Origin of the sequence: Micromonospora rhizosphaerae (assembly GCF_900091465.1) — a bacterium.
Taxonomy (GTDB): domain Bacteria; phylum Actinomycetota; class Actinomycetes; order Mycobacteriales; family Micromonosporaceae; genus Micromonospora; species Micromonospora rhizosphaerae.
In genome coordinates this window covers 2360926-2418206 of record NZ_FMHV01000002.1, presented here as the reverse complement: position 1 = coordinate 2418206, position 57281 = coordinate 2360926, and the positions used below count along the sequence as shown (strand labels likewise).

The 57281-nt window shown below is 73.1% G+C and carries 50 protein-coding genes and 3 pseudogenes (2 of these 53 only partly in view); 15 read left to right on the top strand and 38 right to left on the bottom strand.

Annotated elements, in window-relative coordinates; genetic code table 11:
• Positions 1 to 553, top strand: partial view of a hypothetical protein gene (locus GA0070624_RS11750; protein ID WP_091348641.1) — the 3' portion only. Its footprint begins 449 nt before the window's first position; the window shows 553 of its 1002 coding nt (coding positions 450-1002); its start codon lies off the left edge, out of view; its stop codon occupies positions 551 to 553.
• Between the two features lies 1 nt (position 554).
• Here GA0070624_RS11750 and GA0070624_RS11745 read toward each other — a convergent pair whose 3' ends face one another.
• Positions 555 to 1880 carry an MATE family efflux transporter gene (locus tag GA0070624_RS11745; protein WP_091340233.1) on the bottom strand — a complete coding sequence of 442 codons (1326 nt, stop codon included), beginning with the start codon at positions 1878 to 1880 and terminating at the stop codon, positions 555 to 557.
• 124 nt (positions 1881 to 2004) lie between these two features.
• Between GA0070624_RS11745 and GA0070624_RS11740 the strand changes: the two genes are divergently transcribed.
• Complete coding sequence (locus GA0070624_RS11740; protein WP_091340231.1) at positions 2005 to 2745, top strand: MIP/aquaporin family protein; 741 nt, start codon at positions 2005 to 2007, stop codon at positions 2743 to 2745.
• Positions 2746 to 2845: 100 nt separating this feature from the next.
• Here the strand turns inward: GA0070624_RS11740 and GA0070624_RS11735 are convergent, their stop codons facing one another.
• The 10 genes and pseudogenes from GA0070624_RS11735 to rimP all read right to left on the bottom strand — a co-directional run bounded on the left by GA0070624_RS11735 (position 2846) and on the right by rimP (position 11698).
• A complete protein-coding gene (locus GA0070624_RS11735; protein ID WP_176731667.1) occupies positions 2846 to 3358 on the bottom strand; it encodes an AAA family ATPase in 513 nt (170 codons plus the stop codon).
• A gap of 458 nt (positions 3359 to 3816) precedes the next feature.
• A complete protein-coding gene (locus tag GA0070624_RS11730; protein ID WP_176732008.1) occupies positions 3817 to 4026 on the bottom strand; it encodes a DUF6186 family protein in 210 nt (69 codons plus the stop codon).
• Complete coding sequence (locus tag GA0070624_RS11725) at positions 4026 to 4433, bottom strand: hypothetical protein (protein WP_091340226.1); 408 nt, start codon at positions 4431 to 4433, stop codon at positions 4026 to 4028. The genes GA0070624_RS11730 and GA0070624_RS11725 overlap by 1 nt, the downstream gene beginning before the upstream one ends.
• A 65-nt stretch (positions 4434 to 4498) precedes the next feature.
• Complete coding sequence (locus tag GA0070624_RS11720) at positions 4499 to 5545, bottom strand: DHH family phosphoesterase (protein WP_091340223.1); 1047 nt, start codon at positions 5543 to 5545, stop codon at positions 4499 to 4501.
• A complete protein-coding gene (gene rbfA / locus GA0070624_RS11715; RefSeq protein ID WP_091348635.1) occupies positions 5542 to 6021 on the bottom strand; it encodes a 30S ribosome-binding factor RbfA in 480 nt (159 codons plus the stop codon). The genes GA0070624_RS11720 and rbfA overlap by 4 nt, the downstream gene beginning before the upstream one ends.
• Before the next feature lie 142 nt (positions 6022 to 6163).
• On the bottom strand, positions 6164 to 6457 hold the full coding sequence (locus GA0070624_RS11710) for a DUF503 domain-containing protein (RefSeq protein ID WP_091340219.1): 294 nt from the start codon (positions 6455 to 6457) through the stop codon (positions 6164 to 6166).
• A gap of 88 nt (positions 6458 to 6545) precedes the next feature.
• Positions 6546 to 9542, bottom strand: coding sequence for a translation initiation factor IF-2 (gene infB, locus GA0070624_RS11705; RefSeq protein ID WP_091340216.1), 2997 nt, complete (start codon positions 9540 to 9542; stop codon positions 6546 to 6548).
• 93 nt (positions 9543 to 9635) lie between these two features.
• Positions 9636 to 9969: pseudogene (locus tag GA0070624_RS11700) on the bottom strand (YlxR family protein).
• A 14-nt stretch (positions 9970 to 9983) separates the two neighbouring features.
• Positions 9984 to 11027, bottom strand: a complete 1044-nt coding sequence (gene nusA / locus GA0070624_RS11695; protein WP_091340209.1) for a transcription termination factor NusA — start codon at positions 11025 to 11027, stop codon at positions 9984 to 9986.
• Entirely contained in the window at positions 11024 to 11698 is a 675-nt protein-coding gene (gene rimP / locus GA0070624_RS11690) for a ribosome maturation factor RimP (protein WP_091340206.1), read from the bottom strand. Before rimP ends, nusA begins: the two co-directional genes overlap by 4 nt.
• Before the next feature lie 230 nt (positions 11699 to 11928).
• Here rimP and GA0070624_RS11685 point away from each other — a divergent pair, with 230 nt between their 5' ends.
• The 4 genes from GA0070624_RS11685 to GA0070624_RS11670 all read left to right on the top strand — a co-directional run bounded on the left by GA0070624_RS11685 (position 11929) and on the right by GA0070624_RS11670 (position 14321).
• Positions 11929 to 12378, top strand: a complete 450-nt coding sequence (locus tag GA0070624_RS11685; protein WP_176732007.1) for a hypothetical protein — start codon at positions 11929 to 11931, stop codon at positions 12376 to 12378.
• Complete coding sequence (locus GA0070624_RS11680; protein WP_091340202.1) at positions 12375 to 12824, top strand: ferritin-like domain-containing protein; 450 nt, start codon at positions 12375 to 12377, stop codon at positions 12822 to 12824. Before GA0070624_RS11685 ends, GA0070624_RS11680 begins: the two co-directional genes overlap by 4 nt.
• A gap of 80 nt (positions 12825 to 12904) precedes the next feature.
• Entirely contained in the window at positions 12905 to 13432 is a 528-nt protein-coding gene (locus tag GA0070624_RS11675) for a PadR family transcriptional regulator (protein WP_091340199.1), read from the top strand.
• A 151-nt stretch (positions 13433 to 13583) separates the two neighbouring features.
• The gene (locus GA0070624_RS11670; RefSeq protein WP_245718749.1) at positions 13584 to 14321 is read left to right on the top strand and encodes a nucleotidyltransferase domain-containing protein; all 738 of its coding nucleotides are present in this window, start codon (positions 13584 to 13586) and stop codon (positions 14319 to 14321) included.
• 109 nt (positions 14322 to 14430) lie between these two features.
• On the opposite strand, the gene GA0070624_RS11665 is transcribed toward GA0070624_RS11670, so the two are convergent.
• Positions 14431 to 15147 (bottom strand): VIT1/CCC1 transporter family protein, encoded by a 717-nt coding sequence (locus GA0070624_RS11665; protein WP_091340193.1) that lies wholly within the window; start codon positions 15145 to 15147, stop codon positions 14431 to 14433.
• Complete coding sequence (map, locus tag GA0070624_RS11660) at positions 15144 to 16001, bottom strand: type I methionyl aminopeptidase (RefSeq protein WP_091340189.1); 858 nt, start codon at positions 15999 to 16001, stop codon at positions 15144 to 15146. The genes GA0070624_RS11665 and map overlap by 4 nt, the downstream gene beginning before the upstream one ends.
• A gap of 94 nt (positions 16002 to 16095) precedes the next feature.
• Here map and GA0070624_RS11655 point away from each other — a divergent pair, with 94 nt between their 5' ends.
• A complete protein-coding gene (locus tag GA0070624_RS11655) occupies positions 16096 to 16410 on the top strand; it encodes an STAS domain-containing protein (RefSeq protein WP_245718748.1) in 315 nt (104 codons plus the stop codon).
• A gap of 10 nt (positions 16411 to 16420) precedes the next feature.
• On the opposite strand, the gene GA0070624_RS11650 is transcribed toward GA0070624_RS11655, so the two are convergent.
• The 11 genes from GA0070624_RS11650 to pcaF all read right to left on the bottom strand — a co-directional run bounded on the left by GA0070624_RS11650 (position 16421) and on the right by pcaF (position 32580).
• Positions 16421 to 20095 (bottom strand): SpoIIE family protein phosphatase, encoded by a 3675-nt coding sequence (locus tag GA0070624_RS11650; RefSeq protein WP_091340182.1) that lies wholly within the window; start codon positions 20093 to 20095, stop codon positions 16421 to 16423.
• 239 nt (positions 20096 to 20334) lie between these two features.
• Positions 20335 to 21027, bottom strand: coding sequence for a gamma-glutamyl-gamma-aminobutyrate hydrolase family protein (locus GA0070624_RS11645; RefSeq protein ID WP_091340177.1), 693 nt, complete (start codon positions 21025 to 21027; stop codon positions 20335 to 20337).
• A complete protein-coding gene (locus GA0070624_RS11640; RefSeq protein WP_091340174.1) occupies positions 21024 to 21791 on the bottom strand; it encodes a 3-oxoacyl-ACP reductase in 768 nt (255 codons plus the stop codon). Before GA0070624_RS11640 ends, GA0070624_RS11645 begins: the two co-directional genes overlap by 4 nt.
• Positions 21792 to 21796: 5 nt before the next feature.
• Positions 21797 to 23152, bottom strand: coding sequence for an aldehyde dehydrogenase family protein (locus tag GA0070624_RS11635; RefSeq protein ID WP_091340171.1), 1356 nt, complete (start codon positions 23150 to 23152; stop codon positions 21797 to 21799).
• A gap of 110 nt (positions 23153 to 23262) precedes the next feature.
• Entirely contained in the window at positions 23263 to 24627 is a 1365-nt protein-coding gene (locus tag GA0070624_RS11630; RefSeq protein WP_091340168.1) for a glutamine synthetase family protein, read from the bottom strand.
• Between the two features lie 63 nt (positions 24628 to 24690).
• Positions 24691 to 25509 carry a FadR/GntR family transcriptional regulator gene (locus GA0070624_RS11625; protein WP_091340165.1) on the bottom strand — a complete coding sequence of 273 codons (819 nt, stop codon included), beginning with the start codon at positions 25507 to 25509 and terminating at the stop codon, positions 24691 to 24693.
• A 70-nt stretch (positions 25510 to 25579) separates the two neighbouring features.
• Complete coding sequence (locus GA0070624_RS11620) at positions 25580 to 27145, bottom strand: amino acid permease (protein WP_091340162.1); 1566 nt, start codon at positions 27143 to 27145, stop codon at positions 25580 to 25582.
• A gap of 449 nt (positions 27146 to 27594) precedes the next feature.
• A complete protein-coding gene (locus GA0070624_RS11615) occupies positions 27595 to 28095 on the bottom strand; it encodes a DUF456 domain-containing protein (protein ID WP_091340159.1) in 501 nt (166 codons plus the stop codon).
• 109 nt (positions 28096 to 28204) lie between these two features.
• Complete coding sequence (locus GA0070624_RS11610; protein WP_091340155.1) at positions 28205 to 30367, bottom strand: putative bifunctional diguanylate cyclase/phosphodiesterase; 2163 nt, start codon at positions 30365 to 30367, stop codon at positions 28205 to 28207.
• A gap of 6 nt (positions 30368 to 30373) precedes the next feature.
• Entirely contained in the window at positions 30374 to 31192 is an 819-nt protein-coding gene (locus GA0070624_RS11605; protein WP_091340151.1) for an SAM-dependent methyltransferase, read from the bottom strand.
• Positions 31193 to 31374: 182 nt separating this feature from the next.
• Positions 31375 to 32580 (bottom strand): 3-oxoadipyl-CoA thiolase, encoded by a 1206-nt coding sequence (gene pcaF, locus GA0070624_RS11600; protein ID WP_091340148.1) that lies wholly within the window; start codon positions 32578 to 32580, stop codon positions 31375 to 31377.
• Positions 32581 to 32688: 108 nt separating this feature from the next.
• Between pcaF and GA0070624_RS11595 the strand changes: the two are divergent.
• The 5 genes and pseudogenes from GA0070624_RS11595 (at position 32689) to GA0070624_RS11575 (ending at position 37125) form a co-directional block, all read left to right on the top strand.
• A pseudogene (locus GA0070624_RS11595) lies at positions 32689 to 33731 on the top strand (glutathione S-transferase family protein).
• A complete protein-coding gene (locus tag GA0070624_RS11590) occupies positions 33710 to 34270 on the top strand; it encodes a DUF998 domain-containing protein (protein WP_425413547.1) in 561 nt (186 codons plus the stop codon). The pseudogene GA0070624_RS11595 and the gene GA0070624_RS11590 overlap by 22 nt, the downstream one beginning before the upstream one ends.
• Before the next feature lie 28 nt (positions 34271 to 34298).
• On the top strand, positions 34299 to 34406 hold the full coding sequence (locus GA0070624_RS36810) for an FAD-linked oxidase C-terminal domain-containing protein (RefSeq protein WP_091348624.1): 108 nt from the start codon (positions 34299 to 34301) through the stop codon (positions 34404 to 34406).
• A gap of 250 nt (positions 34407 to 34656) precedes the next feature.
• The gene (locus tag GA0070624_RS11580; protein ID WP_176732004.1) at positions 34657 to 35955 is read left to right on the top strand and encodes a dicarboxylate/amino acid:cation symporter; all 1299 of its coding nucleotides are present in this window, start codon (positions 34657 to 34659) and stop codon (positions 35953 to 35955) included.
• Positions 35956 to 36057: 102 nt separating this feature from the next.
• Positions 36058 to 37125, top strand: coding sequence for an NADH:flavin oxidoreductase/NADH oxidase (locus tag GA0070624_RS11575; RefSeq protein ID WP_091340134.1), 1068 nt, complete (start codon positions 36058 to 36060; stop codon positions 37123 to 37125).
• A 159-nt stretch (positions 37126 to 37284) separates the two neighbouring features.
• Here the strand turns inward: GA0070624_RS11575 and GA0070624_RS11570 are convergent, their stop codons facing one another.
• The 6 genes from GA0070624_RS11570 to GA0070624_RS11545 all read right to left on the bottom strand — a co-directional run bounded on the left by GA0070624_RS11570 (position 37285) and on the right by GA0070624_RS11545 (position 46770).
• Positions 37285 to 40785 carry an ABC transporter ATP-binding protein gene (locus GA0070624_RS11570; protein WP_091340130.1) on the bottom strand — a complete coding sequence of 1167 codons (3501 nt, stop codon included), beginning with the start codon at positions 40783 to 40785 and terminating at the stop codon, positions 37285 to 37287.
• Positions 40786 to 40868: 83 nt separating this feature from the next.
• A complete protein-coding gene (locus tag GA0070624_RS11565) occupies positions 40869 to 41462 on the bottom strand; it encodes a TetR/AcrR family transcriptional regulator (RefSeq protein WP_091340127.1) in 594 nt (197 codons plus the stop codon).
• A gap of 89 nt (positions 41463 to 41551) precedes the next feature.
• Positions 41552 to 43702, bottom strand: a complete 2151-nt coding sequence (locus tag GA0070624_RS11560; RefSeq protein WP_091340123.1) for a YhgE/Pip domain-containing protein — start codon at positions 43700 to 43702, stop codon at positions 41552 to 41554.
• A complete protein-coding gene (locus tag GA0070624_RS11555) occupies positions 43699 to 44484 on the bottom strand; it encodes an ATP-binding cassette domain-containing protein (RefSeq protein WP_091340120.1) in 786 nt (261 codons plus the stop codon). The genes GA0070624_RS11560 and GA0070624_RS11555 overlap by 4 nt, the downstream gene beginning before the upstream one ends.
• A gap of 121 nt (positions 44485 to 44605) precedes the next feature.
• Positions 44606 to 45445 carry a GNAT family N-acetyltransferase gene (locus tag GA0070624_RS11550; protein WP_091340116.1) on the bottom strand — a complete coding sequence of 280 codons (840 nt, stop codon included), beginning with the start codon at positions 45443 to 45445 and terminating at the stop codon, positions 44606 to 44608.
• 98 nt (positions 45446 to 45543) lie between these two features.
• Positions 45544 to 46770: an MFS transporter gene (locus GA0070624_RS11545; RefSeq protein WP_091340113.1), complete on the bottom strand. Its 1227-nt coding sequence runs from the start codon at positions 46768 to 46770 to the stop codon at positions 45544 to 45546.
• Between the two features lie 120 nt (positions 46771 to 46890).
• Here GA0070624_RS11545 and GA0070624_RS11540 point away from each other — a divergent pair, with 120 nt between their 5' ends.
• Positions 46891 to 47466 carry a PadR family transcriptional regulator gene (locus GA0070624_RS11540; RefSeq protein ID WP_091340110.1) on the top strand — a complete coding sequence of 192 codons (576 nt, stop codon included), beginning with the start codon at positions 46891 to 46893 and terminating at the stop codon, positions 47464 to 47466.
• A gap of 140 nt (positions 47467 to 47606) precedes the next feature.
• Here the strand turns inward: GA0070624_RS11540 and ispG are convergent, their stop codons facing one another.
• From ispG to GA0070624_RS11510, 6 genes and pseudogenes are all read right to left on the bottom strand, one after another.
• Positions 47607 to 48779, bottom strand: coding sequence for a flavodoxin-dependent (E)-4-hydroxy-3-methylbut-2-enyl-diphosphate synthase (gene ispG, locus GA0070624_RS11535; protein WP_091340107.1), 1173 nt, complete (start codon positions 48777 to 48779; stop codon positions 47607 to 47609).
• A 9-nt stretch (positions 48780 to 48788) separates the two neighbouring features.
• Positions 48789 to 50036 (bottom strand): M50 family metallopeptidase, encoded by a 1248-nt coding sequence (locus GA0070624_RS11530; RefSeq protein WP_091340103.1) that lies wholly within the window; start codon positions 50034 to 50036, stop codon positions 48789 to 48791.
• Positions 50036 to 51256 (bottom strand): 1-deoxy-D-xylulose-5-phosphate reductoisomerase, encoded by a 1221-nt coding sequence (gene dxr, locus GA0070624_RS11525; RefSeq protein ID WP_091340100.1) that lies wholly within the window; start codon positions 51254 to 51256, stop codon positions 50036 to 50038. The genes GA0070624_RS11530 and dxr overlap by 1 nt, the downstream gene beginning before the upstream one ends.
• Positions 51257 to 51299: 43 nt before the next feature.
• On the bottom strand, positions 51300 to 51944 hold the full coding sequence (locus GA0070624_RS11520; protein ID WP_091340096.1) for a Uma2 family endonuclease: 645 nt from the start codon (positions 51942 to 51944) through the stop codon (positions 51300 to 51302).
• Positions 51945 to 52059: 115 nt separating this feature from the next.
• A complete protein-coding gene (locus GA0070624_RS11515) occupies positions 52060 to 52593 on the bottom strand; it encodes a YcxB family protein (protein WP_091340093.1) in 534 nt (177 codons plus the stop codon).
• A gap of 47 nt (positions 52594 to 52640) precedes the next feature.
• Positions 52641 to 53092 (bottom strand): annotated as a pseudogene (locus tag GA0070624_RS11510) (GNAT family N-acetyltransferase).
• A gap of 51 nt (positions 53093 to 53143) precedes the next feature.
• On the opposite strand from GA0070624_RS11510, the gene GA0070624_RS11505 reads away from it, so the two are divergent.
• The gene (locus GA0070624_RS11505; protein WP_091340091.1) at positions 53144 to 53968 is read left to right on the top strand and encodes a YhjD/YihY/BrkB family envelope integrity protein; all 825 of its coding nucleotides are present in this window, start codon (positions 53144 to 53146) and stop codon (positions 53966 to 53968) included.
• Between the two features lie 39 nt (positions 53969 to 54007).
• Entirely contained in the window at positions 54008 to 55609 is a 1602-nt protein-coding gene (locus GA0070624_RS11500) for a phytoene desaturase family protein (RefSeq protein WP_091340088.1), read from the top strand.
• Positions 55610 to 55692: 83 nt separating this feature from the next.
• Here the strand turns inward: GA0070624_RS11500 and GA0070624_RS11495 are convergent, their stop codons facing one another.
• Complete coding sequence (locus GA0070624_RS11495) at positions 55693 to 56319, bottom strand: TMEM175 family protein (RefSeq protein WP_091348620.1); 627 nt, start codon at positions 56317 to 56319, stop codon at positions 55693 to 55695.
• A gap of 201 nt (positions 56320 to 56520) precedes the next feature.
• A protein-coding gene (locus tag GA0070624_RS11490; protein WP_091340087.1) for a Rieske 2Fe-2S domain-containing protein crosses the window boundary here: on the bottom strand, positions 56521 to 57281 show its end. The gene runs 829 nt beyond the window's last position; 761 of the gene's 1590 nt are visible here — the last part of the coding sequence; its start codon lies beyond the right edge, outside the window; its stop codon occupies positions 56521 to 56523.

Sequence of the window (57281 nt, the reverse complement as noted above, 5' to 3'; positions counted from 1 at the left end):
GAAGGTTCGGGCTGCGCTGGTGACGGCCCGGTTGGACCGCACGTTCATGACCAGCAATGACCCGGAGCGGCTCATCCGGCAGTTCGCCCCGGACGCGCGGGCCGACCTGCGCAAGGACTTCGCTTCCGACACCTTCGCCACCTACGCCACCCGGCTGGCGCCCGGCGCCCGGATCACCGCCCACCAGCCCCGCGTGAAGGGGCGGATCAGCTACCGGGCCACGACGGACCCCCAGGACATCCGGATCTTGGAGATCACCACCAACTTCGTCTGGGTGTACGCCTTCCAGACGAGCGGAACCCTGCCCGGCGACGGGGTCGTCGTGGTGCACGACACGGTCATCTGGAGCGTGCCGCACCCCGACGACGTGGATCGCAGCTCGAACGGGCTGTGGATCGACGAGGCGAACTCGTACGCCTCCAACATCGACTGCGCGGCGTTCGAAAAGGGCCTGCTCGACGTGGGCACGCCCAGCTACGGCGGGCCCGAGGACCCGGACCCGGACGCGGACTTCGACCCCGACCGCACCCTGGACATCCAGGACACCTGCTGAATCAGCGGACCGCGCCGACCACCGCCCAGCCGCCGGAGCGCAGCCGCAGCAGCAGGGCGACCAGCCGCAGCACGACGAAGAGGGTCAGCCCCGCCCAGATCCCGCCCAGCCCGAGGTCGAGCCCGTAGGCGAGCCAGATCGCCGGCAGGAACCCGCCCAGCGCCGCCACGATGGTGAGATTGCGCAGGTAGCGGACGTCGCCCGCGCCGATCAGCACCCCGTCCAGGGCGAAGACCACCCCGCCCAGCGGCTGCAGCGCGACGAACCAAGGCCAGGCCACCATCGCCTGGTCGCGTACGCCGGGGTCGGAGCTGAACCAGGACGGGACGACGCCGGCGCCGGCGGCGATCAGCACCGCGAAGGCGACGCCGCAGGCGCCGCCGAGCAGGGCGATCCGGCGCGCGAGGGCCCGGGCGCCGACGTCGTCGCCGGCGCCGAGTGCGGCGCCGATCAGCGCCTGAGCGGCGATGGCGAGGGCGTCCAGCACCAGGGCGGTGAAGAACCAGAGCTGCACGGCGATCTGGTGGGCACCGACGGCGGCGGCGCCGAACCGGGCCGCGACCGCGGTCGCGGAGAGGAAGCTCGCCTGGAAGGCGACGCCCCGGATCAGCAGGTCGCGGCTGAGCACGAGCTGCTGGCGGATCACCCGCGGCCGGGGCCGCAGGGAGACCCGTTCGCGCACCAGCGCCGCGGCGAAGAGGCCGCCGGAGAGCGTCTGCGCGACCGCGTTCGCCACCGCCGAGCCGATCAGGCCGAGCCCGGCGGGATAGACCAGCAGCGGGCAGAGCAACGCGGAGAGCAGGTTGGGCGCGAGCACGAAGAGCAGCGGTCGGCGGGTGTCCTGGATGCCCCGCAGCCAGCCGTTGCCGGCGGCGGCGAGCAGGAGGCCGGGTGCGCCGAGCGCCGCGATGCGCAGCCACTGTGCGGCGGCGGCGGCGACGTCGCCGGGACCGCCGACGAGGGTACGCGCCAACGCCCCGCCGACGACCTGCATGCCGAGCGCCACCAGCACCCCGACCCCCAGCGCGAGCCAGGACGCCTGCACGCCCTCGGCCACCGCCGCCGCCCGGTCGCCCGACCCGAACCGCCGGGCCGACCGTCCGGTGGTGCCGTACGCGACCACGGTGCCGAGCCACGCGATGAGGGTCAGCACGGTGCCGCCGACGGCGAGCGCGGCGAGCGGGACCCGACCCAGGTGCCCGACCACCGCCGTATCGACCAGGACGTAGAGCGGCTCGGCGGCGAGCACTACGAGCGCCGGCAGGGCGAGTGAGGCGATCCGGCGGGGCGAGGCGACGCCGGCGGCGGTGGCGGTGGTCTGGCTCATCGCCGCCGATCCTGGCATGGCACGAGTAAGGGCCGCAACCCCCTGCATCACTTACCTTCCGGGACGCTGCCCGCACCTGCCGTTCCCGGGCCGGAACCCGCGCCCGGCGTCGTACGGTGGGGCCATGGCGGCCACCGGCGAGCGGATCGTCGACGGCACCGACCCGATCTGGTGGCGACGGGTCTTCGGCGAACTGCTCGGCACCTTCTTCCTGGTGCTGGTGTCCGTCGGCCCCGGCGTGGTCAACCAGCGCCTCGGCGGCGAGCCGGTCAGTCGCACCGCGGCGGTCATCGCCCCCGGCCTGATGCTCGCCTCGATCATCCTCTTCATGGGGGCCGTCTCGGGCGCGCACCTGAACCCCTCGGTGACGCTCGCCTTCGCCCTGCGGCGCGACTTCCCGTGGCGCCGGGTCCCCGGCTATCTAGTCGCGCAGTTCGCCGGGGCGGTGACGGCGGCCGCGCTCCTCGCCGGGCTGCTCGGCGGGCACGGGACCGCGGGCCTGACCGTCCCCGCCCCCGGCATCAGCACTCCGCTCGCCCTGGTCTGGGAGCTCATCCTCACGGTCGGCCTGCTCAGCACCATCCTCGGTACCGCCTCCGGCGCCCAGAACGTCGGGCCGATGGCAGCCGTCGCGGTGGGCGGCTACCTCGCGCTGGGCGGCCTCTGGGCCTCGCCGCTGACCGGCGCGTCGATGAACGTGTTCCGCTCGCTCGGCCCGGCGCTGGTCTACGGGCAGTCGCGGGGCTGGTGGGCGTACCTGCTCGGCCCGCTGCTGGCCGTGCCGGTGGCGGTCGGGATCGCGCGGCTGCTCCGCGGGCCGGGCGGTGGCCACGTCAGTCGGCGCACCGCGCAGGGCACCGCCTGACCGGGGACGGCCATCGGCTCGGGTGGCGTGCCGCGCCCGTCGCCCGGGTCGGCTTCGCGGTCGTCCGGGAGCCGGACCCGATCGGCGGGAGGCGGCCGGCTCAGCCGGTCGGGAGGGCGCCGAGCCAGCGTCGGACGTCGGCGCGACCGCGCAGTCGGACGACCGGCAGGTCCGGCGCATGTTTGCGCAGCGCGGCGAACACCCGGGGTCGGGATCGGCGCGGGTAGCGCCAGACGTACCGGAGGAATTCGAGGTCGATCTGCTCGGGGCAGCCGGCCGGCAGGTCCGGGCGGAGCGTGGCCCGGTGAGCCCAGCGGCGGCGCAGCACCCGGACGAGGCAGAGCAGCCGGGGCGGGTCGCAGAGCACCAGGAGATCGGCGCGAGACAGGCGGAGGTCGAACGTGGCCTGGTAGTTGCCGTCCATCACCCAGGCCGGTCCGGCAGCGAGTTCGGCGACCTCCGCACGGAACAGGGCCTCGTCGGCGGGGACCCAGCCGGGTCGCCAGTAGTGCCGGTCGAGGTGGATCAGCGGGAGGTCGAGCCGGCGGGCGACCTCACGGGCGAGGGTGCTCTTGCCGGCGCCCGCGCTGCCGACGATCAGGATGCGCCGCACCGGGCGAAGGTAGCGCCCGGCCTATTGCGGAGGCCAGTGCTCTAATGGGGCCGGTCGGGCGGTGACGCTGTCGACGGATCGGTCGGCAGCGTCACCGCCGGGCCTGCGTCACTGACGGGTGTCCATCGAGGTCTGCAGCGCGCGGCGCAGCTGCTCGCGCGCCTCGTCAGTGGTCTCGGGCTTGGGCTTGGTCGCCATGGGAGATCCCTTCCAGGGTGCGGACCACCGACACGGTGGCCCTACGGGCGGTCGTGCTGAACGCCCGGCGGCGGTCCGGGATCACCGGAGCGGCTCGCCTGGCAGCGTGAGCCCGGGTCGGTCTGACCCTGGAGGGAGGCGGCACCGGGTGTGGCGCCACCGCCCCTGACCTGCGTCGCGGCACGGCGCCGGTCCTTTCCCAAGCTATCGTTCAGGTCCACATGCTGCCCACTGTTCCCGACATTTGGACCCCAGGCTGGTCAGCGGGCGAGGAAGTGCCAGCCGAGCCACCACCAGAAGCCGAACAGGCCGATCCGCCCGACCGGGACCGGGCCGACCTCGTAGCGCATCACGAAGGCGCAGACGTCACCGAGCGGCGGGATCCGGGAACCCTCCCGACGGGAGGCCCACTCCACCGCCGTGAAGAGCAGGACGGCGGCCAGGAAACCGCCGATCGCCAGGGCCCGCATCATCGCCGCACCAGCCCCCAGAACGCGGCCAGCCAGGCGAACCAGGCCGTGGACCGGACCAGGTGATCCTCCAGCAGCGGATCCGCGAGCCGGGAGAAGGTGGGGAAGTCGTCGCCCACCGACACCACGAAGGTCGCCCCCTCGAGGACCCCGAAGACGGTGATCGGCAGCAGCCACCAGATCGCTCCCGGCGCGAGCCGACGGGGGCTGGCCCGGCGGGGCACGCGGTTGCTGAGGCCCAGCCAGATCAGTGCCCCGCCCGTGCCGAGGGTGTAGAGGTTGGCCTGTGGTGAGAACGATGGCAACTGCCCGCCCACCAGCGAGAGACAGACCAGCACCGGCACGGAGACGACCGGACGGTCCCAGGCCCGGGGCGCCTCGGCGGCGAGCTGAGTGGACTGCTCCATCACCTGATTGTCCCGGCCGTCACGCAGCGCGGAAAGACCGACACCCCCCGGAGTCGACCCTGATCTCAGGCCGCGAGCACGGCCCCGTCGAGCTCGGCCCGGATCCGGTCCACCACCTCGGCGAGGCTGCCTCGCCCGGTGAACCCGGCGGCCAGGCGGTGCCCGCCGCCGCCGAGCGCCACCGCCACCCGGCTCACGTCGACCGCTCCCCTGCTCCGCAGCGAGACCGACCACTCCCCGACCGCCGCCTGCTTGACCACGCAGCTCACGTCCGCCTCGGCGGTGCAGCGGACGGGGTCGATCAGCGCATCCAGCACGTGCGGCGGCTGGTCGTACCGGGCCAGGTCGTCCAGGGTGGCGTAGGTCCACACCAGCCCACGGCCGCCGGCCGCCCCCGGCTCCAGCCGGGCTCGGCCGAGCGCCTCCCCGAAGAGCCGGACGGCCCCGAACGGGCGGGTGTCGAAGATCCGCTGGGAGATCTCCCCGGGGCGTAGGCCGGTGGCCAGCAGCCGGGCCGCGAGCTCGTGCACCGCCGGGGTGGTGGCCTCGAAGCGGAACGAGCCGGTGTCCGTGCTCAACGCGACGTAGAAGCACGCGGCGATCTCCGCGTCCAGCGGCACGCCGAGCCGGTCGAGCAGCTCCGCGGCGACCACCGAGGTCGCCGCGGCGTGCGGGTCGACCAGGTGGATCCCGCCGAACCCGGTGTTCGACGGGTGGTGGTCGAGCACCAGCGCCGCCCCGGCCGACCCCAGCCGGTCGGCCAGGTCACCAAGCCGCGACTCGCTCGACGCGTCGAAACAGATCAGCAGGTCCGGATCCGGGTACGCCGCATCCTGCGGCACCAGCAGGTCGAGCCCGGGCAGCCAGCGGAACGGCTCCGGCACCTCAGGCGGGCCGGGAAAGGTCGCCTGGAGCCGGCGCAGGCCCAGCCGGCGCAGACCCAGTCCGAAGCCGAGCATGCTGCCCAGCGCGTCGCCGTCCGGGTTGACGTGGCAGATCAGCAGCACCCGCGCGTCGGCGGGCAGCCGTCGTATCGCGGCCACGGCCGCCGCCCAGTCGGCCTCCGTCGGGCCGCCCGGCGTGTCGTCGGCACCCTCAGCGGCTACGGTCACCGTCGGTCGCCGCCGCGCGGCTCGTCCTCGTCCTCGGTCTCCTCGCCTTCGAGCTCCGGCTCGGCGAGGCGGTACGGCTGGGCCTCGCCCGCGTACTGCGCCTTGGCGGCCAGCCGCTGCACCTCGGCGTCGGCGGTGCGGGCCGCGGCCAGCAGGTCGTCGATGTGCTTGACCTGGTCCTGCACCTCGTCGAGGACGAAGGTCAGGGTCGGCGAGTGGCGCAGCCCGAGGGCCTTGCCGACCGTGCTGCGCAGCATGCCCTTGGCGCTCTCCAGCGCGGCGGCGGTGCTGGACTGGGCCGCCGCGTCACCCAGCACGGTGTAGAACACCGTGGCGTCGCGCAGGTCGGCGGTGATCCGGGCGTCGGTGATGGTGATCATCCCGAGCCGGGGGTCCTTGATCTGGCTCCGCACCACCGACGCGACCAGTTCGCGAATGCGCTCCGCGTGCCGGCGTACCTTGGCCGGATCCGTCATCTCCCCCACCTCCAGGGCATCCTGCTCCCGGCCGGGACGACGGCGCGGGGCACCGGCGGTCCGACCGCCCAACATCTCGAACACTACCCGCGCCGTCGTGATCGTCGCGGACTGCCGCCGGTGCCGGCGGCCACCTCCGGCGTCAGTCCTCCTCGCCGTACAGCCGGCGGCGGACCGACAGCAGCTCGGCCTCGGGGCGGCCGGCCACCAGGCGCTCGCACGAGTCCAGCACCTGGCGGACGTGCGACGCCTCGGCGGCCACCACGGCCACCCCGATCTCGGCCCGACCGTGCAGGTCGAGCGCTCCCACCTCGGCCGCCGAGACCTCGAAGCGGCGCAGCGCTGCCACGATCGGCCGTACATATGATCTCTTCGCCTTGAGCGACCGTGAGTCGCTCGGCAGCAGCAGGTCGAAGACCGCGGTTCCGGTGAACATCGCTCCGGACGATACGGACACCTCCAGACATGATCAAGGGGTTTGCACCTTTCGGTGCAAACCCCTTGATCACTGTGTCACCGCCGGATCAGGCGCGCGGCTTCTCCCGCATCTCGAAGGTCTCGATGATGTCGCCGACCTGGACGTTGTTGAAACCGCCCAGCGTCAGACCACACTCGAAGCCCTCGCGGACCTCCGTCGCGTCGTCCTTGAACCGCTTCAGGGAGTTGACCGTGAGGTTGTCCGCCACGACCGCCCCATCCCGCAGCAGCCGCGCCTTGGCGTTGCGGCGGATGATGCCCGACCGGACGATGCAGCCGGCGATGTTGCCGACCTTGGACGAGCGGAACACGTCGCGGATCTCCGCGGAGCCCAGCTCGACCTCCTCGTACTCCGGCTTGAGCAGCCCCTTGAGCGCGGCGTCGATCTCCTCGATGGCCTGGTAGATGACGGTGTAGTACCGGATCTCCACGCCCTCGCGGTCGGCCATCTCGCGGACCTTGTTGGCGGCCCGCACGTTGAAGCCGATGATCGTGACCGCCTCGGACGAGGCGCTCGCGAGCATGACGTCGCTCTCGGTGATCGCACCCACGCCCCGGTGGATGATCCGCAGCTGGACCTCCTCCGGGATGTCGAGGTTGAACAGCGCGTCCTCGAGGGCCTCCACGGAACCGGAGACGTCGCCCTTGAGCACCAGGTTGAGCGAGGTCTTCTCGCCCTCCTTGAGCTGCTCCATGAGCGTCTCGAGGGTGGCCCGGCCACGGGAGTTGGCGAATGCCGCCGCCCGTCGCCGCGCCTGTCGCTGCTCGGCGATCTGGCGCACCGTGCGGTCGTCTTCGGCCGCCAGGAAGGTGTCACCTGCACCCGGCACCGCGGTCAGACCGAGCACCATGACCGGACGCGCCGGCCCGGCCTCGTCGACCGGCTTGCCGTTCTCGTCGAGCATCGCCCGGACCCGGCCGTGCGCCCCACCGGCGACGATCGAGTCGCCCGCCCGCAGGGTGCCCTTCTGCACCAGCACCGTCGCCACCGCACCGCGGCCCTTGTCCAGGTGCGCCTCGATCGCCACACCCTGCGCCGGCCCGTCGATCGGAGCGGTCAGCTCCAGCGACGCGTCGGCGGTCAGCAGGACGGCCTCGAGCAGGTCCTCGATGCCGATGCCCGGCTTCGCGGCCACGTTGACGAACATGGTGTCGCCGCCGTACTCCTCGGCGACCAGTCCGTACTCGGTCAGCTGCTGGCGGACCTTGTCCGGGTTGGCCTCCGGCTTGTCGACCTTGTTGACCGCGACCACGATCGGCACGTCCGCCGCCTTGGCGTGGTTGAGCGCCTCGATGGTCTGCGGCATCACGCCGTCGTCGGCCGCCACCACCAGGATCACGATGTCGGTCACCTGGGCACCACGGGCACGCATGGCGGTGAACGCCTCGTGACCCGGGGTGTCGATGAACGTGACCGCCCGGTCCTCGCCCTCGTGCGGGACGCGGACCTGGTACGCGCCGATGTGCTGGGTGATGCCACCCGCCTCGCCGGCCACGACGTTCGCCTTGCGGATCGCGTCGAGCAGCTTGGTCTTACCGTGGTCGACGTGACCCATGACGGTCACCACCGGCGCACGGCTGACCAGGCGGTCCTCCGCGACCTCGGCGTCGAGGTCGATGTTGAACTGCGCGAGCAGCTCGCGGTCCTCGTCCTCCGGGCTGACGATCTGCACGTTGAAGCCGAGGTGCTCACCCAGCAGCAGCAGGGTGTCGTCAGAGCAGGACTGGGTCGCGGTGACCATCTCGCCCAGGTTGAACATCTCCTGGACCAGCGAACCCGGGTTGGCGTTGATCTTGTCGGCGAAGTCCGACAGCGAGGCGCCACGGGAGAGCCGGACGACCTGACCCTGACCCCGGGGAGCACCCGAGCTCATGGTCGGGGCCGACAGGTTGTCAAACTCCTGTCTGCGCTGCTTCTTGGACTTGCGACCACGGGTCGGCTTGCCCCCCGGACGCCCGAAGGCACCCGCGGCGCCGCCGCCACGGCCACGACCGCCGCCACCCGGGCGACCGGCGCCACCGGCCGGGGCACCCGGACGGAAGCCACCACCGGCACCGCCGCCGGGGCCGCCGCGGTAACCACCGCCGCCACCGGCACCGCCGCCGGGGCCGCCGCGGTAACCACCGCCGCCACCGGCACCGCCACCACCACCACCGGGACCGCCACGGAATCCGCCGCCGCCACCGGGGCGACCGGCGCCGCCGCCGGGACGACCGGCGCCGGGGCCGCCGGGGCGACCGGGGCGCTGGCTCGGCATGGAGGCCGGGCTGGGCCGGGGCGGCATGGAGGCCGGGCTGGGCCGGGGCGGCATCGAGGCCGGGCTCGGCCGCGGGCCACCCGCGCCGGCGGCCGGCGGCCGCTGCTGGCCGCCCTGGATGCCGAACGGGTTGTTGCCGGCGCCGCGCGCCGGCGGGCGACCACCCGGCCGGGCACCCGGACCCGGGGTCGGCCCGCCGGGACGACCGGCGGCCGGCGCACCCGGTCGGGGCGGCATCGCGCCCGGACCCGGTCGCGGACCGGGACGGGCGCCACCCTCCGCCGGGGGCTCCCGGCGAACGGTCTCCCGCTGCTGCTGGCGGGCGGCCTGCGCGGCCTTGACCGCAGCCTCCTGCTCAGCCTTGAGGGCGGCGGCGCGCGCCTCGGCGGCCGCCACCTCGATGTCGTGGGCGCTCGCCGGCTTGGCCACCGGGGTCGCCGGCTGCGGCGGACCGGGGACCGGGCCCTTGGGCTTCGGGCCGGGGGTCGGCGCGGCCGGCCGCCGCGGCGGCATCGGCTTGGCCGAAACTCGGGGGGCGCCCGGGGTCGGGGTCGGCGTCGGGGTCGGCGTCGGCGCCGGAGCCGGCGCGGACGCCGGCGGGGCGGCCGGAGCCGGCGAACCGGCGGAGGCCACGAAAGCGCCGCGCAGCCGTCGGGCGACGGGCGCCTCGACGGTGCTGGACGCGGACTTGACGAACTCGCCCATTTCCTTCAGCTTGGCGAGAACGGTCTTGCTCTCGACCCCGAGCTCCTTTGCAAGCTCGTGTACGCGGGCCTTACCTGCCACTGCACTCCTCACTCCGAGGTCGTGCGGGCAGCACCCGCAGCGACCTCACTCGTGCACTTGAAGCCTGGTCATTTCAGGGACTTCATCGTGTGCTCATGTTGGTCGTCCTACCTTGCTAGCGATCCCTCGTCCGGTCGGGCTGACCGGACGTAGAGGTTGGCGCGTCAATGTGCTCCGCAAGCTCACCATGATCGATGATCCCGGTGATGCGCAGTGCCCGCCCGAAGGCGCGGCGCCGCACCGCCTGCGCGAAGCAGGCCGGATCAGGGTGCATGTATGCCCCCCGACCCGGCAGTCTGCGGCCCGGATCGGGCCGGAGGCTGTGACCAGCCTCGTCGCCGACCGCGGCAATCCGCAGCAGTTCGCTGGCCGGCGCACGTCTCCGGCAACCCACACAGGTGCGCACCGGTTGCGCGCGTCGTACCACCGGAAAGTCTACCCCTAGCTACTCGAGACCGCGCCGCCCGGCTCCGGGACGTGATCAGCTCCGCCCCGGCCGGCCGCGCCGCTCTGCTCCGCGTCGGAGCGGATGTCGATCCGCCAACCGGTCAGTCGGGCAGCAAGCCGGGCATTCTGCCCTTCCCGGCCGATCGCCAGAGAGAGCTGGAAGTCCGGCACGGTAACCCGGGCCGTCCGGCTGGCCAGGTCGACCACCTCGACCCGCAGCGCCTTGGCCGGGGACAGGGCGTTTCCGACGAAGGTCGCCGGATCGTCCGACCAGTCGATAATGTCGATTTTCTCACCGTGCAGCTCGCTCATCACCGCCCGCACGCGCTGACCCATCGGGCCGATGCAGGCGCCCTTGGCGTTGACGCCCGGGGTGGTGGAGCGGACTGCGATCTTCGTACGGTGACCCGCCTCACGGGCGATCGCGGCGATCTCGACCGTCCCGTCGGCGATCTCCGGCACCTCGAGCGCGAAGAGCTTCTTCACCAGCGCGGGGTGCGATCTGGACAACGTGATCTGGGGGCCGCGCATTCCCTTGGCCACGTGCACCACGACGCAGCGGATCCGCTCGCCGTGCGCGTACCGCTCGCCGGGGACCTGCTCGGACTGCGGCAGGACGCCCTCCAGCTTGCCCAGGTCGACGGTGACGATGCCCTTCTCGGCCCGCGCCTCGTGCGCCTGCACCACGCCGGTGACCAGGTCACCCTCGCGGCCCACGTACTCGCCGAGGTGCACCTCGTCGGTGGCCTCCCGCAGCCGCTGGAGGATCACCTGCTTCGCCGTCATGGCGGCGATCCGGCCGAAGTCGTGCGGGGTGTCGTCCCACTCCCGCACCACGGCGCCCTCGTCGTCCAGTTCCTGCGCGTAGACCGAGGCGGCCCCGGTCTTCCGGTCGATCTCCACCCGGGCGTGCGGCTCGGCGCCCTCGGTGTGCCGGTAGGCGGTCAGCAGTGCGGTCTCGATCGCCGAGAGGATCGTGTCGAACGGGATCTCCCGCTCGCGCTCGAGTGCGCGCAGCGCCGCGAGGTCGATGTTCACCTCTCCTCGTCCTCCACATCTTCATCGTCGATGTCGTCAGTGTCGTCCTCGAACTCGTCGGCGTCCGCCACCTCGTCGAGGCGGCTGAACTCCACCTGCACCCGACCGGGGCCGAGTTCGGCGTAGCGGTGTTCCGCACGGCCGGCGTCCGTCTCCAGCGTCACGCGCTCGTCGTCGGCGGCGACCACCCGCCCGGTGAGCTGCCGGTCCCCGGCAGGCTGCCCAGCCGCGCCCCGCACGGTCACCTTGACCAGCCGGCCGACGTTGCGCCGCCAGTGCCGGGGCAGGGTGAGCGGCCGGTCGACGCCCGGGGAACTCACCTCGAGCTGGTACTCCCCCGCGACGATGTCGCCGCCGGACTCCTCCGCGGCGTCCAGCGCCGCGGAGACCGCCCGGGAGACCTCCGCGACGGCGTCCAGGTTGATCCCGCCGTCGGCATCCACGATCACGCGTACGACGTGCCGCCGGCCGGCCCGGGAGACGGAGAGGTCCTCCAGGTCGTAGCCGGCCTCGGTCACCACCGGCTCGATCACCTCGCGCAGGCGCTCGCGCCGGGCGCCGAGGTCACCGCCGCGCTGGGCGCCGACCCGTTCCCCGCCACGGGGGCCGCCGGTCCGCCGGGGTCGACCCGACGGCCCCGTCGACCGGGTGGCGCGGCCACGCTGCGTCATCTGCCTTCTCCTGATCGAACTCCGGGCCCGATCGGCCCGCCATGCCGGCACGCCACCGGGGCGGTCGCGCCCGGTGGCTGCGCAGAGCGTAACGCGCGGGCGGGGCAACAGACCCGGCGGCGCACCGACGCCAGTGGCCCACGCCGGGCCACGGATGGTGTTGACTTGTCCAGGTGGCCACGGGCATGACGACACAGCGCGACCGAGCAGCGGGACATTCCCGGCGAAAGGTGCTGCGCGCCGGAGCGCTGGTGGCGCTCGGCGGCGCGGCCGTGCCACTCGCCGGCTGTGATCTCTTCGACCGGAACAACGAGCCACCGCCCCCCGACCCGCTGGAGCCCCTCGCGGCCGAGTCGGCCGAGCTGGCCGCCCGGCACCGGGCCGCCATCGCCGCCGTCCCGGGCCTGGCCGACCGGCTCACCCCGATCGCCGACGCCCACCAGGCGCACGCCGGCGAGCTGCGCCGGGTGATCGGACGCAAGGTGTCCTCCGGCGCCCCGGCCGGCACGCCGACCGCGGCGGCGACCGATCCCGACGAGGTGCTGGCCGCGCTCCGCGAGGCGGAGCAACAGGGTCGGGAGAACGCGGCGAAGGCGTGCGCGGCGGCGCCGGCCGAGCGGGCCGCGCTGCTCGGCTCGATCGCCGCCGCCCGGGCGACCCATGTGGAGGCGCTGAAGTGATCCCCCGCACCGCACCGTCCGGGGCCGCCGGGGCCCTCGCCGCGGCCCTCAGCGCGGAGTACGCGGCGATCTGGGCCTACGGCCCCATCGGCGTACGCCTCACCGACGCCGCCCGGACGGCCGCCCGCGCCGCCGAGGCGGCCCACCGGGCCCGCCGCGACGCCCTGGTCCTGCAGCTCAGCTCCGGCGGCGGTCAGGTCCCCGCCGACCGGGCCGGGTACGCGCTGCCCTACCCGGTGACCGACCGGGCGAGCGCAGTCAAGCTGGCGATCGAGATCGAGGAGCGGACGGCCGGGTTCTGGCGGGCGGCCCTGCCGCAAACCACCGGGGCCGACCGCAACCGGGCGTTGGCCGCGCTGACCGACTGCGCGCTGCGGGCGACCCGCTGGCGGCGCACCGCCGGCGTGACCCCGCTCACCGTTCCCTTCCCCGGCCGCCCGGCCTGAGCCGCCCCGACCGACGTGACCTGGTCACGCCCCACTCGTTCCGTTTGCGGCCCACATACCAGGTATGCATACTCCGTGGCATGTCCATCCGTCACGGACTGCTCGCCCTGCTTGAACGCGGCCGGATGTACGGCTACCAGCTGCGCGCCGCGTTCGAGGAGTCGACCGGCTCGACCTGGCCGCTGAACATCGGGCAGGTCTACACGACCCTCTCCCGGCTGGAACGCGACGGCCTGGTCCGGCCGCTGCCGGAGAACGAGAGCGGGCAGCGGCCGTACGAGATCACCGACGCCGGACGAGCGGAGCTGGCGCTCTGGTTCGCCACCCCGATCAGCCGGGCCGACCGGCCCCGCGACCAGCTCGCGATCAAGCTGGCCCTGGCGCTGACCACGCCGGGCGTCGACGTCCGCTCGGTGCTGCAGACCCAGCGCGGCGCCAGCATGCGCGCGTTGCAGGAGTTGACCCGGATGAAGTACGCCAGCGACGGGCCGGAGGACCTGCCCTGGCGGCTGGTGCTGGACGCGATGGTCTTCCAGGCCGAGGCGGAGATCCGTTGGCTCGACCACTGCGAGACGAGCCTCGTCCGGGCCGGGCCCGACCCGTCCTGACCCGGGACACGGGCGCGGCACGTCGGCGTGGCGGACGGTCCTGATTAGGGTGGTGAGCGGCGGATGGTCCGCGCTGCGCCGGTCCCGACCGGGCAGCGACGCCCCGGGCCGCCGGCGCCCCGGTGGCCCCGTCGTCGGACGGAGGTGGCCCGTGGACGGAAGCGGCGTGGAGGTGGAGACCGACCCGCACCTGGACGACCCACGGTGGAGGGTCGCCGAGCGGGTGGCGGAGGGGGCGCTGCGGCGGTTCCCGGCCGAGATCCTCGCCGTCGCGGTGCACGGCCCGCTGGCCCACGGCGACGACGACGGAGGCGGGGACGGCGAGATCGGGCTGCTGCTGGCCACCTACCGGCCGGGCACCGGCCCGATGCCGTCCACCCGCCGGGTGGACGGGGTGCTGGTCGACCTGACCGTCGCGGGCGCGGACGACTACCTGCGGCAGGCCCGAACGATCACATCGCTCTGGCCGCTGGCCGCCGACCGGTACGTCACCACCCGCGCGCTGCACGACCCGACCGGCTGGCTGCGCAGCCTGCGCGACGAGCACCTGGCGCGGCTGGCCCGGGCCCGGCCGGCCGAGTTCAGCGCGGCCGCCCGGCAGGCGTGGTACCGGGGCAGCGCCGCGCACGCCCGGGCCACCCGGCTCGCCGAGTGGTACGAGACCGACCAGGCGCTGCTCATGCTCGGCGAGGCACGGCTGGCGGCGGCCACGGTGCAGGGGCTGCTCAGCCGCACCTACTTCCGCGATCCCGGGGACGCCGTCCGGCGTACCGGGCTGGCCGGCGCGGACATGACCGAGGTTGGCGCGGTCCTGGCCCGGCAGGCCGAGGAGCTGGCCGCCCGTGGCCGCCCGGTCGACGGCACCGTCGACGACCTCCTCGACGGCTGACGCCTCCGCCGCCCCCACGGATCGCACTGTTTCAAGGAACGAGTGGCTATCCGACGCGGAATGGCCACGCTTCCGGGAAATGCGCGGGACGGCGGTGCGGCAGGGAGGGTCAGCTGACCCCGCCCTGGACGCCGATCAGGGCGCCCACCAGGTACGTCGCGGCGGCGGCCGCCGCGCCCAGGAGGAGCTGCCGCAGCCCGCTGGACCACCACCGGCGATTGGTGAACCGGGCGACGATCGCCCCGGCCACGAAGAGCCCCACCCCGCCGACGCCGAGCGCCAGCCAGAGGCTGGTGAAGCCGAGCAGGTAGGTCAGCAGCGGAACCAGGGCGCCGAGGGAGAAGCACAGGAACGAGGAGATCGCCGCCGCCCACGGGCTCGGCTGCTCGTCCGGGTCGACGCCCAGCTCCTCCCGGACGTGCATGCGCAGCGCCTCCTCCGGGTTGCGCCGCACCGCCTCGGCCACCTGCACGGCCAGGTCTCGGGGCAGGCCGCGGGCGACCCACGTCTCGGCCAGTTCCCGGGCCTCCGCCTCAGGATGCCGCTCCAGCTCGCGCCGCTCCTTGGCCACCTCGGCGGCGACCTGCTCGTTGGCCGACCGGACGCTGGTGTACTCCCCCAGGCCCATCGAGATGGCGCCGGCGACCAGGCCGGCCGCGCCGGTGAGGACGATGCTGCGCGGGGAGACACCACCACCGCCGACGCCCGCGATCAGGGCGATGTTGGTGACCAGTCCGTCCATCGCGCCGAACACGGCCGGTCGCAGCCAGCCGCCGGCCACGTCCGCGTGGTGCGCCTCGCGCAGCGCCGCCGGGGTCTCGGTCACGGCAGGGTGAGGATCTCGTAGCCGTCGTCGGTCACGACGATGGTGTGCTCGAACTGGGCCGTCCACCTCCGGTCCTTGGTGACCACCGTCCAGCCGTCGTCCCACATGTCGTACTGGTAGGTGCCCAGGGTGATCATCGGCTCGATGGTGAACGTCATCCCCGGCTCCATCACGTCGGTCGGACGGGGGCTGTCATAGTGCGGCACGTACAGACCGCTGTGGAAGGACTCGCCAATGCCGTGACCGGTGAAGTCGCGGACCACGCCATAGCCGAACCGCTTGGCGTACGACTCGATCACCCGGCCGATCACGTTGATCTGCCGGCCCGGGGCGACCGCCTTGATGCCCCGCATCATCGCCTCGTGGGTCCGCTCGACCAGCAGCCGGGCCTCCTCGCTCACCTCGCCCACGCAGAAGGTGGCGTCGGTGTCCCCGTGCACCCCGCCGATGTACGCGGTGACGTCGACGTTGATGATGTCGCCGTCCTCGAGCACCGTCGAGTCGGGGATGCCGTGGCAGATCACCTCGTTGAGGCTGGTGCAGCAGGACTTCGGGAAGCCCTTGTAGCCCAGCGTCGACGGGTATGCGCCGTGGTCGCACAGGAACTCGTGCACCACCCGGTCGATCTCGTCGGTGGTCACCCCCGGCTTGCAGTGCTCCCCGGCGAGCTGGGTGGCCTGGGCGGCGAGCCGGCCGGCGATCCGCATCTTCTCGATGGTCTCCGGCGTCTGCACATGCGAGCCGCGCCACTCCTGGGGGCGCTTCTTGCCCACGTACTCCGGCCTGGGGATGTGGGCTGGCACCGGTCGCCACGGGGAGAGCGTGCCTGGGGTCAGCGGCGCACGGACGGTCATGTCGACACCCTATCGCCGAGGGCCGGGTGGGCCCCGCCACAGCCCGCTCCCGCGGACTGTTGCCGGGCCGGGCCGGCTGTGCGATTGTGGCTGCGTGGATCAAGCGGGTGCACCTCCCGTCTTCTCCGCGACTTCGGAGGTCGACGGTGATCAGCTCCACGTGGTGGTGACCGGCGAGGTCGACATGGCCACCGCCGACAGCATGCTCCAGACCGCCCTCGCCGAGCCCGCCGGGCACGTGACGCTCGACCTGCGGGCGGTCACGTTCTTCGACTCGGCGGCCATCCACGCGGTGGTCCGGCTGGCCCAGCGCTACCCCGGCGCGCTGACCGTGCTGCCGTCCCGGCAGGTCCACCGCGTGCTGGAGATCTCCGGTCTAGGCGAGCAGGACTGGCTTCGCACGGCCTGAGCCGACCGGGTCAGTCCTGGAGCTGCCGGCGCAGCGTCACCTCGGTGCCGTCGGCGCTACGCCGCACCGTCAACTCGCCGAGCGCCTTGATCAGCGCCAGCCCACGCCCCCGGAAGCCCGAGCCGGTGGACTCCCGCCACCGCCCACTGTCGCGGACCGTGGCGGTCACCGTGCGGTCCTCGATCGTCACCTCGACGCTGATCACCGGCTCGGTCGGCGAGACCGGGTGCTCGATGGCGTTCGCGGCAGCCTCGGAGATCGCCACGGTGAGGTCGAACAGGTCGTCCTCGCCGATCTGGTGGGCGGCGAGGAAATCGTCCAGCCGCTTGCGCAGCACGCTGAGTCGGGTCGGGTCGGCCGGCAGCCGTAGCACGAACCGGTTCAGCTCGGTCGCCTCCAGGGCCAGCACGGCCACGTCGTCATGCCGGGGCCGGCTGGCGACCCGCTCGACCACCGCGTCGACCAGATCGGCCACGTGCGCTCCCCGGGTCGTCGCGTCCGCATGCAGCTGGCCGAGCGCCGCGTCGATGCCGAGCTGGCGGTCCTCGATGAGACCGTCGGTGTAGAGCAGCAACCGACCGCCGGGGGACAGCTCGCCCTCGACGGTCCGGTACGACGGCTGCGCGATGGCCCCGACGGGCGGTCCGAGGGCCCGATCGTGCAGCAACGCCACCTCATCCTCGCGGATCAGCAGGGGTGACGGATGACCGGCGCTGGCGTACCGCAGCCGGCGGGTGCGCGGGGAGAACCAGAGACAGAGCACGGTGGTGAAGGAGCCGCCCTCGGTGGAGCGGACCAGCCGGTTCAGCCGGGTCAGGGCCTGACCCGGGTCGAAGCCCTCCAGGACGTACGCCCGCAGCGCGTTGCGCAGCTGGCCCATCGCGGCGGCCGCCCGGACGCCCTTGCCCACCACGTCGCCGATCACCAGCACGAGCGCGTCGTCGGCGACCCCGATCACGTCGTACCAGTCGCCGCCCACCTCGACGTCCGCGCTGCCGGGCAGGTAGCGGCTGGCCACCACCGCGCCGGGCAGCTGCGGCAGGGTGCGCGGCAGCAGGCTGTGCTGGAGGGTGGTGGCGATCCGGTGCTCGGCCTCATAGAGCCGGGCGTTCTCCAGCCGTACGCCGACCAGGCGGGCCAGCTCGGTCAGCGCGGCCCGCTCGGTGCCGTCGCCGTCGCGGCGCCAGACCCGCAGCTCGCCGAGCTGCTCGCCGCTCGTGCCGGTCAACGGCAGCACCACCGACGGGTCGACCGGGGCTTCGCCGCCGCCGTCCGCCTCGTGGCGGGCGCCGGTGGCGGTGACCACCACCCGGGCCGCCTCGGCCAGACCGAGCGCGTGCCGGGCGGCGACCTGCACCACCTCGGCCGTGGACCGGGCGGTGTTGATCGCCACCGCCGCGTCGGCCAGCGCGCGGAGCCGGCGGATGATCTGGCCGCGCAGCTGGCCGAGCTCCACGTTGGCCCGGACCCGGGCGATCAGCTCCTGGCTGGAGAAGGGCTTGGTCAGGTAGTCGTCGGCGCCGGCCGAGAGCCCGGCGACCGCCTCGGCCGAGCCGGCCCGGGCGGAGAGCAGCACGATCGGCACGTGCCGGGTACGCGGGTCGGCCCGGAGCGCGGTGACCAGCCCGAAGCCGTCCAGCCGGGGCATCATCACGTCGGTCAGCACCAGGTCGAACGGGGACTCGACGGCCAGCCGGAGCGCCGCCACGCCGTCCGGCACGGCGACCACCTCGTACCCGGGGGCGAGCAGGCGGCTGACGTGTTCGCGCAGGTCGGCGTTGTCGTCGGCGAGCAGGATCCGGCCGGCGCCGACGGGTGCGTCGACCGGTTCCGGCAGCGGACCGGGGGTCTCCACCTGGTCGGTCCAGAGCGCGGTCTCGGCGACGTAGAGGCGGGCCTGCTCCGGCTCGGTCAGCGGCACCGGAGCGAGGGTGGCCACCCGGTCGGCGGGCAGGTGCACGTACCCGAACGGTACGGTGACGGTGAAGGTGCTGCCCTCGTCCAGTCGGCTGCGGGCCTCGACCGTGCCAATGTGCATCTCGACCAGCTCGCGGACCAGGGCGAGCCCGATCCCGGTCCCCTCGTGGGTGCGGGAACGCACGCCGGGCACCCGGTGGAACCGCTCGAAGACGTGCGCCAGCTCCTCCGGCACGATGCCGACGCCGGTGTCGGTCACCTCCAGCCGGGCGGCGCCGTCGGCGGCCCGGACCCGGACCCGGATCTCGCCGTCGAAGGTGAACTTGACCGCGTTCGACACCAGGTTGAGGACGATCTTCTCCCACATGTCCCGGTCGACGTAGACCGGCGCGGGCAGCGGTGGGCAGTCGACCACCAGGCGCAGCCCGGCGCGGTCGGTCGCGGAGCGGAAGGTGCTGGCCAGTCGGGAGGTGTAGTCGGCCAGGTCGGTGGGCTGGAAGCGGGCGGCCAGTCGGCCGGACTCGAGGCGGGAGAAGTCGAGGACGGTGTTGACCAGCTTGACCAGGCGCAGCGCATTACGGTGCATCACGGCCAGCCGCTCGGTGTCCGCGGCCGACAGCCCGGGGACGGCGAGCATGTCCTCCAGCGGGCCGAGGACCAGGGTCAGCGGGGTGCGGAATTCGTGGCTGACGTTGGCGAAGAAGTTGGCCTTGGCCCGGTTCAGCGCGGCCAGCTCCGCGGCCCGCGCGCGTTCCTGCTCGTACGCCCGCTGCTTGCCGACCGCGCGGGAGATCTGGGCCGCCACCAGGTCGACGAAGTCGCGGTATTCGTCGGTGAGCGGAAGCCGGCGGGCCAGGCCCACCACGAGCGCGCCGGCGGCCTCCTTCGTCGCGCTGATCGGCAGCACCAGCGCCTGTTCGGCCGCGTCCGGCGGCACCGCGCCGAGCAGGTCGGCCACCGGCAGCGTCCCGTCGCCGTCCGCGGCCCCGCCGGAGGCGATCCGGGCCAGCAGCTCCGGCGGTACGTCGATGACCTGCCCGGGATCGACGCCGTTGCATCCGGCCAGCGCCGGCCTGCCGTCCTCGTCATGCAGCCAGAGGAGGCTGAACGGCAGGTCCGCCCGGTGTCCGTCGAGCACCTGGGCCGCGGCCCGGCCCAGCTCCAGCGTGCTCTGCACGTCGGCGAGCCGGGTGCCCAGCTCGGCCAGGGCCCGCATCCGGCGCTCGCCGAGCACCCGGCCCGTGGTCTCGTTGACGACGCAGAAGACGCCGTTGACGGTGCCGTCGGCGTCGCGGATGGGGTCGTACGAGACGTCGAAGTAGACGTCCTCCAGGAAGCCGTGCCGGTCGATGACGAAGGGGTGGTTCTCGCCGCGGTAGGGCTCGCCGGTGCGGCGGACCCCGTCCAGCAACGGCCCGAGGACGTCCCAGGTCTCGACCCAGTGCTCGCGGGCCGGCTGCCCGATCACCGCCGGGTGCTTTGCCCCGATGGTCGGCAGGTAGGCGTCGTTGTAGAAGGTGCGGTGCTCGTCGCCCCAGAACATCGCGATCTGGGCCCCGGAGGAGAGCATCATGCTGACGGCGTGGCAGAGCGCGGGCGGCCAGCTCTCCGGCCCGCCGAGCCGGGTGGCGGGCCAGTCGAAGCGGCGCAGCCGCTCACCCATCTCGCCGCCCGCCGCGAAGGCCGCCGCCAGCAGCGGTGGGAGCTCCGCCTCGCCGGTCCCCGAGGACGAACGACATCCGTCCTCGCCCCGTTGGGCCGAACTCATGCAGCCTCCCGCACCGGCCATGTCCACGACGGCCGACAAAGCTCGCCGACCATCCCGCCCTAGTACCCGGACGGACGAGCGACGTAACGCGTTCGCGCGGCCGGTCGCTGGTTACCTACGCCTCATCCTGGCGTAACCCAGATCCACAGCGGTACGTCGAGAATGTGATGTGTGCAACAGGTCCCGCTCGCCCCGGGGCACCGGACGCCAGGCAGGGTCGCCGAGGCGCGCGTCGTCCGTCAGGTGGATCGCGCCGCCCGGACCAGCGCGGCGACCGGGCGGGGGTCGACGTCGTTCTCCGGGTGCCACTGGACGCCCAGCACGAAGCGCCGCCGCGGGTCCTCGACCGCCTCCACCACCCCGTCTTCCCCCCAACCGGTGACGGTCAGCCCGCCCGGGTCGGCCACGGCCTGGTGGTGGTAGGAGTTGACCGAGTCCACCCCGGACATCACCGACCCGGCCAGGCTGCCGGGCGTGAACCGGACCGGATGCGCGCCGTACACCCCGGGCGCGGGGCGGTGCCCGTCGTGACCGACCACGTCCGGCAGGTGCTGGTGCAGCGCGCCGCCGTGCGCGACCGCCAGCAGCTGCATTCCCCGGCACACGCCGAGCACCGGCAGGTCGGTGGCGAGCGCGGCGGTGAGCAGGGCCAGCTCGCCGGCGTCCCGGTCCGTGCGGCTCTCGGTGCGCGGGTCGGGCGGCTGGCCGTACCGCTCGGGGCCGATGTCGGCGCCGCCGGCCAGGAGCAGCCCGTCGAGGACCCGCAGCACGTCCGCGTCGACGTCGTCCGGGGGCAGCACCACGGCCCGGCCGCCGGAGGCGGCCACCGCCTGGACGTACGCGTGCGGGACCAGCGTCGCCGGCACGTCCCGCCACACCGCCCAGCTGGCCGGCTCGACGTACGCGGTGATCCCGATCAGTGGCCGGCTCACAGCGGGGTCACGTACGCGCCGGTGATCCCGCCGTCCACCACGAACTGCGCGGCGGTCATGAACGACGAGTCGTCGCTGGCCAGAAAGGCCACCGCGGCGGCGATCTCCTCCGGCTTGCCGAATCGGCCCATCGGCACGTGCACCAGTCGGCGGGCGGCCCGCTCCGGGTCGGCGGCGAAGAGCTCCAGCAGCAGCGGGGTGGCGATCGGGCCGGGACAGAGCGCGTTGACCCGGATCCCCTCCCGGGCGAACTGCACCCCCAGTTCCCGGGTCATCGCCAGCACCCCGCCCTTGCTCGCGGTGTACGCGATCTGCGACGTCGCCGCCCCCATCAGCGCCACGAAGGAGGCGGTGTTGATGATCGAACCCCGGCCCTGCCGGCGCATATGTGGGATGACGTACTTGCAGCACAGGTAGACGCTGGTGGTGTTGACCCGCAGCACCCGCTCCCAGGCGTCCAGACCGGTCTCCAGAATCGAGTCGTCGTCCGGCGGCGAGATGCCCGCGTTGTTGAAGGCCACGTCCACCCGCCCGTGCCGCTCGACCACCCCGTCGAAGAGGTCCCGGACCGCCGCGTCGCAGGCCACGTCGCAGGCCACGAAGTCGCCGCCGACCTCGTCGGCGGCCCGCTTGCCGGCCTCGGGGTCGATGTCCACGCAGACCACCCGGGCCCCCTCGGTGGCGAACCGCCGTACCGTGGCCAACCCGATCCCGCTGCCCGCCCCGGTGACCACGGCCACCCGGTCCTGTAGCCGACCCTGCACTTTGCTCACTCCTCTGTCGAGATGAACACGTTCTTGACGTCGGTGAAGGCGTGCAGCGCGTCCGGACCCAGCTCACGGCCCAGGCCGGAGCGCTTCATCCCGCCGAACGGGGTCCAGTAGCGCACCGAGGAGTGCGAGTTGACGCTGAGGTTCCCCGACTCCACCGCCCGGGCCACCCGCACCGCCCGGCCCACGTCCCGGGTCCAGATCGAGCCGGAGAGGCCGTACTCGGTGTCGTTGGCCAGCCGGATCGCGTCGGCCTCGTCGTCGAACGGGAGCACCGAGACCACCGGACCGAAGATCTCCTCCCGCCAGTGCCGGTCCTCGGGTGAGTCGGCGAGCAGCACGGTGGGGGCGTACCAGTAGCCGGGGCCGTCGGGGCGGGAGCCGGTGAAGGCGACCTTGGCGCCGTCGACGTATCCGGCGACCCACTCGGCGTGACCGGCTGAGATCAGCGGGCCCATCTCGGCGGTCTCTCGGGCCGGGTCCTCCACCCGGAAGCCGCGCACGGCCGGCTCGAGGAGTTCCAGGAAGCGGTCGTACACCGGTCGCTGGACCAGGATCCGGGACCGGGCGCAGCAGTCCTGGCCGGCATTGTCGAAGACCGCGTACGGCGCGGTGGCGGCCGCCTTCTCCAGGTCGGCGTCGGCGAAGACCAGGTTGGCGCTCTTGCCGCCCAACTCGAGGGTCACCCGCTTCACCTGTGCCGCGCAGCCGGCCATGATCCGGGTGCCGACCTCGGTGGAGCCGGTGAAGCAGACCTTGCGTACCGCCGGGTGGGTGACGAACCGCTCCCCCACCACGCTGCCCTGCCCGGGCAGCACGGTGAACACGTCCTCCGGGAGGCCGGCGTCGAGGGCCAGCTCGGCCAGGCGCAACGCGGTCAGCGGGGTCAGCTCGGCGGGCTTGAGCACGACGGTGTTGCCGGCGGCGAGCGCCGGGGCGAAACCCCAGCCGGCGATCGGCATGGGGAAGTTCCACGGCACGATCACGCCGACCACGCCGAGCGGCTCATGGAAGGTCACGTCCAGCCCGCCCGGCACCGGGATCTGCCGCCCGGTCAGCCGCTCCGGGGCGCCGGCGTAGTAGTCCAGCACGTCGCGGACGTTGCCCGCCTCCCAGCGCGCGTTGCCGATGGTGTGCCCGGCGTTGCGTACCTCGAGTTGGGCCAACTCCTCCAGGTGCGCGTCCACCACCCCCGCGAACCGCCGCAACACCCGCCCCCGCTCCCCCGGCGCGACGCCTCGCCACACGTCGAACGCCCGCGCCGCCCGCCCAATCGCCGCATCGGTCTCCGCGAGCGACGTAGCGGCCACCCTCGCCACAACCTCCCCCGTCGCCGGATTCCTCACCTCAGTCACGGTCCCGCCCTCCCAGGCCCTCGCGATCTTGCACTTTCGGTGCCGACAATCCGCGCCTGTCTGGACATCTCGCCAACCACAGCTGCAAGATCGCGGAGAGCGGGCGGAGGTCAGAGGCGTTCGAAGCCACGGGTTAGTTCCCAGTCCGTTACCGCGGCGTCGAAGGCCCTCAGTTCGACGCGGGCCTGGTTGGCGTAGTGGGCGACGACCTCGTCGCCGAAGGCGTCCTTCGCCACGGGGGAGGACTCCCAGAGGGTGAGGGCGTCGCGGAGGGTGCCGGGGACGCGCTCGGCGGCCGCGTCGTCGTACGCGTTTCCGGTGCACTCCTCGCCCAGCTCCAGCTCCTGCTCGATGCCGTGCACCGCCCCGGCGACCAGGGCGGCGATCGCCAGGTACGGGTTGACGTCCGCGCCGGGCACTCGGTTCTCCACCCGCATGCCCGGCCCGTGCCCGACCAGCCGCAGGGCGCATGTCCGGTTGTCGGTGCCCCAGCACAGCGCGGTCGGGGCGAACGAACCGGGTTGGTACCGCTTGTAGGAGTTGACGTTCGGGGCGAAGAAGAGGCTGAACTCCCGCATGGTGTCCAGCAGCCCGGCCAGCACCCGCTGCCCGGTCGCGGACAGGTGCGCGGGCCCGTCACCGAGCATCGCCGACCGGCCATCCCGATCCCGCAGCGAGAAGTGGATGTGGCAGGAGTTGCCCTCGCGGGCGTTCGGCTTGGCCATGAAGGTGATCGACATGCCCTCCTGGGCGGCGATCTCCTTGGCCCCGTTCTTGTAGATGACGTGGTGGTCGGCACAGGCCAGCGCCTCGTCGTAGCGGAAGGCGATCTCGTGCTGGCCCAGGTTGCACTCGCCCTTTGCGCTCTCCGGGGTCAGCCCGGCGCCGGCCATCTCGGTGCGGATCCGGCGCAGCAGCGGCTCCACCCGGGCGGTGCCCAGCAGCGAATAGTCCACGTTGTACTGGTTGGCCGGCGTCAGGTCCCGGTAGCCCCGCCGCCAGGCCTGCTCGTACGAGTCCCGGAAGAGGACGAACTCCAGCTCCGTGCCGGCGTACGCGGTCAGCCCGTGGGCGGCCAGCCGCGCCAACTGCCGGCGCAGGATCTGCCGCGGCGAGGCGACCACCGGGCCGGAGCCGTCCAGCCACTCCAGGTCGGCCAGCAGCATTGCGGTGCCCGGCTGCCAGGGCACCCGGCGCAGGGTGGCGAGGTCGGGCTTCATCGCGAAGTCGCCGTAGCCGCGCGCCCAGCTCGACATCGCGTACCCGTCGACGGTGTTCATGTCGACGTCCACGGCGAGCAGGTAGTTGCACCCCTCGCTGCCGTGCGCGACCACCTGGTCGAGGAAGTAGGGGGCGTGAAACCGTTTGCCCTGCAGCCGGCCCTGCATGTCGGCCAAGGCGAGCACCACCGTGTCGAGCTCGCGCTCGGCGACGGCGACCCGGAGTTGTTCCAGCGTGAGCGGAGCTTTCCTCATCGGCCAGCCTCCATAAGAAAGGTCTACTACCGAACCATTGCATCCGTCAATGGCCGGCCCGCCTCACCCGAGCAGACCGCGCAGCAGCTCCGCCGTGCCGTCGCAGTGCTCCTCCATCACCAACCGGGCGCCGTTCGGGTCGCCGGCCAGGATCGCATCCACGACCCGGGTGTGCTGGGCGTCGGAGTGGTCGAGGTTTCGGGTGATCACCGGGATCGCGGCGAGGAGCCGGTCGAGGGTCAACTGCACGTCGGCGACGGCCGCCGCCAACGAAGGGGAACCGCTGGCCGCGGCGACCGCCAGGTGCAGCCGGGAGTCCGAGACACGCCGGGTCAGCGGATCGCGGTCGCGGGAGGCGGCCAGTGCGGCGACCAGGTGCTGCCGTTCGATTGCCGACAGGCTGCGGTTGGCGGCCAGGGCCGCCGCACCCGACTCCAGTACCCGCCGGAAGTCCAGCGCGTCATGCAGCCGGTCGCCCATCTCGCGGGCCAGCTCTCCCGCGTCCGGGCGCCCGCCACCGGAACCGGATGCGGGCAGCGCCGAGCGGACAAAGGTCCCACCGGTTCGCCCTCGACGGGACTCCAGATAGCCCGCGTCGCGCAACGCCGCTATCGCCTCCCGCAGGGTCACCCGGCTGACCTGCAGTCGCTCGGCCAACTCGCGCTCGGCGGGCAGCCGCTCGCCGACCCGGACCATGCCCAGCTTGATCGCCTGGACGAGCCGGGCGACGGTGATCTCGAAGGCGTTGCCGCCACGCACCGGCCGCCACACCGGAAAGGCCGGTACGGCTTCCGCACTGGGGTCCGGCGCGGATGCCGCGCCGTCGCTCGCTACCCGAGCGGCGGCGACACCCGGCTCGGCAGTCCCGGCATTGATCGGCATCGGCCGTCCCCTCCCCACCGTCCGGGGCCGCGTGGCGGGTGCCCGCCGGAGCACCCGCCACGCCGGCAACCTACTCGGCGGTCGGCTCGGTGACGGGCTCGGCGCCCGCCGCCGGCTTGGGGATCACCGGATCCGGCACGTTGTGCCGGGGGCCGGTGAACCAGTGCCGGGCGCTCAGCAGCCACCAGAGCCAGGCACCGCCGAGCACGACGCCGACCGCGACGATCGTGTAGTTGAAGGTGCTGGCGGTGATGGGGCTGCTGGTGGGCAGGACGAACAGGACGCAGATGAGCGCGACCCAGACGACGGCGATCCATCCGACCGGCGCGCTCCACCGGCCCAGGTTCCACGGGCCGACCTGGAAGTCCGTCCTCCGCCGCCGCAGGAAGACCGGCGCCACGTACGCGATGTAGAGGCCGATCACCGCGATGGAGGTGGCCGCCAGATAGGCGGTGGTGTTCCAGAGGGACGGCAGGACGAGCAGAGACGAGCAGACGACGCAGAGCCAGATCGAGTTCGTCGGTGTGCCCGTGCGCGGGTTGACCCGCTTCCAGATGTCGGATCCGGGCAGCGCGCCGTCCCGGCTGAACGCGTAGGCCATCCGAGAGTTCGCCGTGACCGACGCCATGCCGCAGAAGAACTGAGCGGCCACGCAGATGAAGAGCAGGAACGTGCCGAGGTCATGCCCCACCGCGTCGATGAAGATCTGCGCCGGAGGCAGACCCAGCGCCGTTGTCCGCTGCGCCTCGTAGTCCTGGATGGACCAGGTGATGGCGAACAGGAGCACGAAGCCGGCGATGACCGAGACCACGACCGACATCACGATGCCGCGCGGCGCGGAGCGGGCGGCGTCGTGCGTCTCCTCCGCCACGTGCGCGCTGGCGTCGTAGCCGGTGTAGGTGTACTGCGCCATCAGCAGACCGATGAGGACGGCGTACCCGGCCGCGCCGGCGAAGGTGAAGCCGGTCTCGTTGCGTACCTCGAGGAAGACGTCGGAGATGGACTTGTGCTGGTCCGGCACGATGGCGAGCACGGCGACGATGACCGCCACACCGACGAGATGCCACCAGGCGCTGACGTCCGAGAGGACGCGCACGAGATTGACGCCGAAGGTGTTGAGCAGGCCGTGGGCGACGATGATCAGCAGGAAGATCAGGAAGGTGCGCCCGGCGGTCACCTCCATGTCGAAGGCGAGGCTCAGGAAGGCGGACGTGGTGATCGCCGCACCGAAGTCGATCGCGGCGGTCACCGCCACCTCGCCCAGGAAGTTGAACCAGCCGACGAACCACGCCCAGGCCGCCCTGTTCCGCTTGGCCAGTGCCGCGGCCCACCAGTAAAGGGCGCCGGCGGTGGGGTAGACCGAGCAGATCTCGGCCATGGCCAGCGCGACGAAGATCACCATGACGCCGACGAAGAGCCAGCCCAGGGTGATTGCCAGCGGGCCGCCCGCCGTCATGGCGATGCCGTACGACGTGATCGCGCCGGCCAGGATGGAGATGATGGAGAACGAGACGGCGAAATTGGAGAAGCCGGACAGCTTTCGACGCAGCTCCTGCTTGTATCCCAGCTGCGCGAGGCGTTCCTCGTCGGTGACGGGGGAAGCCGGGGGTACGCCGTCCTGGATCGTTGAGCTCATCGGTGTCTCCCTTGGACCGCGGGGGTAGAGACTGTGACCTGCGTCACCGCCTGACGGGATAATGGACCGCACCCTCAACCACGTCAATGGAGATCGACCGAAAATTCGATCAGGACCAGACCATTAACCGATGCCCGCGCCGCGCTTCCCCGCACCGCGCTTCCCGCCGCCGGTGCTAAATGCGTTGCCGCATCGGTTGCCCCGACCGCATCCTTGAGCCAGTGACCAGGCCCGATCGCGATGGGCCACCGCCGGGCGCTCGGCAACGCCCGGCCCGCGACGGCGCGGGGTGCACACCTCTCTCTCACCCGTACGGCGATCCGCCGTACCCTCCGGGCACCCCGCGCCGTCGCCCTTCGCACTGATCCCCAGTTTTGCCGCATGTCGCGGCGTCCGGCGCTCTGGAAGGCGTGGGATTCCGCATCCGGCGTGGATCTTCCGACCGGACCTCAGGCGAGCAGCAGGCCGGCGACCCAGAGGGCGGCGATCAGCAGGCCGGCGAGGAACTCGACCAGCATGGACAGACCGGCCGCCTTGAGCGCCTGCACGGTGGCCGGCCAGGCGAGCTGGTTGCTGCCCAGCCGAAGCCGTTCGGCACCCCAAACCCCGCCCACGAAGCCGATCACCAGGCCGACGACCGGGATGACGAAGAACCCGATCAACCCCAGCACGCCCCCGGCCAGCAGCGAGGAGGTCGGCACGCCGGTCCGTTTCAGGTGCCGCCCCGGCCAGAGGTACTTGACCACGGTACCGCCGGCGGCGGCCAGGGTGGCGGCGGCGAGCACCGCCCAGCGCCCCGGGCCGGCGTCGCCGAAGAGCGCCCAGACCAGCACCCCGCCCCAGCACAGCGGCAGCGCCGGCAGCCCGGGCACCACCACCCCGGCCAGTCCGGCCAGGATGGCCAGCGCGGCGACCACCGCGACGACCGCCTGCGTGTCGGTCAGCCCCACACCGCCACCTTCCGTCTCGGGCCGTGCCGCACGCTCGGCCCCGCGCTGTCGGCGCCCCGCCCGACGGCGGACCCGGCCGCCCGGCCGGCGCGCAGCCCGCAGCGCCTGGTCACGCCGCAACCTCCCCGCCCGCGAGCCGGGAGCGGATCTGCTCCGCGGGGACCGGCGCGCCGAACCAGCGTCCCTGCCCGGTGTCGCAGCGCAGCGCCCGCAACCGCTCGGCCTGCACTGCGGTCTCCACGGCCTCGGCGGTGACCCCGAGTTCCAGCGCGTGCGCCAGCCGGACCAGCGCGTCGACGATCCGCTCGTCCCGGTGGTCGGCGTCCGCGCCGTCGGCCCGGATGCCCTCGACGAAGGGTCCGGCCAGCTTGAGGCAGTGGATCGGCAACCGGCGCAGGTACGCCAGGTTCGAGTACCCGGTGCCGAAATCGTCGATGGCCAGGCGTACGCCGAGGTCGGCCAGCTCGTGCAGCGACCGCAGCGGCTCCCCGGCGCTGCCCATCACCGCGCTCTCGGTCAGCTCCAGTTGCAGCAGCTCGGCCGGGAGCCCGGTCCGGGCCAACGCGTCGGCCACCGTCTCCACGATCGCCGGGTCGTCGGCCTGCCGGGCGGCCAGGTTGACGCTGACCACCAGCCGCGCGTCCGGGTACGCCCGCCGCCAGCTCTCGGCGTCCCGGCACGCCTGCCCGAGCACCCAGGCGCCGAGCCGGACGATCAACCCGGTTTCCTCGGCCAGGCCGATGAACCGGTCCGGCCCGATCAGCCCCCGCTCCGGGTGCTGCCAGCGGACCAGCGCCTCCACCGCCAGCATCGTGCCGTCCAGCAGCGACACGATCGGCTGGTAGTGCAGCACGAACTCGCCCCGGTCGAGCGCGGCCGGCAGCCCCGCGGCCAGGGAGGAGCGGGCGATGTCGGCAGCGCTGCGCTCCGGGTCGTACACCGCCCACCGGCCGCGCCCCTCCGCCTTCGCCCAGTAGAGCGTGGTGTCGGCGGCCTTCATCAGCTCCGAGACGCTGGTCTCCGCGGCCGGGCACTCCACGATGCCGATACTGGCCGAGACGGCGAGCTGCTGGTCCCCGATGTGCACCGGGGCGGAGACCGCGGCCAGCGCCAGCTCGGCCACCTCGACCGCGTCGTCGATGCCGTCGCCGGAGTCGACCAGGATGACGAACTCGTCGCCGCCCATCCGGGCCACCAGGTGGCCACGCCCGGCGACGCAGTCGGCCAGCCGCCGAGCGATCTTGATCAGCAGCCGGTCGCCGAGGTCGTGGCCGAGGCTGTCGTTGATCGCCTTGAAGCCGTCCAGGTCGAGGAAGCAGATCCCGACCCGCTGCTCCGGGCCGGCCGTGTCGAAGACCCGCCCCAGCGTCTCGAAGAAGAGCGTCCGGTTGGGCAGGCCGGTGAGCGGGTCGTGCAGCGCCTGGAAGCGCAGCCGCTGCTGGAGTTCGTACCGCTCGGTGATGTCCTCGATCATCGCGACGGTGAACCGGGGCCGGCCGTCGTCGTACCGGATCAGTGAGACGGCCAGGTCGGTCCAGACGATGCTGCCGTCCTTGCGGTGGTAGCGCTTCTCCACCCGGGCGCTGTCCCGCTTGCCCTCGATCAGCTCCTGGTAGAGCTCCCACAGGCCGGGCGCGTCGTCGGGGTGGAAGAGCGAGGCGACGTTGATCTGGCGCAACTCCTCGAGCGGGTAGCCCAGCATGTCGGCGAAGGACTGGTTGAGGTCGATGATCTTCCCGTCGATGCCGGCGATGCCGATCCCGATCGCCGCGCCGATGAAGACCGCGCGGAACCGCGCCTCGCTGTCCCGCAGCGCCTGCTCGACGGAGTCCCGCGCCTGCCAGGCCGAGCGGGCGATCCGCTCCTGCTGGCTGAAGGTGCGATCGCGCAGGGCCCGGGCGAAGCCGGCGGAGAGCCGGCCCTGCAACGCCGCCACCTGCTGCCGCGCCGCGGGCAGCGCGGCCCGGGCGGGCAGCACCCCGGCCAGGAAGCGGTCGCCGAGGGCACGCACCGACCAGTCGAGCACGCCGGGCTCGGTGAGGTGGGCCCCCACCAGCGCCCGCCCGACGTCCTCCGCCGGCTGGGCGGAGAAGGTCCGGGCGAGCATGGCCTGGGCCAGTCGTACGGTGTGCACCAGCAGCAGCCGCTCGGTCTCGGCCGCGCTCAGCGGCACGAAACCGAGTCGGCGTACCGCCCGGGCCCACTCGGCGGCGTACGCCTGGGCACCCGGCCGGCTGAAGTCGTCCCCGTCGGGCCGCGGGACGGCGTGCATGTCGACTCAGCCGGCGGGCTGGTCGTACCGGGCGACGCCGCCGAAGGCGCCGAACCGCTCCGGATGGTCGTCCACGTCGGAGGGCGAGTCGGGGCGCCAGAGCGGCATGTGCACCACGCCCGGTTCGAGGATGGTCCAGTCGCCGAAGAAGCCGGTGATCTCGGCCCGCGAGCGCAGCGTGATCTCGGTGTCGGTACGCGCCGACAGCCGCTGCGCGTCGAGCATCTCCTGCGGCTGGTCCTCGAAGGTGGAGTGCGAGATGACCAGGTAGCTGCCGGGCGCGGCGGCGGCCCGCAGGGTGGACAGGATGTCGCCGGGGCGGTCGGCGTCCGGGATGAAGTGGACCACCCCGGCGAGCAGGATGCCGACCGGCCGATCGAAGTCGATCAGCCCGCTGGCCCGGGCCTCGTCCAGGATCAGCTTCGGCTCCCGCAGGTCGGCCCGGATCGCGGTGGCCCGGTCGTTGCCGGCGAGCAGCTCGCGGCTGTGCGCCACCGCCACCGGGTCGATGTCGACGTAGACGATCCGCGCCTCCGGGTTCGCCGCCTGGGCGACCTCGTGCACGTTGCCCACGGTCGGGATGCCGGAGCCGATGTCGAGGAACTGGTCGAGGCCCGCGTCGAGCAGCGCCCGGACGGCGCGGCGCAGGAACTCCCGACCGGAGCGCATGGTGGCGGCCAGGTTCGGCGTCATGCCGGCGATCTGCTCGGCGAGCTGTCGGTCGATCTCGAAGTTGTGCGCCCCGCCGAGGAAGTAGTCGTAGACCCGCGCCGCGCTGGGCCGGGTCAGGTCGATCTCGGCGGGAAGTCCATCCGGCATCTGCATCGCTTCGCCCCAGTTCGTCGCGGTGCGGGAGGGCACCGGGTGCCCGGGCGCGCGCGAGCACACGGAGGCACACCGGCCGACCCCGCGGATCGTGTGGTCTTGACCACTCTAGGCCCACACGTCCGGTTACGGGAGATCCACTTTCCGCTGTCGTCGGCCGCCGCGATGGAGTCGGCGTCTGCTCAGGCCGCCGACTCCAGCAGCAGCGAGATGCCCTGCCCCACCCCGACGCACATCGTGGCCAGCGCCCGCCGGCCGCCCCGGCGGCGCAGTTCGAGCGCGGCGGTGAGTGCCAGCCGGGCACCGCTGGCCCCGAGCGGGTGGCCGAGCGCGATCGCGCCGCCGTTCGGGTTGACGTGCTCGGCGTCCTCCGGCAGGCCCAACTCGCGCAGCACGGCCACGGACTGGGCGGCGAACGCCTCGTTCAGCTCGATCACGTCGACCGCGTCCAGCCCGACACCGAGCCGGTCGAGCAGCTTGCGGGTGGCCGGCACCGGGCCCATGCCCATGATCCGCGGCGGCACGCCGGCCGCCGTGGATCCGGCGACCCGGGCCAGCGGGGTGAGCCCGTACCGGGACACCGCCGCCTCGGAGGCCACCAGCAGGGCGACAGCACCGTCGTTGACGCCGGACGAGTTCCCCGCGGTCACCGTGCCCCCCGCACGGAACGGGGTGGGCAGCGCGGCCAACTTCTCCAGCGAGGTCTCCCGCGGGTGCTCGTCGGCCTCGACCAGCTTCGTCTCGCGCCGTCCCGCCGGCACGGTCACCGGCACGATCTCCTCGGCGAACCGGCCGTCGGCCTGCGCCTTGGCGGCCCGCTGCTGAGAGCGCAACGCGAACTCGTCCTGCGCGGCCCGGTCGATCCCGAACTCGGCGGCGACGTTTTCCGCGGTCTCCGGCATCGAGTCGGTGCCCCACCCCTTCTTCATCAGCGGGTTCACCAGCCGCCAGCCGATCGTGGTGTCGTAGACCTCGGCGGCGCGGGAGAACGGCGCGGTCGCCTTCGGCATCACGAACGGCGCCCGGCTCATGCTCTCCACCCCGCCGGCAACCACCAGGTCGGCCTCGCCGGCCACGATCGACCGGGCCGCAGTGGCCAGGGCGTCCAGGCCGGAGCCGCAGAGCCGGTTGACCGTGCTGCCGGGCACCTCCTCGGGCAGCCCGCCGAGCAGCGCCGCCATCCGCGCCACGTTGCGGTTGTCCTCGCCGGCCTGGTTGGCACAGCCGAGGATCACGTCGTCGGTGCGGGCCCAGTCCACCGACGGGTGCCGGGCGACCAGCTCGCGGATCACGTGCGCGGCGAGGTCGTCGGGGCGTACCCCGGCGAGGACGCCGGCGTACCGGCCGATCGGGGTGCGGACTCCGGCCACGAGGTATGCCACGGTCATCGGCGCTGTCCTTCGAGGGGTGGGAAGGGGCTCGGGTGGCGGCGTCCGCCGGGTCGCGGGGACGCCCGGCGCCAGGATATCCACGCCCGGAACGGATAGGTTGACGGCATGGCCCGGGCCCAGTTCAGCGCAGAGACCGCCGGCAGCGGGGAGTTCGTCCGCCAGCCCAACCGGTTCGCCGATCGGGTCACCCCGCACTCGACGTCCCCGCCGGGCGGCGGGCCGGACGAGCAGGGCCGCTGGCCGCTGGAGGCCGGCCGCTACCGGCTGATCTGGTGCCGGGCCTGCCCGTGGGCGCACCGGGCCCGGATCGTCCGCACCCTGCTCGGCCTGGAGGACGTCATCTCGCTGGGCACGGTCGACCCGATCCGGGACGAGCGGGGCTGGCGGTTCGCCCTCGACGCGGACGGCTTCGACCCGGTACTCAACATCAGCTTCCTCTCCGAGGCGTACCTGGCCACCGATCCGGACTACCTGGGGCGGGTGACCGTGCCGGCGCTGGTGGACACGCTCACCGGTCGGGTGGTGACCAACGACTACCCGCAGCTCACGCTGGACTTCTCGACCGAGTGGCGCCGGTTCCACAAGCCGGGCGCACCGGACCTGTACCCGGTGGAGTTGCGCCCGGAGATGGACGCGCTGATGGCGGAGATCCACCAGGACGTCAACAACGGCGTCTACCGCTGTGGCTTCGCCACCTCGCAGGAGGCGTACAACGAGGCGTACAGCGGGCTCTTCGCCCGGCTGGACGCGCTGTCGGAACGGCTGTCCGGGCAGCGCTACCTGATGGGTGACACGATCACCGAGGCGGACGTGCGGTTCTTCACCACGCTGGTCCGCTTCGACGTTGCGTACCACGGGCACTTCAAGTGCAACCGGCAGAAGCTGACCGAGATGCCGGTGCTGTGGGCGTACGCCCGGGACCTGTTCCAGACCCCGGGCTTCGGCGAGACGGTCGACTTCGACCACATCAAGCGGCACTACTACGCCACCCACGACATGATCAACCCGACCCGGATCGTGCCGCTCGGTCCGGACACCTCCGGCTGGACCACGCCGCACGGGCGTGGCTGAGCCGGGGCGGAGCCCCCTCCGGGCGGCCGCCGCGTCGGCCGCCGCCGGCTGCACGCTGGCGGGCAGCGTCGCCGTGACGGTCGCCGTGGTCGCCGGTCCCGGCCCGGGCCTGACCGGGTACGTCAGCGAGGCCGGCATCGCCGACACCGGGTACGCCCCGGCGTACCGGATCGGGGTCTTCGCCCTGGCCGCGGCGCTGCTGCTACTCGCCGTGGCGCTGCCGGCGGCGCTGCGGGTGGCCGCCGCGCTGCTCGCCGCCGGCGGCGGCCTCACCCTGCTCTCCGGCGCGGTGACGTGCAGCGCCGGCTGCCCGCTGCCGCCGTTCGAGCGGCCGACCGTGGCGGACCTGGTGCACGGGGGCGCGAGCGTCGCCGCGAACGCCGCCGTGGTCTTCGCGATGCTGGCGCTGGTCCTCTCCCCGGCCACGGACCGACTGCTGCGCCGGATCGCCGGGCTCGGGGTCGCCCTGGCCCTGCCGCTGGCCGCCGCGATCGCGCTGGCGATGCTGACCGTCGGGCGGGGCGGCCTGGTGGGCGGCCTGGAGCGGCTGCTGCTGGCGGTGGCCGCCGGCTGGGGCCTGGCCACCGCCACCGCGCTCGGTCTGGCCCGAAGGTGAGGAAGGGCCAGGCAGGCCGAAGCGAGGGATCATCGCCGACTACAAGGACAGCCACGAGCTGGACCTGATGCGCGGGCTCAAGCAGCTGTTCGATCCGCGGGGACTGATGAACCCGGGGAAGGTGCTGCCGGGTTGAGGTCACCCGTGATGATCTCTGGACGTGAGGACCAGGGCTGTAAGGAGCGTCACGCCGGTCGATCCTTCCGCCTGCGCGTTGGCCTGGCGTAGCGTCGCCAGGCGATGACCAACGTCTGGCACCTCACCGTGCGCCTGTATGTCGACCTCCGACTGCAGGCCAGCGGCGTCTGTCCGGCGCAGCCTCGTTCCTGACGCTGCCCCGTACCGACCCTTCTCCAGACCTTGGACGCACCCTCATGGCTTCCGCTTTGCGCAAGTTCCCCTTTTCCCTGCAGATCCTGCTCGGCCTCGTGCTCGGCGTGGCGCTCGGCTTCCTGGCCCGCGCCAACGACCTCAGCTGGCTGACCGGCACCCTCGACACCGTCGGCCACCTCTTCGTCCAGCTGCTCAAGCTGGCCGTCCCGCCGCTGGTCTTCACCGCGATCGTGGTCAGCGTGGTCAGCCTGCGCGGCGTGGCCAACGCCGCCCGGCTGGCGCTGAAGACGCTGCTCTGGTTCGGCATCACCGCCCTGATCGCGGTCAGCCTCGGCATCGGCCTGGGCCTGCTGACCGATCCCGGCAAGGGGGTCACCCTCGACCTGTCCGGCGCCGCCGCGCCGAAGAAGACCGGCTCCTGGACCGACTTCCTCACCGGCATCGTGCCGACCAACCCGATCGGCGCGTTCGTCGAGGGCAACGTCCTCCAGATCGTCTTCCTCGCCCTGGTCGTCGGCGCCGCCGCGCTGCTGATCGGCGAGGCCGCCGAGCCGTTCGTGGCGCTCAACCGGTCGCTGCTGGCCATCGTGCAGAAGGCGCTGTGGTGGGTGATCCGCCTCGCCCCGATCGGCACCCTCGGCCTGATCGGCAACGCGGTCGCCTCGTACGGCTGGGACCTGCTGGCCCCGCTCGCCAAGTTCACCACCGCCGTCTACGTCGGCTGCGCGATCGTGCTCTTCGTCGTCTACCCGGTGCTGCTGCTGGCCGCCGGGCGGCTCAACCCGCTGCGCTTCTTCGCGGGCGCCTGGCCGGCGATCGAGCTGGCGTTCGTCTCCCGCTCCTCGGTGGGCACCATGCCGGTGACCCAGCGCTCCGTCGAGCGACTCGGCGTCCCCCGCGAGTACGCCTCGTTCGCGGTGCCGTTCGGCGCCACCACGAAGATGGACGGCTGCGCGGCGATCTACCCGGCCCTGGCCGCGATCTTCGTGGCGCAGGTCTTCGGGGTACACCTGGGCGTCACGGACTACCTGCTGATCGCCTTCGTCTCGGTGGTGGGCTCCGCCGCCACGGCGGGCCTGACCGGCGCGATCGTGATGCTCACCCTGACCCTGAGCACGCTGGGCCTGCCGCTGGCCGGCGCCGGTCTGCTGCTGGCGATCGACCCGATCCTGGACATGATCCGCACCGCCACCAACGTGGCCGGGCAGGCTCTCGTGCCGACCGTCGTCGCCGCCCGCGAGGGCACGCTGGACCGGACCGCGTACAACTCCGCCGGCCGGCGCGAGCTGACCGACGCGGACGGGGCGGACCGGCCGGCTCGCTCGGACGAGCTGGCTCCCGTCCCCGCCTGAGCCGCCGCCGGCCACCGGCTTCGGCGCACCGCACCGATCGCTGACCGAGGAGGGTCCTCGCCCCGAGGGCCCTCCTCGGCGCCTCTGCCGAAGGATCACGACATGAGCGTCTTGTTCACGCCCCTCGCCCTGCGCGCGGTGACCCTGCCGAACCGGATCGCCATGGCGCCGATGTGCCAGTACAGCGCCGGCCCGGACGGTCTGCCCACCGATTGGCACCGGATCCACCTCGGCTCCCGAGCCGTCGGCGGCGCCGGCCTGATCGTCACCGAGGCCACCGCGGTGGTCCCCGAGGGGCGGATCAGCCCGCAGGACACCGGACTCTGGTCCGGCGCGCACGTCGACGCCTGGCGGCCGATCACCGCGATCGTCGCCGACCAGGGCGCGGTGCCGGCCGTGCAGCTGGCGCACGCCGGGTTCAAGGGGTCCACGTACCGGCCGTGGGCCGACCGCCGGGGCGGCGTACCGGACGCCGAGGGCGGCTGGACCCCGGTCGGCCCGGGCGCGGAGCCCTTCCTCCCCGACTACCGGGAGCCGACCGCGCTGGACGAGGCCGGGATCGCCCGCGTGGTCGAGGCGTTCGCCGCCGCGGCGGACCGGGCGATCGACGCCGGCTTCGCCGCGGTGGAGATCCACGCCGCGCACGGCTACCTGCTGCACGAGTTCCTCTCCCCGCTGACCAATCACCGGGACGACGGCTACGGCGGCGACCGGGCCGGGCGGATGCGGCTCGCCCTGGAGGTGGCCCGAGCGGTCCGCGCCGCGGTCGGCGAGGCCGTGCCGGTGCTGACCCGGATCTCGGCCACCGACTGGGTCGAGGGCGGCTGGACCGTCGAGGACAGCGTGGTGCTCGCCGGCGAGCTGGCCGCCGCCGGAGTGGATCTGGTCGACGCCTCGTCGGGTGGCACCTCGGCGGCGGCGAGCATTCCGATCGGCCCCGGCTATCAGGTGCCGCTGGCCGCCCGGATCCGACGGGACGCCGGCGTGCTCACCGGCGCGGTCGGCCTGATCGTCGAGCCGGAGCAGGCCGAGCAGATCGTCTCGGCCGGCGAGGCCGACCTGGTCCTGCTCGGCCGGGAGCTCCTCCGCGACCCGTACTGGCCCCGCCGCGCCGCCGCCAAGCTCGGCGCCGAGCCGCACTGGCCGGACCAGTACGCCCGCGCCTTCTGACGCCTGTCAACGGTACCGAGTGGGCCGAACCGTCGGGCATTCCGGGGAAGCGGCGGGACCGCCCAGCACACTTTGCTCTGCTTCAGCGACGATGGACCTGGGCTGGGCCAGCCTCGGGGCTCACGGCGATCCGGTGATCTGCCGGCGCCCCGGCGGCACTCAGCCGGCCAGATGACCCCAGTCGTCCTCCAGCTCGCGCCAGCTGCCCTGCGCCGCCACCGCCCCGTCGACCAGGACCACCACGTGGTCGGCCCGGACCAGCGCGGCCCGCTTGGACGTCGATCCGACCACGGTCACCCCGTGCTCGCGCAGCGCCGCCCAGAGCGCCAGCTCGGTGGTGACGTCCAGCGCGGACGACACGTCGTCGGCGATCAGCAGCTCGGTACGCGGCGCGAGCGCCCGGGCCAGCGCGAGCCGCTGGAGCTGACCGCCGGAGAGCCGGGTGCCCTTGTGCCCGATCAGCAGCCCGAGCCCGCCGCCGGCGGCGGTCAGGTCGTGCTCCAGCTGGGCGGTCGAGACCGCATCGGCGGCGTCCACCTCGTGCCCGAGGGCGATGTTGTCGGCGACCGTCCCGGAGAGCACCCGGGGCAGCTGACCGACGTAGCCGACCTGGTTGGGGCGGAGGAACAGCTCCGGCTCGGTGACCGGCTCGCCGTTCCAGCGCAGCGTGCCGGTGTGGTGCACGATCCCGGCCAGGGCCCGCAGCAGCGAGGACTTGCCGGAGCCGACCGGCCCGACGACGAGCACCAGCCGTCCCCGTTCGACGGTCAGGTCGACGTCGCGGACGGCGAGGGTCCCGTCGGTGTGCAGGGCCCCGAAGCCGGCGAGGTCCAGCCGGCGCAGCGGGTGCCGCGGCGCGGGCTCGGGCGCGGGCGCGGTCCCGGCGGCCAGGTCCACCCCGGGCACCCCCGCCGAGTACGGTCCGATCCCCGCCATCGCCACCGTCCGCCGGGTCCAGACCCGCGCCGACGGGTAGTGCGACACCAGCGATGCCGTGGTCCACGCGAACCAGCGGGCCGCCCCCAGGGTGGAGACCGCCACCAGGGTGGCCCCGGCGGAGAGCCCGCCGGCCAGGTAGAGCGCCCACGCGCCGATCGGCAGCAGCCCGCTGACCACCGACGGGGTCGAACGCGCCCACACCTGCATGGCGATCTCCCGACGCTGCCGCTCGCTGCGGACGGTGTCCAGCGCCGCGAGATGGTCCAGCACCGGGCGGGTGGCGCCGGCGAGCTTCACCGTACGGGCGGCGGAGAGCGCGGAGACCAGCGCGGTGGCGAAGGCCGCCCGGGCCTTGACCGTGCCGCGGGCGGTGCGTTCCAGCCGCGGCGCGAACAGCGTCGCCGCCAGCCCGGAGACCAGCATCGTCCCGAGGAAGAAGAGCCCCGGCACGACACTGCCGGTCACCACGGTCATGGTGACCACGATGGCCAGGGAGATGAACTGGTCCATCAGGTTGTCGGCGAGCTGCACCACCCGCTCGGTGTCGCCGCCCTGGGCGACCACCTCGGCCGGGCTGTGCCCGCTGACCCGGCGCGGCCCGGTCTGCCCGTGCACCAGGCGCAGGCTGATCCGCAGCATCTGCCGGATCCACCACTGCGGGAACCACAGGTTGGTCAGGTAGGGCAGCGGCAGGACGACCAGCAGCGCGACGACGATGCCGAGCGCCGGCAGCCAGGGATCGCCGCCGCCCACCACGTCGGCCCAGAGCCACGGCAGCACCGAGCCGTCCAGGCCCAGCAGCGTCATCACGATGAACAAGGCCACGGCGACCAGGCCGTACCGTGGGTCGTTGGTGCCGAGCCGCAGGATCTCCCGCATGGTCCGGGTGGGCGGCGGCGCGGGCAGCGGCGGCGGGTCGGTCCTCGGTACGGGCACCGTGGCCGCGTGCACCTCGACCGACGGGGACGGCTCCGCCAGGTCCGCCCCGTGCCACGGATCGCCCGGCCCGTCCAGCAGCTCCACCCCACCCCGGCGGCTCCCGGCGCCGGCGTACGCGCTCGCGTGGCTGGTCGCCAGCAGCTCGGCGAAGCGTTCCGACTCGCGCAGCGGCCCGGCCTCCAGCACCGCGCCGTCGGCCATCACCACCACCTCGTCACAGCGCCGCACCGAGGAGAGCCGGTGCGCGATGACGATGCCGATGCGTCCTTCGAGCAGGCGTTCGGTGGCCTGGCGTACCCGGGTCTCGGTCGCCGGGTCCAGCCGGGCGGTGGCCTCGTCGAGGATCACCACGTGCGGGTCCCGCACCAGGATCCGGGCGAACGCCACCAGCTGTTCCTGCCCGGCGGAGAGCACGTGCCCGCCCTCGCCGAGCCGGGTTCGTACGCCGTCCGGCAGTTCGGCGATCCAGCCGGCCAGCCCCAGCTCCTCCAGCGCCCGGGTGGCGTCGTCGAGCAGGTCGGGGTCGAAGAGCGCGACGTTCTGGGCGAGCGTGCCGGCCAGGATCTCGGTCCGTTGCGGCACCACGGCGATCCACCGGCGCAGCGCCTCGACGTCCAGGTCGCACAGGTCGGTGTCGCCGAGGAAGACGGTGCCGCGGGGCACGTCCACGGCCCGGGTGAGCACCTTGGCCAGCGTGGACTTGCCCGATCCGGTCCGGCCCACCAGCGCGTACGACCGGCCGCGGGCGAAGGTGAGCCGGATGTCACGCAGGGCCGGGCCACGGTCGTCGCCGGCCGGGTAGCGGAAGGTGAGCCCCCGGACGGTCAGGTCGCCGTCGGCCGGGACCGCCCCGCCGGCCGGCTCCTGCCGCGCGTCCTGGAGCAGCTGCACGCGGGCCCAGGCGCCGAGCGCGTACTGCAGGTGCGGCACCCAGCGGGCGATGTGCTCGACGGTCGCACCGAAGGCGATGGCGAGCAGCCAGATCGCGGTCAGCCGGGCCCCGTCGATCCGGCCGCTGGCCAGCGCCCAGGCGCCGCCGAGCACCACGGCGGCGATGCCGATCCGGATGCCGCCGGCGGCGATCGCGGTGACCCGGGCCGACATCCGGAACACCCGGCCGCCCCGGGCGATCACCTCGGCGGCCCGCCGGGCGTAGAGGCGCAGCACGTACGGCCGGGCCAGGCTGGTCCGCACGTCGTCCTGGCCGTGCACCGCCTCCTCCATCACCGCGGCCAGGTCCGACCAGGCCTCCTCCTCGGCCATCCGGGCCGGGGCGATCCGGGCGGTGGGGCGGCGCAGCAACACGGCGAGCAGCGCGGTCAGCAGGATCATCCCCACGCCGGCCGGCCACCAGACGACCAGCGCGCTCGCGGTGGCCAGCAGGCAAACCGCCAGCCCCTGGACGAGCCGGACGCCGGTGTTCCGCATCTCGGCGGCGACCTGGTAGACGTCGTTGTCGATGCGGTCGAGCAGCTCGCCGACGGGGGTGGTCTCCAAGGTGGGCAGGTCCTGCCCGAGCGCCACCCGACACAACCGCCGGCGCACATCGGCGGACCAGTCCGCGGTGAGACGGGCCATCAGCAGCCCGACGGCGAGGTCGGTGAGCACGGCGGCGACCAGTGCCACGACCAGGGCGGCGAACCACCCGACCGACCGGTGCACCAGCACGGGCCCGGCCAGCGCGGAGGCGGCCGCCTGACCGCCCGCGCCGAGCACGATGAGCAGCACCACAACCGCCATTCGGCGGGGCGCGGTGGCCCAGAGATCACGGAGCAGGCGCATCGGACATCCCCCGGCAGTCGATGGCGGAAGTCCCAGCCTGCTCCGGACACCCCCGGTCACTCAACGCATTTACGCCGGGCCAGTCAGGTCTGGGCGACCCGGCGGACGATGCCGAGCAGCGCCGCCTGCACGTCCTCGATCGGCCGTTCCGGCTGGAACACCAGCCAGTCCACGGCCACCACCAGCCCGACGCCGAAGAGCGCCGAGCTCGCGGTGCGCACGTCCAGGTCGGCCGGGAGGTCCCCGCTGGCCACGCCGGCCCGGACCGTCTCCGCGATCACCTCGATCGCCTCGCCGCGCAGCAGCCGAAGGGTCTGCTGCCACTCCCGGTTGGTCCGCCACATCTCCGAGAGCAGCAGCTGGGCGAAGGCCCGGTAACGGCGGATGTACTCCAGCTCGGCGCGGACCAGGGCGGCGAGGGCCTCGCGCGGCGGCAGCCCGGCCACCGCCGCCCGGAAGTCGGCGGTGAGCAGGCCGATGCCGTGCCGCAGGAGCTCCTCGAAGAGCACCGTCTTGGACTCGAAGTTGTAGTAGACCGTGCCCTTGGCCACCCCGGCCCGGCCCGCGATGTCGTCGACGGTGGTGGCGGAGAAGCCCTGCTCGGCGATGAGTTCCACCGCCGCAACGAAGAGGCGCTGGCGGGTGTCCTCCCGCCGCCGCGACCGTCCGTCCGTCACTCGTCCTCCACGTCGACCCGTCCGGCGCGCGCCGGTGGGCCGGCCCGTGCCGGAGCCCGGTGCCACTGCCGTCCGGCCCATCAGCATCCTCACATGGCCAGTTCGGGGTGGAGTTTGGCCGGGGTGAGCCGGCGGGAGCGGCGCGCCGCGCCGATGGTCAGCGCCATCGCACCGGCCCCGAACGCGGCGAGCACCAGCGCCCCGGTGACCACCGGTCCGGCCGGCCCGCCGTTGATGGTGTGTCGGAGCCCGGCCACCACGTAGGTCATCGGCAGCCACGGGTGAATCGCCTGGAAGAAGCCCGGCGAGGTCTGCACGGGGTAGGTGCCGCCGGAGGAGGTGAGCTGAAGCATCAGCAGGGCCAGCGCGGCCAGCCGACCGGCCGGGCCGAGCTGCGCACCGAGCCATTGCATGATCGCGGTGAAGGCGAGCGAGGTCAGCGCCAGCAGCCCGAGGGTCGCCGGCTCGTGCCTCGGGTCCAGGCCGAGCACCAGGGTCACCACGGTGAAGAGCACCCCGGCCTGGGCCAGCCCGATCGCCGCGGCGGGCAGCCAGCCCGCGAGCGCCACGCGCCAGCCGGACGCGCCGGACATCACGTGCCGCCGGTTGACCGGCCGCAGCAGCATGTACGTGATCATCGCGCCGACCCAGAGGGCCAACCCCAGGAAGTACGGGGCGAAGCCCACCCCGTACGAGCCGGCCGGGTGGTGGGAGTTGCGGATCAGGCCGACCGGGTCGCCGAGGATCTCGGAGCGGCTGTCCGCGTCGCCGTACCCGGGCAGCTTCTTCTCCCCGGCGGCGAGCCCCTCGGCGAGGTCGCCGGCACCCCCCTCCAGCTTGGTCAGTCCGTCCGCGAGCCGGTCGCTGCCGCTGCTGAGTTGGGCGAGGCCGCCGTCGAGCCGGCGGGCACCGGTGGCCAGCCGGTACAGCCCGCCGCGAAGCTGGTCGGCGCCGCTGGCCGCATCGCCCAGGCCGTCGCGCAACCTGGCGCTGCCGTCCGCGAGGGTGGTGAGCCCGCTGGCGAGCTGGTCCACCCCGGCCCGGGCGGCGGCGACGTCGTCGGCGAGGTGTGGCGCGGCGGCGGCGATCTGCCGGGCGGTGGCGGCGATCTCGGTCATCCGGTTCCGCAGCGCGGTGAGGTCGGTCCGGTCGAGCGTGGCGACGACGGCCCTGGCGGCGGTGACGGCCTGGTCGGCGGCCCGCCGGGCGGCGACGACGCTGGGGTCGTCGGCCAGTTCGGGGTGCGCCTGGACCACCGCGTCCAGCCGGTCGCGGACCTGCTCCGCCTGGGTCACCGCCTCGTCCGCCTTCGCCGGCAGCGCGTCGATCCCGTCGGCGAGCGCCTGCGCCCCCGACGCGATGGCGGTGGCGGAGCGCTGGATCAGCTCCGCGTTGTCCCGCAGCACCGGTTCGATGCGGTCGGCGGCACCGTCCACCCTGGCGGCGACCGCCCGGGTGGCCGCGGCCGCCTGGGCGGTACCGTCCGCGAGCTGCGCCGCCCCGGTCTGCAGTTGGTCGAGCCCGGTGGCCAGCTTGTCCGCGCCTTGGGCCGACCTGTCCAGCCCGGCGGCGAGTTGCCCGGCGCCGCCTTCGGCGGTGTCCAGCCCGTCGGCGAGCTGCCCGGCGCCGTCGGAGGAGGCGCCGAGCCCGTCGGCGAGCTGCCCGGCGCCGTCGGCGGCCCGCCCCGTCTCGGCCTTGGCGTCGGTGAAGCCGATCAGCATCTTGTCGAAGTACGACGCGGCGGCGCTCTCCGCGGCGGCGGCCCGGATCTCGCTGAACGCGGAGCGGGCGAGCAGTCCGGAGAGGTAGTTGGTGGCGTCGTCGTTGACCACCTTCAGCTCTCCGCGGCGGGCCGGCTGGTCCGGGTCCGGACTGGCCGCCAGGCTCGCGGAGAAGTCCCGCGGGATGGCGAAGACCAGGTGGTAGCGACCGCTGCGCAGGCCGGCGGTCGCGTCCTCGGCGTTGGTCACCGTCCAACCGAACACCCGCCGGTCCAGCAGTTCGTCGGTGAGGTCCCGGCCGGCGTGCACCTCGGTGCCGTCGCTGGCCCGGGCCGGTCGGTCGGCGTTGACCAGGGCGACGGGGATCCGGTCCAGGTTCCCGTACGGATCCCAGAAGGCGTAGAGGTAGAGGGCGCCGTAGAGCAGCGGGATGACGGTGAGGACGGCGAGCGCGGCGCGGGGGAGCCGGCCCCGGGTCATCCGGCGCAGCTCGAAGCGGGCGAGACGGAAGACACTCATCGGGTCACCTCTGCTTGAGGGGTGTCGGGGGTGGACATCCGGTCGTCGTCGGTGGTCTCCGCGGCCGCCGACGGGGGCGCGGCCGGCGCGGGGATGGCGGGCAGGGCGAGGTCGGTGCGGGCGGGCAGCGTCGGATCGCCGATCCGGTGCACGATCGCCGTGCTGCCCGGCTCGACCGCGCGGGCGCTGGCGATGACCGCATACCCCTGGTCGGCGAGGCGGGCCAGGGCGGCCCAGACCGCGGCCCGCTCGGGGGCGTCCGACCCGGCGTCCACGTCGTCGGCGACGATCAGGTTCGGGCCGCTCAGGCTGGCCAGGACCAGTCCCAGCATCTGCCGCTGCAGGGGGGTGAGGTCACGGCCGCGCACGTCCGGGTCGAGGGGCATGTCGGTGAAGCCGGCCCCGGCGATGGCGGCGGCGAAGGCGTCCCGGCGGTACGCCCGGCGGGCCCGGACGGCGGCGACCGGCACCAGCTGACGGCGGCGGCGCGGCACCGGCCCGAGCAGCAGCAGCCGCTCCTGGATGTGCTCGGCCACGGTCAGCGCCGGGTCGGGCTCGTGCACGCCGGTGACCTGCCCGAGCGCGGCGGGCCCCCGGCGGCGCAGCTCCCCCTCGGTGTACGGGAAGCGGCCGGCCAGGGCGAGCAGGAGGGAGGTGCGGCCGCTGCCGGGCGGGCCGGTCACCGCGTGCAGCTGTCCCGCCTCGGCCGTCAGGTCGACGTCCCGGAAAACCCAGCCCTGGCGGGTACGCAGACCCAGCCCGCTGGCCTCGACGATCCTCATCGCCCCATCCCGACTTATTACACTGACCGGTCAGTACAAAAACATGGTCAGCATAGCGCCGTACGTCCGGTTCGGCGCAATTCAGCGGGACGTGATCCCCGCCATTGCCGGGCAGGACGGCTCAGAAGAGCACGGTGGCGAGCGTGCCGACCGGGCGGAAGCCGCAGCGCTCGTAGACCCGACGGGCCGGCAGATTGAAGTCGTTTACGTAGAGGCTGACCGTCGGGGCGACCCGCATCAGGGCGTCCCGCACCACCGCCGCCATCGCCGCCGTGGCAATCCCCCGGCCCCGCCACTCCGGCGCCACCCAGACCCCCTGCACCTGGGCCGTCCGGCGGGTCACCACGGCCAACTCGGCCTTGAAGATGACCTTGCCATCGACGAACTGGGCGTAGGCACGGCCGGAGCGGACCAGGTCGGCGACCCGCCGCCGGTAGCCGCGCCCGCCGTCATCGGCCAGCGGCGAGATCCCGACCTCCTCGGTGTACATCGCCACCGCGGCCGGGAAGAGCCGGTCGATCTCGCCGCTGCGCACCCGCCGCACCTCGGGGTCGGCCGCCACCGTCGGCAGCGCGTCCGTCGCCAGCAGCGGCTGGTTGGGGCGTACGTCCCGGGCGGGTCCCCAGTACGCGGAGAGGCGACCCCAGAGCCCGAGCACCGCGTCCGCCCGGCCGACGATCGACGAGCAGAGCCGCTCCTCGGTGCTGAGCTGGTCGGCGAAGGCGGCGACCGCCGGCTCGGAGGCGAGCACCGGGGTCAGGTTGCCACCCAGCCAGCAGATCGACTCCAGGTGGCGGCGGGGGCCGTAGCCGAGGATCCGCCCCTCGGCCCGCCACCAGGCCAGCCCCCGGGCGGCCACCCGCTCGGCCACCTGCGCGCCCGCGAACGGATCGAGGTCGAGCAGCCGCTCGACCGCGCGGCGCTCCGACTCACCCAGTTGCCGTACCGGCACCGTCAGCACGGTTACCAGCCTGCCAGATCGGCACCGTGACGCGCGGGCCGACCTGACGACGCTCGCGGATTCCTGCGCGGCGCGCACCAGGCGGGGCCGCCCCCGCGTCAGCCCACCGGGACCGGCGGGGCCGCGGGCTCGACCGGGCGGGTCCGCGCCGCCCAGCGCACCACCGGCGGCACCAGCGCGCCGAGCAGCAGGAACAGCCCGCCCAGCAGCAACCAGCCGGGCACCCCCCAGCCGATCGCCAGGCTGGTGACCACCATCGGCGCGATCATCCCGCCGAGCTGCATGCCCATCCCGTACGCACCCTGGTACTGCCCCTGAGCGTGCGCCGGGGCGAGGCCGAAGGAGATCCCCCACCCCGCCGCCGCGTGCCACAGCTCGCCGACCACGTGCACGAACGCCCCGGCCAGCAGCAGCGCGACGGCGGCGGGGGTCGGTACGCCCCCACTCGCAGCGAAGAGCACGCAGGCGACCGCGATGACCACGCCGGCCCGCCGGGCCGCCCGCCCCGCTCCGGTCAGCTCCTCGGTGCCGCGCGCGGCACGGACCTGGAAGAGCACCACCATCACGGTGTTGACCAGCATGCAGGCCGAGATGAGCCAGTGCGGGGCGGAAGTGCTGTCGGCGATCCAGAGCGGCACGGCGATGTTGAGCAGCCCGAAGTGCATCGACATCAGCCCGTCGAGCACGGTGAAGGCCAGGAACGGGCGATCCCGCAGCGCGACCAGGCGCGGGCCGTGCGCGGGGGCCGGAACGGGCGGCACCGGCGCCAGCCGGAGCAGGATCGCCGCCGCGGCGAAGTAGGTCAGGCAGTCGAGCAGGATCAACGCGACGTACGCGGTCCGGGTGTCCGCCGCGATGCCGACGCCGGCGACCACGGCACCGACCGAGATCCCGACGTTGGTGACGGCGCGCAGGTAGGCGCGGGTGCGGACGCGCTGGTCGGCCGGGACCGCCCCGGCGATCAGGGCGCCCCGGGCACCCCGGCCGGCCGCGTCGGCGACCGCCATCAGCACGCCGACGAGGAGAAACGTCGGAAACGACCGGACGGCCACCAGGGCGGCGGTGAAGACGCCGGAGGCGAGCAGCGCGGTGAGCTGGATGCCGCGCGGGCCGTGCCGGTCGGCGAGGTAGCCCATCGGGGTGCTGGCGACCAGGCTGACCAGGGCGGTCACGGTGAGGCCGAGGCCGACCTGGGCCACCGACAGGCCGACCGAGCGGGTCAGGAAGAGCGCGCTGACGGTCAGCCAGGTGCCGCGGCCGACGGTGTTCACCAGGGTGGAAAGGGCGAGGGTCCGGGCCGGGCCCGGGTCGGGAAGCAGGCGCACGCCGAGGAGCGTAACAAGACGTACGTACGGTTTGGTGCTCACCTCCGAAACGAGTTGTCTCCGATGCATTGCCGATATATCGTCGATGCATCAGCGACCGAACGACAGAAGGAGCTTCCAATGGGTTTCCACCGACGGATGCATGCCATGCACGAGGCCCGGATGCGGGGTTTCGGCTTCCCGCCCTTCCCTCCCGGTCCGCCGTTCCCACCCGGCCACGGCGGCCGGGGTGGCCGGGGCGGTCGGGGCCGGGGGCGGCGCCCCAACGTGCGGGGCGCGGTGCTGGCCCTGCTCACCGAGCGACCGATGCACGGCTACGAGATGATCCAGGAGATCGACTCCCGCACCGGCGGGGCGTGGCGGCCCAGCCCCGGGTCGATCTACCCCACCCTGCAACTGCTCGAGGACGAGGGCGTCATCGCCGCCACCGACGGGTCGGGAGGCGGGCGGAAGCGGTTCACCCTCACCGAGGAGGGGCGTGCCGAGGCCACCGAGGCGGCACAGACGCCGCCCTGGGGTGAGTTCGCCGAGCACACCATCAGCAGTTGGCACGACATCCGGGACGCCGGCGCGCAGGCGATGAACGCGCTGCGGCAGGTGATGATGACCGGCACCGACGACCAGCGGGAACGCGCCGCCCAGGTGCTCGATGAGACGCGCCGCAAGCTCTACGCCATCCTCGCCGAATCCGACTGACCACCCGCGCCCAACCCCGAGACACCGAACGCCCTCATACCGAGAAAGAGTGGCTATTCCGCGCGGAATAGCCACTCTCTCCGTGAATTAGCGCCCTCAGGGCGGACGTGGGGCGCACGCCGCCCGGGGGGGTCGGGGGGTCAGTGGATGGTGACTCGGGGGCCGGGGACCAGGTCGCGGAGCTCCTCGGGGATTTCCGCGCCCATCTCGTCGGCGATCCGGAGCGCCTCCTCGATCAGCGTCTCGACGATCTGCCCCTCCGGCACGGTCTTGACGACCTGGCCCTTGACGAAGATCTGGCCCTTGCCGTTGCCGGAGGCCACACCGAGGTCGGCCTCGCGGGCCTCGCCCGGGCCGTTCACCACGCAGCCCATCACGGCCACCCGCAGCGGCACCGGCAGCCCCTCCAGGCCGGCGGTGACCTCCTCGGCCAGCTTGTAGACGTCGACCTGGGCCCGGCCGCAGGACGGGCAGGAGACGATCTCCAGACCGCGTTCGCGCAGGCCGAGCGACTCCAGGATGGCGGTGCCGACCTTGATCTCCTCCACCGGCGGGGCGGAGAGCGAGACCCGGATGGTGTCGCCGATCCCCTCGGCCAGCAGCGCGCCGAAGGCGACCGCCGACTTGATCGTGCCCTGGAAGGCCGGGCCGGCCTCGGTCACGCCCAGGTGCAGCGGGTAGTCGCACTTCTCGGCGAGCTGCCGGTACGCCCGGATCATCACCACCGGGTCGTTGTGCTTCACCGAGATCTTGATGTCCCGGAAGCCGTGCTCCTCGAAGAGCGAGCACTCCCAGAGCGCCGACTCGACCAGCGCCTCGGCGGTGGCCTTGCCGTACTTGGCGAGCAGCCGCTTGTCCAGCGAGCCCGCGTTGACGCCGATCCGGATCGGCACCCCGGCGTCGCCGGCCGCCTTGGCGATCTCCTTGACCTTGTCGTCGAACTGCCGGATGTTGCCGGGGTTGACCCGGACGGCGGCGCAGCCGGCGTCGATCGCGGCGAAGACGTACTTCGGCTGGAAGTGGATGTCGGCGATCACCGGGATCTGCGACTTCCTCGCGATCGCCGGCAGCGCCTCGACGTCGTCCTGGGAAGGGACCGCGACCCGGACGATCTGGCAGCCGGCGGCGGTCAGCTCCGCGATCTGCTGGAGCGTGGCGTTGACGTCGGCGGTCAGGGTGGTGGTCATCGACTGCACCGAGACCGGCGCGCCCCCACCGACCGGCACCGAGCCGACCATGATCTGGCGGCTGGCCCGGCGCGGGGCGAGCGGCGGCGGCGGTACGGGGGGCATACCGAGACTGACAGCGGTCACTTCAGGCACTCACCTTGAGAAGAGCGTGATCGGGTTGACGACGTCCGCGGTGACGGTCAGCAGCGTGAACGCGCCACCGATCAGGATCACCGCGTACGTGATGGGCATGAGCTTGAGGTAGTCGACGCGGCCCGGGTCCGGGCGGCCCAGCCGGGCGTAGACCCAGGAGCGGGCCCGCTCGAACCAGGCGATGGCGATGTGGCCGCCGTCCAGCGGCAGCAGGGGCAGCAGGTTGAACACGCCGATGAAGAAGTTCAACGAGACGAAGAGCATGAAGAACAGGAACCAGGCGTCGTTCGCCACGGCCTCACCGCCGAGCCGGCTGGCGCCGACGACGCTGATCGGGGTGTCCACGTCCCGCTCGCCGCCGGTGACCGCGGTCCACAGGGCGGGGACCTTCTGCGGGATCCGCTGCATGGCGTGCACCGTCTGCACCGCCATGTTGCCGGTGAAGTCGGCGGTCGCGCCGAACGCGGCGACCGGGCCGTACGTCACCCGGGTGGGCGTGCTGGGCTGGAGCGCGACGCCGAGCGCGGAGACCGCCGAGGCGGCGCCCTTCGGGTCGTCGAGCGGCGGGCGCTGCACGGCGGCGAGGTCGACGGTGGCCTTCGCCGGGGTGCCGTCGCGCACGTAGTCGACGGTGGCCGAGCCGGGCTTGGCGGCGCGTACCACGTCGAGCATGTCGCCCCAGGTGGCGACGGGCGTGCCGTTGATCGCGGTGATCCGGTCGCCATCCTTGAGCTGGGCCTTGGCCGCCGGGCTGGCCGGGTCGCCGGCCTGGCAGGCGCGGTTGGCGTTCTCCACCACCACGCAGGGGGCAAGGGCGACGACCGCCGGCTCGGCGCGAAATTCCTTCTCGGTGCTCGGGAAGTTCGGATTGGGCAGGCCGGCGGAGACCGCGATGATCCAGAGCGCGCCCAGGGCGAGGGCGAAATGGGTGATCGAGCCGGCGGACATCACGATCGTCCGCTTCCAGACCGGGTACCGCCACATGGCACGTGGCTCGTCGGCCGGGTCGACGTCGTCGTCCTGCGGGGTCATCCCGACGATCTTGCAGAAGCCGCCGAGCGGGATGCCCTTGACGCCGTACTCGGTCTCACCCCGCTTGAACGACCAGAGGGTCGGGCCGAAGCCGACGAAGTAGCGGGTGACCTTCATCCCGAACGCCTTGGCGGTGAGCATGTGCCCCGCCTCGTGCAGGCTCACGGAGATCAGGATGAACACGGCAAAGAGCGCCACCCCGAGCAGGTTTGCCATCAGGCTCCTTCCACCGACCCGACGATGATCTCCTGGGCGTGCGCCCGTGCCCACGACTCGGCGGCGAGCACGTCCTCGACGGTACCTGGTTCGTCGAAATCGGGAGCGTCCTCCAGCACCCGCTGGAGGGTGTCGACGATGCCGAGGAAGGGCAGCCGCCCGGCGACGAAGGCGGCGACGCACTCCTCGTTCGCCGCGTTGTAGATCGCTGGGCGGCAGCGCCCCGCCTCCCCGGCCGCCTTGGCCAGCGCGACCGCCGGGAACGCGGCGTCGTCCAGCGGAAAGAATTCCCAGGTGTGGCTCTTCGTCCAGTCGACCGCGGCGGCGGCGTCCCCAACCCGGTCCGGCCAACCGAGGCCCAGCGCGATGGGCAGCCGCATGTCCGGCGGGCTGGCCTGGGCCAACGTCGAGCCGTCGGTGAATTCGACCATCGAGTGGATCACCGACTGCGGGTGCACCATCACCTCGATGTCGGCGTAGGGCACGTCGAACAGCTCGTGCGCCTCGATCACCTCCAGGGCCTTGTTGACCATCGTGGCCGAGTTGATCGTGACCACCGGACCCATGTTCCAGGTCGGGTGGGCGAGCGCCTGCTCGGGCGTGACCTCGGTCAGCTCGTCCCGCCGCCGGCCGCGGAACGGGCCGCCGCTGGCGGTGACGACCAGCCGGCGCACCTCGCCCCGGGTGCCGCCGCGCAGGCACTGCGCGAGCGCCGAGTGCTCAGAATCAACCGGAACGATCTGGCTGCGACCCGGATGCCGCGCCAGCGCGGCCTTGACCAGGGGGCCGCCGGCGACGAGGGACTCCTTGTTGGCCAGGGCGAGCGTACGACCGGCGCGCAGCGCGGCCAGCGTGGGCGCCAGCCCCAGCGAGCCGACCACCCCGTTGAGCACCACGTCGCAGGGCCACCCGGCCAGCTCGGTCATCGCGTCCGGCCCGGCCACGATCTTGGGAAGCTTGAAGTCCCCGGTGGCCCAGCCGCGCCGGCTCGCCTCGGCGTAGAAGGCGAGCTGGAGGTCCTGCGCGGCGGACGCCCTGGCCACCCCGACCGCCTCGACGCCGAGCTCGAGGGCCTGGGCGGCGAGCAGCTCGACGTTGCCGCCACCGGCGCCGAGGGCGACCACCTGGAACCGGTCCGGGTTGCGGCGGACGATGTCAATGGCCTGGGTACCGATCGAGCCGGTGGAACCGAGCAGGACGAGGTCGCGGGGAGATGTCACCCGGCCATTCTTCCCCAGTCGTCCTGGACGCCCCTTGGGAGCCTCACTCCCCGGTGTCCGGCTCCTCCGTCGGAGCCTCCTCGTCGAGCAGCTCGGCGGGGTCGACGGAGAACTCGAAGGGCTGCCTCATGACGAAGGTGGTGCCCGCGGCGGCGGCGGCCAGCGGGCGGTACTCCCCCTCGACCAGCTCGTAGAGGGCCATCGCGGGGACCCGATTGCGCAGGTCGACCCGGAGAAAGAACGGGACGGCGGCCGCAGCGTACTCGCGGGGGCGGTCGATCACGTCCTTGCGCCGGTTGCCCGGCGACACGATCTCACCGAGCAGCACGGCCTGTTCGATGTCGATGGCGGACCGACCCCCACCGGAGGACCGCAGCACGGCGATGTCCGGGATGAAGAGATCCTTGCCGGAGACCAGGTTGATCTCCGGGTAGACCCAGAGCCCGGCTCGACGGGCCGCCCTGTGCAGGAGATAGGGCAGCTCCCGCTCGACCGACTGATGGTCAATACCCGCGTGTGGTGTCACGATCACGCTTCCGCTCAGGACCTCGACCTTGGGGCCGTTGGTCTCCGGCAACAGATCGAGAGCGAGCTGCGCGGTCCACGGCTCGTCGTGCCACCGCAGCACGTCGAACGACGGCTCCCCGTGCTGCGGCGTGGGCTCGGGCGTGAAAGCTGCCTGGGCCACCTCGGCTCACCTCCCTCAGCGGGACATCGTGCTACCGACCACCCTAGTCCCGCCGCCCCGAGGCGGACCGGATCGCACACCGGGTGCGCCGCCAGAGCGGTAGGCGAACAAACGCCTACCGGTCGGAGCCGGCCTCGGATGAGCCCTGATCGTTCGGTGCGACCAAGGCCGATCGGCCACCGAGCAGGCCGCGCTTCTGGATGAAGCTCATCAGCTCGTCGCGTTGCTCAGTCGACAGGCCCACCAGCGGCACGGCCATCATGTGACCCGCGCCAAGCCGGAGGAGCAACTGGTCCGGTAGCCGCTCGACGCTCGTCACGGCCGTCCACCGGATCAGGCTCTCGGCCCGCTCGGTGGCGCAGCGCAGCCCCTCCTCGCTGATCTCCCAGCTGCTGGGGAGCCCGCCGAACCGCCAGGCATCCGTCACCACCCGGTGGAGCATCAGGGCGGGCGAAAAGAAGATGAACAGGACTCCGGCGCCGGCGAGGATCGGCGCGACGAACGCCGGGTCCGGGACCAGCGCGACGACAGCGAGCAGGCAGAGAACGACACCGGTGCCCCGGTACGGGCGAAATGGCCCGCGAAGGAGCCGGCGGTACGCGGCGTTGAGGCGGACGCGGTCCGGGGCGGCGTCGAAGCGGATCAACACGAGCAGACAATACGGGCGGACCCGGTTTGTTGATCTCCCCCGAACGGTCAGCCCGTGGCGCAGAGGACGAAGGCCTCCAGTTCCTCACCGCCGTACCAGTCGGTGCGGGTGCCGACGTGCGTCATGCCCAGCCGGCGGGCCACCGCCATCGAGGCGTCGTTGCCCGCCATCACCACCGCGAACACCTGATTCGTGCCGGTGGCGAACTCCCGCTCGACGACCGCCCGGGCCGCCTCGGTGGCGTAGCCGTGCCCCCAGGAGTCCGGGTGCAGGTGCCAGCCGACCTCGATGTCGTCGGTGGGCGTGACGCCGTCCGCGTACAGTCCCGCCAGGCCTGCAGTCGTTCCTTCGCCTGCGCCGGATCGGTGAGCAGCCCCGATCCCCCGCCCAGCCAGCGCATCACCTCGGCGCGCGAGTAGATGTCGAAGATCCGGGCCAGGTCGGCCGATTCCCCGGTCCACTCACGCACCACTAGGCGGTCGGTCGAGACGATCGTCATGCCGCCGGATGGTAATGCGTGCCGAGTCGGCCCGCGGCGAAGGAGATCGCGATGGGGAGGCGATGGCAGGGGGTCCGGCGGATCGTCAGCGCGGCGTTCCGCCCGGTACGCGGCCGGGGCCTCTCGCTGCACGCCGCCGCGATCACTCTCTACGGGGCGATCGCCGTGGTGCCGGTGGCGCTGCTGGCCATCTGGCTGACCGGGCTGATCGCCGGGGACGACCGGGTCCACCGGCTCACGTCGTACGCGATCACCACGCTGCCCACCGACATCGGCGCGCACCGGGCGGTGGCCGCGCTGGTCGAGGCCGGTCTGGGGTTGACCCCGCTGGCGGCGCTGGCCTCGCTGCTGCCGGCGTCGCTGTACGGCGCGCCGGGCCTTCGTCTCGGTAGCCACCCCGCCCGGCCAGGCCGAGGCCCTGGTCGGCTGGCGGGGTCGGTGCTGCTGCTCCCGCTGCTCGCCCCCGCCCCGGCCCTGCTGCTGTCGATCCTGATGGCGCTGCCGCTCACCACCCACCTGGTCCGCCGGGGCGGCTGGGTCGGCGCGCTCGGAGTGGTGCTGTCGTTCCTCGGGACGTGGCTGGCCCTCACCCCGGTGGTGATGTGGATCTTCCGGGTGGTCGTGCCCGCCTCGCCGGACTGGCTGTCGACGCTCGGGGTGGGCTCGTTCACCGCGGCGAACCTCTCCGGCTTCCTGCACGGGTTCGTGCTGTTCTGCTCCCTCCCGCTCGACCTGGGTGTGCCGTTCGGCGGCTTCGACGAGATCGGCGGCGGGGTGGCGGTGCTGCTTTGGCTCTATCTGTTCCACGTGATCGCGCTGGCCGGGTACTCGGCAACGTTGGTGTTGAGCCGCTGGCGGGCCGTCCGGGCCCGATGACCTCCCGCCGGAGCCGTCGCGGCACTAGGCTGCCCGGGCATGAGCGAAGCGAATGAGCTGCCGTCCCGCGCCGACGTCGTGATCATCGGGTCCGGGCACAACGGCCTGGTCTCGGCGATCCTGCTGGCCCGCGCCGGCCTGGAGGTGCTGGTGCTGGAGGCTGCGGAGGTGATCGGCGGCGCCACCCGCACCGAGACCCCGTTCCCGAAGGTCCCCGGGCTGCGCCACTCCACCGGGTCGTACCTGCTCGGGCTGATGCAGCCGGAGCTGCTCGCCACGCTGGACGTGCAGATCCCGGTGCTGCGCCGCGACCCGCACTACTTCCTGCCTACGCCGGGCGGGCCCGGCACGCCGTACCTGCTCTTCGGCAGCGACACGGCGACCAGCCGGGAACAGCTCGCAAAGTTCTTCTCCCCCGCCGACGTGGCCGCCGACGACGCCCTCCAGGCTGAGCTGGCCGCGCTGCGCGAGGACCTCGCACCGGCCTGGCTGGCCGAGCCGCTGCCGGTGGAGGAGACCGCCGAGCGGTACATCCGCCCGGCGCTGCGCCAGGTTTTCGTCGACATGGTCCGCGGCTCGGTCGCCGACTACCTGGCCCGCTTCGACTTCCGTTCCGAGCTGCTGGTCAGCATGTACGCGGTCACCGACGGCATCTCCGGGCTGAACGCCGGCCCGGACGACCCGGGAACCGGGCACAACTTCCTGGCGCACAACATGTGCCGGCTGCCCGGCTCCGGCGGGACCTGGATGATCGCCGAGGGCGGGATGGGGACCGTCTCGCAGACCTTTGCCGAGGCCGCCCGGAAGGCCGGCGCGACCATCCTCACCGGCACGCCGGTCACGGCGATCACCCTGGACGGTGACGCGGCGAGCGGCGTGGTCCTCGGCGACGGCCGGGAGGTCGCCACTCCGGTGGTGCTCGGCGCGTGCGACCCGTACCGGCTGATGGACCTGCTGCCCGACGGCGCGCTCCCGGCCCCGCTCCGCGAGCGGATGGCGGCGGTCCGCCGCCCCGGCACCACGCTCAAGCTCAACCTGGCGCTGACCGGGCTGCCCCACTTCTCCTGCCTGCCCAAGCAAGCGCCGAGCCCGTTCGGCTCCACGATTCACCTGCTCCCCGGCTCGGCGTCGCTGGTGGGCGCGGGCGGCGAGTCGCCGATGACCGCGCTGCGCGCGATGTGGGCCGACGTGCAGGCCGGGCGGCTGCCCGAGGAGCCGACCATCGAGTGGTACCTGCACACCACCGTCGACCCGTCGCTGTCCGACCCGGCAGGGCACCACTCGTCGGCGCTCTTCGTCCAGTCGGTTCCCTACGAGCTGGCCGGTACGACCTGGGACGAGGCGCTCCCCGGCTACGTCGAGAAGCTGATCGCCATCTGCGAGCGGTACGCACCCGGCACCGGCGACCTGATCGCCGACGCCGTGCCGCTGCCCCCGCCCGGCATCGAGGCGCACTTCGGCATCACCGGTGGCCACATCCACCACGTGGACAACACCGTCTCGTTCACCGACCGGATGCCGTACGCCACCGGCATCGACGGCGTGTACGCGGGCAGCGCCGGCTGCCACCCGGCCGGCAGCGTCATCGGCGCCGCGGGCCACAATGCCGCCCACCGCGTCCTCGCCGACCTCGGCCGCTGACCCCACCCCCGCTCCCCGCGGTCGTGCCCGCTCGGCCCGTCCTCCGCGCAATACGCCGGGCCGGGTCGGGCACGACCGCGGGGTCAGGCGGGGGTGGTGTAGGAGGGCAGGTCGCCGGGGCCGCGGATCAGGTAGAGGCCGACCAGGAGGAGGTAGGCGAACAGGCTGAGGACCGGGTCGATGAAGACGACGGCGAAGGCGATCAGGTAGAGCAGCGGGCCGACGCGGAGCCGGCGGGCCACCGCCTTCGCCAGCCCCGGGTCCAGGTCGGGGTTGAGCAGGTGCCGCCGGCGGGCCCACCACCAGCTCAGGTTGAAAAAAAGCGCTTGGCCGAGCACGGTGCCGACGTAGAGCGCGCCGGTCAGCCGCTGCTCGGTCGCGCTGCCGCGCACATTGTCCGAGAGCAGGTCGGCGGTGAACGGGATCGCGGCGACGAAGAGCAGCAGGAGCAGGTTGAACACCAGCAGCGTCTGGTCGACCCGGACCACATACCGCCAGACGTTGTGGTGGGTGAGCCAGACCTGGCCGGCGATCGCGAAGGTGATCACATACGCCAGGTAGGACGGCCAGGCCTGGGAGAGGGCATCGGGAAGCTCCCTTCCGCCCACCCGGGCCGGGCCGTACTGGAGCAGTTCGACGGCCATCACCGTCAGTACAACCGCGAAGATCCCGTCGCTGAACGTCTCCACCCGGGAAGGGTCCCGGGCCATCTCCCGGTCCCGCCGGTACTTGTACGCCCTCTCCTGGTCGTCTGCCCCCGTCACGCCCCGCCCCGCTCTCGCTGGTGTCCGGTCGGTGCCGGCCTGCGGCGTTCGCCACCCTCCACTGCATCGTGGCGCACAGCGGGGGCCACGCGGGCGCGGATGCTGGGTGCGGCCGGAGCGCTACATCCGCGCGCCCCGGCCGGGTCGTCAGCTGGCCGCCTCGCCGGCCGGGGCCGGGGTCTCGGCGTCGGCGCGGTGGGCGCGGATCTTGTGGCCGACGCTGGTCAGGCAGCGGCCGCTGGACAGGTCGAACCGCCAGCCGTGCAGCTGGCAGGTGAGCTGCTCGCCCTCGATGACGCCGAACCGGCTCAGATCCGCCTTGAGGTGCGGGCAGCGCCGCTGCACCACCCAGTCCCCGAGGGTGATGTCCTCCGCGTCGACGGCCCGCTCGTGCTCGTCGTACCAGCCCTCGGAGTACTGCAGCCGCTCCTCGGAGAGGCACTTGAAGAAGGAGTAGACGAACTCGTTGTACTGGCCGATCCGGGCCGCGGAGAAGCGGCAGGAGAGGAAGAGCGAGTTGACCCAGTCCACCTCGCCGAGGTGCAGCAGGTGCTCGATCATCGCCCGCTCGGTGCGGAACCGGTAGCGCACCTTCTCGTCGGCGTACGGCCGCACCTGCTTGCCCGGGAAGTCCACCACGATAGATTCAATCGTCTCGCCGCCCGAGCTGTCGGTGCCGACCAGGTCGAAGCGGACCGGGCCGCCGACCCCCTTGGCGATGTAGATCGACTCGTCCAGCAGCGGCTCGATCCGCCGCTTCATCTCCTTGAGCACATCGATCTCGGGGTGCCGCCAGGACGCCTTCTCCGCCTCGATGATCGGGCGCTTGCGCTCCCGCATCTCCTCCAGGTGGGCGACCTTGTTGGCGAAGAACTCCTCCACCGGCACCGGGTGCGTGGTGGTCGCCC

Coding starts and splice junctions, on each gene's coding strand:
- GA0070624_RS11745 (WP_091340233.1), bottom strand. CDS start 1,880: ATGAGCCAGACCACCGCCACCGCCGCCGGCGTCGCCTCGCCCCGCCGG.
- GA0070624_RS11740 (WP_091340231.1), top strand. CDS start 2,005: ATGGCGGCCACCGGCGAGCGGATCGTCGACGGCACCGACCCGATCTGG.
- GA0070624_RS11730 (WP_176732008.1), bottom strand. CDS start 4,026: ATGCGGGCCCTGGCGATCGGCGGTTTCCTGGCCGCCGTCCTGCTCTTC.
- GA0070624_RS11725 (WP_091340226.1), bottom strand. CDS start 4,433: ATGGAGCAGTCCACTCAGCTCGCCGCCGAGGCGCCCCGGGCCTGGGAC.
- rbfA (WP_091348635.1), bottom strand. CDS start 6,021: ATGACGGATCCGGCCAAGGTACGCCGGCACGCGGAGCGCATTCGCGAA.
- GA0070624_RS11710 (WP_091340219.1), bottom strand. CDS start 6,457: ATGTTCACCGGAACCGCGGTCTTCGACCTGCTGCTGCCGAGCGACTCA.
- rimP (WP_091340206.1), bottom strand. CDS start 11,698: ATGACGCAGCGTGGCCGCGCCACCCGGTCGACGGGGCCGTCGGGTCGA.
- GA0070624_RS11675 (WP_091340199.1), top strand. CDS start 12,905: ATGTCCATCCGTCACGGACTGCTCGCCCTGCTTGAACGCGGCCGGATG.
- map (WP_091340189.1), bottom strand. CDS start 16,001: ATGACCGTCCGTGCGCCGCTGACCCCAGGCACGCTCTCCCCGTGGCGA.
- GA0070624_RS11650 (WP_091340182.1), bottom strand. CDS start 20,095: ATGAGTTCGGCCCAACGGGGCGAGGACGGATGTCGTTCGTCCTCGGGG.
- GA0070624_RS11630 (WP_091340168.1), bottom strand. CDS start 24,627: ATGAGGAAAGCTCCGCTCACGCTGGAACAACTCCGGGTCGCCGTCGCC.
- GA0070624_RS11625 (WP_091340165.1), bottom strand. CDS start 25,509: ATGCCGATCAATGCCGGGACTGCCGAGCCGGGTGTCGCCGCCGCTCGG.
- GA0070624_RS11620 (WP_091340162.1), bottom strand. CDS start 27,145: ATGAGCTCAACGATCCAGGACGGCGTACCCCCGGCTTCCCCCGTCACC.
- GA0070624_RS11610 (WP_091340155.1), bottom strand. CDS start 30,367: ATGCACGCCGTCCCGCGGCCCGACGGGGACGACTTCAGCCGGCCGGGT.
- GA0070624_RS11605 (WP_091340151.1), bottom strand. CDS start 31,192: ATGCAGATGCCGGATGGACTTCCCGCCGAGATCGACCTGACCCGGCCC.
- pcaF (WP_091340148.1), bottom strand. CDS start 32,580: ATGACCGTGGCATACCTCGTGGCCGGAGTCCGCACCCCGATCGGCCGG.
- GA0070624_RS11575 (WP_091340134.1), top strand. CDS start 36,058: ATGAGCGTCTTGTTCACGCCCCTCGCCCTGCGCGCGGTGACCCTGCCG.
- GA0070624_RS11570 (WP_091340130.1), bottom strand. CDS start 40,785: ATGCGCCTGCTCCGTGATCTCTGGGCCACCGCGCCCCGCCGAATGGCG.
- GA0070624_RS11560 (WP_091340123.1), bottom strand. CDS start 43,702: ATGAGTGTCTTCCGTCTCGCCCGCTTCGAGCTGCGCCGGATGACCCGG.
- GA0070624_RS11555 (WP_091340120.1), bottom strand. CDS start 44,484: ATGAGGATCGTCGAGGCCAGCGGGCTGGGTCTGCGTACCCGCCAGGGC.
- GA0070624_RS11540 (WP_091340110.1), top strand. CDS start 46,891: ATGGGTTTCCACCGACGGATGCATGCCATGCACGAGGCCCGGATGCGG.
- GA0070624_RS11530 (WP_091340103.1), bottom strand. CDS start 50,036: ATGGCAAACCTGCTCGGGGTGGCGCTCTTTGCCGTGTTCATCCTGATC.
- GA0070624_RS11505 (WP_091340091.1), top strand. CDS start 53,144: ATGGGGAGGCGATGGCAGGGGGTCCGGCGGATCGTCAGCGCGGCGTTC.
- GA0070624_RS11500 (WP_091340088.1), top strand. CDS start 54,008: ATGAGCGAAGCGAATGAGCTGCCGTCCCGCGCCGACGTCGTGATCATC.
- GA0070624_RS11495 (WP_091348620.1), bottom strand. CDS start 56,319: ATGGCCCGGGACCCTTCCCGGGTGGAGACGTTCAGCGACGGGATCTTC.